General features: G+C 63.4%; 49 protein-coding genes and 1 pseudogene (2 of these 50 running past the window's edge). 30 read left to right on the top strand and 20 right to left on the bottom strand.

What is annotated here, in order from left to right; all coding sequences use genetic code 11:
• Positions 1 to 2,974: the 5' portion of a CHASE domain-containing protein gene (locus GM668_RS05705; protein WP_155437968.1), read on the bottom strand. The gene continues 1,001 nt to the left of window position 1, outside the view; only the first 2,974 of its 3,975 coding nucleotides appear in the window; the start codon lies at positions 2,972 to 2,974; its stop codon lies off the left edge, out of view.
• A 149-nt stretch (positions 2,975 to 3,123) separates the two neighbouring features.
• Positions 3,124 to 3,909: an AraC family transcriptional regulator gene (locus tag GM668_RS05700; RefSeq protein WP_155437967.1), complete on the bottom strand. Its 786-nt coding sequence runs from the start codon at positions 3,907 to 3,909 to the stop codon at positions 3,124 to 3,126.
• A 100-nt stretch (positions 3,910 to 4,009) separates the two neighbouring features.
• Here GM668_RS05700 and GM668_RS05695 point away from each other — a divergent pair, with 100 nt between their 5' ends.
• Positions 4,010 to 5,230, top strand: coding sequence for an MFS transporter (locus GM668_RS05695; RefSeq protein ID WP_155437966.1), 1,221 nt, complete (start codon positions 4,010 to 4,012; stop codon positions 5,228 to 5,230).
• Positions 5,231 to 5,497: 267 nt separating this feature from the next.
• Entirely contained in the window at positions 5,498 to 7,204 is a 1,707-nt protein-coding gene (locus GM668_RS05690) for a methyl-accepting chemotaxis protein (protein ID WP_155437965.1), read from the top strand.
• A 112-nt stretch (positions 7,205 to 7,316) separates the two neighbouring features.
• Here GM668_RS05690 and GM668_RS05685 read toward each other — a convergent pair whose 3' ends face one another.
• The 5 genes and pseudogenes from GM668_RS05685 to GM668_RS31065 all read right to left on the bottom strand — a co-directional run.
• The gene (locus GM668_RS05685) at positions 7,317 to 7,835 is read right to left on the bottom strand and encodes an Lrp/AsnC family transcriptional regulator (RefSeq protein WP_155437964.1); all 519 of its coding nucleotides are present in this window, start codon (positions 7,833 to 7,835) and stop codon (positions 7,317 to 7,319) included.
• Positions 7,836 to 7,916: 81 nt separating this feature from the next.
• On the bottom strand, positions 7,917 to 8,087 hold the full coding sequence (locus tag GM668_RS30515) for a hypothetical protein (RefSeq protein WP_170305502.1): 171 nt from the start codon (positions 8,085 to 8,087) through the stop codon (positions 7,917 to 7,919).
• Positions 8,088 to 8,156: 69 nt separating this feature from the next.
• Complete coding sequence (locus GM668_RS05680) at positions 8,157 to 8,621, bottom strand: DUF2269 family protein (RefSeq protein ID WP_155437963.1); 465 nt, start codon at positions 8,619 to 8,621, stop codon at positions 8,157 to 8,159.
• The gene (locus GM668_RS31720) at positions 8,609 to 9,400 is read right to left on the bottom strand and encodes an SDR family oxidoreductase (RefSeq protein WP_371868646.1); all 792 of its coding nucleotides are present in this window, start codon (positions 9,398 to 9,400) and stop codon (positions 8,609 to 8,611) included. Before GM668_RS31720 ends, GM668_RS05680 begins: the two co-directional genes overlap by 13 nt.
• A pseudogene (locus tag GM668_RS31065) lies at positions 9,398 to 9,921 on the bottom strand (NAD-dependent epimerase/dehydratase family protein); the annotation flags it as partial. The gene GM668_RS31720 and the pseudogene GM668_RS31065, both read right to left, overlap by 3 nt.
• A 55-nt stretch (positions 9,922 to 9,976) precedes the next feature.
• On the opposite strand from GM668_RS31065, the gene GM668_RS05670 reads away from it, so the two are divergent.
• The 6 genes from GM668_RS05670 to GM668_RS05645 all read left to right on the top strand — a co-directional run bounded on the left by GM668_RS05670 (position 9,977) and on the right by GM668_RS05645 (position 18,733).
• A complete protein-coding gene (locus GM668_RS05670; RefSeq protein ID WP_155437962.1) occupies positions 9,977 to 10,147 on the top strand; it encodes a hypothetical protein in 171 nt (56 codons plus the stop codon).
• 145 nt (positions 10,148 to 10,292) lie between these two features.
• Positions 10,293 to 12,056: a glycoside hydrolase family 2 protein gene (locus tag GM668_RS05665; protein WP_308506812.1), complete on the top strand. Its 1,764-nt coding sequence runs from the start codon at positions 10,293 to 10,295 to the stop codon at positions 12,054 to 12,056.
• Positions 12,057 to 12,066: 10 nt separating this feature from the next.
• Positions 12,067 to 16,008 carry an FAD-dependent oxidoreductase gene (locus GM668_RS05660; RefSeq protein WP_155437961.1) on the top strand — a complete coding sequence of 1,314 codons (3,942 nt, stop codon included), beginning with the start codon at positions 12,067 to 12,069 and terminating at the stop codon, positions 16,006 to 16,008.
• A gap of 12 nt (positions 16,009 to 16,020) precedes the next feature.
• Positions 16,021 to 17,169: a galactonate dehydratase gene (gene dgoD / locus GM668_RS05655; RefSeq protein ID WP_155437960.1), complete on the top strand. Its 1,149-nt coding sequence runs from the start codon at positions 16,021 to 16,023 to the stop codon at positions 17,167 to 17,169.
• An 11-nt stretch (positions 17,170 to 17,180) separates the two neighbouring features.
• Entirely contained in the window at positions 17,181 to 18,116 is a 936-nt protein-coding gene (locus tag GM668_RS05650) for a 2-dehydro-3-deoxygalactonokinase (RefSeq protein ID WP_155437959.1), read from the top strand.
• Positions 18,113 to 18,733 (top strand): 2-dehydro-3-deoxy-6-phosphogalactonate aldolase, encoded by a 621-nt coding sequence (locus GM668_RS05645; protein WP_155437958.1) that lies wholly within the window; start codon positions 18,113 to 18,115, stop codon positions 18,731 to 18,733. The genes GM668_RS05650 and GM668_RS05645 overlap by 4 nt, the downstream gene beginning before the upstream one ends.
• Positions 18,734 to 18,743: 10 nt before the next feature.
• On the opposite strand, the gene GM668_RS05640 is transcribed toward GM668_RS05645, so the two are convergent.
• A complete protein-coding gene (locus GM668_RS05640) occupies positions 18,744 to 19,088 on the bottom strand; it encodes a hypothetical protein (RefSeq protein ID WP_155437957.1) in 345 nt (114 codons plus the stop codon).
• A gap of 187 nt (positions 19,089 to 19,275) precedes the next feature.
• Here GM668_RS05640 and GM668_RS05635 point away from each other — a divergent pair, with 187 nt between their 5' ends.
• From GM668_RS05635 to eno, 7 genes are all read left to right on the top strand, one after another.
• Complete coding sequence (locus tag GM668_RS05635) at positions 19,276 to 20,412, top strand: mechanosensitive ion channel family protein (protein ID WP_229498965.1); 1,137 nt, start codon at positions 19,276 to 19,278, stop codon at positions 20,410 to 20,412.
• 178 nt (positions 20,413 to 20,590) lie between these two features.
• On the top strand, positions 20,591 to 21,613 hold the full coding sequence (locus GM668_RS05630) for a phospholipase C/P1 nuclease family protein (protein ID WP_211923347.1): 1,023 nt from the start codon (positions 20,591 to 20,593) through the stop codon (positions 21,611 to 21,613).
• A gap of 128 nt (positions 21,614 to 21,741) precedes the next feature.
• Positions 21,742 to 23,100: a peptidylprolyl isomerase gene (locus tag GM668_RS05625; RefSeq protein ID WP_371868639.1), complete on the top strand. Its 1,359-nt coding sequence runs from the start codon at positions 21,742 to 21,744 to the stop codon at positions 23,098 to 23,100.
• Complete coding sequence (locus tag GM668_RS05620) at positions 23,097 to 23,651, top strand: flagellar biosynthesis protein FlhF (RefSeq protein ID WP_155437955.1); 555 nt, start codon at positions 23,097 to 23,099, stop codon at positions 23,649 to 23,651. The genes GM668_RS05625 and GM668_RS05620 overlap by 4 nt, the downstream gene beginning before the upstream one ends.
• Before the next feature lie 437 nt (positions 23,652 to 24,088).
• Complete coding sequence (gene ppc / locus GM668_RS05615; protein ID WP_155437954.1) at positions 24,089 to 26,851, top strand: phosphoenolpyruvate carboxylase; 2,763 nt, start codon at positions 24,089 to 24,091, stop codon at positions 26,849 to 26,851.
• Between the two features lie 77 nt (positions 26,852 to 26,928).
• Complete coding sequence (gene pyk / locus GM668_RS05610) at positions 26,929 to 28,428, top strand: pyruvate kinase (RefSeq protein WP_371868638.1); 1,500 nt, start codon at positions 26,929 to 26,931, stop codon at positions 28,426 to 28,428.
• Between the two features lie 71 nt (positions 28,429 to 28,499).
• On the top strand, positions 28,500 to 29,783 hold the full coding sequence (eno, locus tag GM668_RS05605) for a phosphopyruvate hydratase (protein WP_155437953.1): 1,284 nt from the start codon (positions 28,500 to 28,502) through the stop codon (positions 29,781 to 29,783).
• Between the two features lie 24 nt (positions 29,784 to 29,807).
• Here eno and GM668_RS05600 read toward each other — a convergent pair whose 3' ends face one another.
• The gene (locus tag GM668_RS05600; protein WP_170305501.1) at positions 29,808 to 31,598 is read right to left on the bottom strand and encodes a sensor histidine kinase; all 1,791 of its coding nucleotides are present in this window, start codon (positions 31,596 to 31,598) and stop codon (positions 29,808 to 29,810) included.
• Positions 31,599 to 31,837: 239 nt separating this feature from the next.
• Between GM668_RS05600 and GM668_RS05595 the strand changes: the two genes are divergently transcribed.
• From GM668_RS05595 to GM668_RS05550, 10 genes are read left to right on the top strand one after another with little or no spacing between them, the layout of a single operon-like run.
• Complete coding sequence (locus tag GM668_RS05595) at positions 31,838 to 33,025, top strand: sigma-54 interaction domain-containing protein (RefSeq protein ID WP_371868637.1); 1,188 nt, start codon at positions 31,838 to 31,840, stop codon at positions 33,023 to 33,025.
• On the top strand, positions 33,022 to 33,780 hold the full coding sequence (gene ccmA / locus GM668_RS05590; RefSeq protein WP_155437951.1) for a cytochrome c biogenesis heme-transporting ATPase CcmA: 759 nt from the start codon (positions 33,022 to 33,024) through the stop codon (positions 33,778 to 33,780). The genes GM668_RS05595 and ccmA overlap by 4 nt, the downstream gene beginning before the upstream one ends.
• Positions 33,777 to 34,445: a heme exporter protein CcmB gene (gene ccmB / locus GM668_RS05585; RefSeq protein ID WP_155437950.1), complete on the top strand. Its 669-nt coding sequence runs from the start codon at positions 33,777 to 33,779 to the stop codon at positions 34,443 to 34,445. Before ccmA ends, ccmB begins: the two co-directional genes overlap by 4 nt.
• 16 nt (positions 34,446 to 34,461) lie before the next feature.
• Positions 34,462 to 35,241 carry a heme ABC transporter permease CcmC gene (gene ccmC / locus GM668_RS05580; protein WP_155437949.1) on the top strand — a complete coding sequence of 260 codons (780 nt, stop codon included), beginning with the start codon at positions 34,462 to 34,464 and terminating at the stop codon, positions 35,239 to 35,241.
• Positions 35,238 to 35,423 (top strand): heme exporter protein CcmD, encoded by a 186-nt coding sequence (gene ccmD / locus GM668_RS05575; protein WP_155437948.1) that lies wholly within the window; start codon positions 35,238 to 35,240, stop codon positions 35,421 to 35,423. Before ccmC ends, ccmD begins: the two co-directional genes overlap by 4 nt.
• Complete coding sequence (gene ccmE / locus GM668_RS05570; protein ID WP_155437947.1) at positions 35,420 to 35,917, top strand: cytochrome c maturation protein CcmE; 498 nt, start codon at positions 35,420 to 35,422, stop codon at positions 35,915 to 35,917. The genes ccmD and ccmE overlap by 4 nt, the downstream gene beginning before the upstream one ends.
• Positions 35,914 to 37,908: a heme lyase CcmF/NrfE family subunit gene (locus GM668_RS05565; RefSeq protein WP_155437946.1), complete on the top strand. Its 1,995-nt coding sequence runs from the start codon at positions 35,914 to 35,916 to the stop codon at positions 37,906 to 37,908. The genes ccmE and GM668_RS05565 overlap by 4 nt, the downstream gene beginning before the upstream one ends.
• Entirely contained in the window at positions 37,905 to 38,429 is a 525-nt protein-coding gene (locus GM668_RS05560) for a DsbE family thiol:disulfide interchange protein (RefSeq protein ID WP_155437945.1), read from the top strand. The genes GM668_RS05565 and GM668_RS05560 overlap by 4 nt, the downstream gene beginning before the upstream one ends.
• Complete coding sequence (locus GM668_RS05555) at positions 38,422 to 38,874, top strand: cytochrome c-type biogenesis protein (RefSeq protein ID WP_371868636.1); 453 nt, start codon at positions 38,422 to 38,424, stop codon at positions 38,872 to 38,874. The genes GM668_RS05560 and GM668_RS05555 overlap by 8 nt, the downstream gene beginning before the upstream one ends.
• Positions 38,871 to 39,551: a tetratricopeptide repeat protein gene (locus tag GM668_RS05550; RefSeq protein WP_155437944.1), complete on the top strand. Its 681-nt coding sequence runs from the start codon at positions 38,871 to 38,873 to the stop codon at positions 39,549 to 39,551. Before GM668_RS05555 ends, GM668_RS05550 begins: the two co-directional genes overlap by 4 nt.
• 363 nt (positions 39,552 to 39,914) lie before the next feature.
• Here GM668_RS05550 and GM668_RS05545 read toward each other — a convergent pair whose 3' ends face one another.
• The 11 genes from GM668_RS05545 to GM668_RS31060 form a co-directional block, all read right to left on the bottom strand.
• A complete protein-coding gene (locus tag GM668_RS05545; RefSeq protein ID WP_155438138.1) occupies positions 39,915 to 40,574 on the bottom strand; it encodes a lectin in 660 nt (219 codons plus the stop codon).
• Positions 40,575 to 40,649: 75 nt separating this feature from the next.
• On the bottom strand, positions 40,650 to 41,129 hold the full coding sequence (locus tag GM668_RS05540; protein WP_155437943.1) for a c-type cytochrome: 480 nt from the start codon (positions 41,127 to 41,129) through the stop codon (positions 40,650 to 40,652).
• 66 nt (positions 41,130 to 41,195) lie between these two features.
• Positions 41,196 to 42,173, bottom strand: a complete 978-nt coding sequence (locus tag GM668_RS05535) for an SMP-30/gluconolactonase/LRE family protein (protein WP_155437942.1) — start codon at positions 42,171 to 42,173, stop codon at positions 41,196 to 41,198.
• A gap of 10 nt (positions 42,174 to 42,183) precedes the next feature.
• A complete protein-coding gene (locus tag GM668_RS05530) occupies positions 42,184 to 42,768 on the bottom strand; it encodes a peroxiredoxin (RefSeq protein ID WP_155437941.1) in 585 nt (194 codons plus the stop codon).
• A gap of 21 nt (positions 42,769 to 42,789) precedes the next feature.
• On the bottom strand, positions 42,790 to 43,473 hold the full coding sequence (locus tag GM668_RS05525; protein WP_371868635.1) for a c-type cytochrome: 684 nt from the start codon (positions 43,471 to 43,473) through the stop codon (positions 42,790 to 42,792).
• 30 nt (positions 43,474 to 43,503) lie between these two features.
• Positions 43,504 to 43,887, bottom strand: coding sequence for a hypothetical protein (locus tag GM668_RS05520; protein WP_155437940.1), 384 nt, complete (start codon positions 43,885 to 43,887; stop codon positions 43,504 to 43,506).
• Positions 43,888 to 43,948: 61 nt separating this feature from the next.
• On the bottom strand, positions 43,949 to 45,397 hold the full coding sequence (locus tag GM668_RS05515; protein ID WP_155437939.1) for a DUF1501 domain-containing protein: 1,449 nt from the start codon (positions 45,395 to 45,397) through the stop codon (positions 43,949 to 43,951).
• A gap of 40 nt (positions 45,398 to 45,437) precedes the next feature.
• The gene (locus GM668_RS05510) at positions 45,438 to 47,783 is read right to left on the bottom strand and encodes a DUF1549 and DUF1553 domain-containing protein (RefSeq protein WP_155437938.1); all 2,346 of its coding nucleotides are present in this window, start codon (positions 47,781 to 47,783) and stop codon (positions 45,438 to 45,440) included.
• A 244-nt stretch (positions 47,784 to 48,027) separates the two neighbouring features.
• Positions 48,028 to 50,823 (bottom strand): TonB-dependent receptor, encoded by a 2,796-nt coding sequence (locus GM668_RS05505; protein WP_155437937.1) that lies wholly within the window; start codon positions 50,821 to 50,823, stop codon positions 48,028 to 48,030.
• Between the two features lie 221 nt (positions 50,824 to 51,044).
• Positions 51,045 to 53,405: a TonB-dependent receptor gene (locus GM668_RS05500; RefSeq protein ID WP_229498981.1), complete on the bottom strand. Its 2,361-nt coding sequence runs from the start codon at positions 53,403 to 53,405 to the stop codon at positions 51,045 to 51,047.
• Complete coding sequence (locus tag GM668_RS31060; protein ID WP_229498963.1) at positions 53,311 to 53,874, bottom strand: DUF1192 domain-containing protein; 564 nt, start codon at positions 53,872 to 53,874, stop codon at positions 53,311 to 53,313. Before GM668_RS31060 ends, GM668_RS05500 begins: the two co-directional genes overlap by 95 nt.
• Positions 53,875 to 54,301: 427 nt before the next feature.
• Here GM668_RS31060 and GM668_RS05495 point away from each other — a divergent pair, with 427 nt between their 5' ends.
• The 5 genes in view from GM668_RS05495 to GM668_RS05475 are tightly spaced (at most 32 nt apart) and all read left to right on the top strand, a layout consistent with a single transcriptional unit that may run on beyond the window.
• A complete protein-coding gene (locus GM668_RS05495) occupies positions 54,302 to 54,781 on the top strand; it encodes a rhodanese-like domain-containing protein (protein WP_229498961.1) in 480 nt (159 codons plus the stop codon).
• Positions 54,782 to 54,794: 13 nt separating this feature from the next.
• Entirely contained in the window at positions 54,795 to 55,814 is a 1,020-nt protein-coding gene (locus GM668_RS05490; RefSeq protein WP_155437936.1) for a cytochrome b/b6 domain-containing protein, read from the top strand.
• Between the two features lie 27 nt (positions 55,815 to 55,841).
• Positions 55,842 to 56,636 carry an energy transducer TonB gene (locus GM668_RS05485; RefSeq protein WP_155437935.1) on the top strand — a complete coding sequence of 265 codons (795 nt, stop codon included), beginning with the start codon at positions 55,842 to 55,844 and terminating at the stop codon, positions 56,634 to 56,636.
• A 32-nt stretch (positions 56,637 to 56,668) separates the two neighbouring features.
• The gene (locus tag GM668_RS05480; protein WP_155437934.1) at positions 56,669 to 57,406 is read left to right on the top strand and encodes a MotA/TolQ/ExbB proton channel family protein; all 738 of its coding nucleotides are present in this window, start codon (positions 56,669 to 56,671) and stop codon (positions 57,404 to 57,406) included.
• Positions 57,406 to 57,671: the 5' portion of an ExbD/TolR family protein gene (locus GM668_RS05475; protein WP_155437933.1), read on the top strand. 145 nt of this gene lie beyond the right edge of the window; only the first 266 of its 411 coding nucleotides appear in the window; the start codon lies at positions 57,406 to 57,408; its stop codon lies beyond the right edge, outside the window. Before GM668_RS05480 ends, GM668_RS05475 begins: the two co-directional genes overlap by 1 nt.

Raw genomic sequence — 57,671 nt, 5'->3', positions numbered from 1 at the left:
GGCGCGCCATTGAACTGTCGGCCTGGTTGAATGGAATGAACAGCCGTTCCACCTGTTCCGGTGCGATGCCAATGCCGGTATCGGCCACTTCGCAGCGCAGCCACGGCGCGCCTGCGTGGTCCGTCACCAGGAACACCGATACGGTGACGTGGCCCCGTTCAGAAAACTTGATGGCGTTGCCGACAAGGTTTAACAGTACTTGCTGCAGGCGCAGTGCATCGCCCGTCAGGCTGGCCGGGACGTCCGGCGCCACGATGACCGCCACGGCCAGCCCCTTTTCGCCCGCATGGATCGCCATCACGGACGCCAGTGCATCGATGACGTCATCAATATAAAACGCTTCGTGCGCGACATCGAGCTTGCCGGCTTCGATCTTGGAAAAATCCAGCACGTCGTTCAGCACGGCCAGCAATGACTTGCCCGCCACGGAAATCATTTGCACGAAGCCCGCCTGCTCGGCGCTGAGCTGCGTGCGGTCCAGCAATTGCACGGCGCCCAGCACGGCGTTCATCGGCGTGCGCAATTCGTGGCTCATGTTGGCGACAAACAGGCTTTTTGCCGCGCTGGCCGCTTCCGCCTGGGTCTTCGCTTCATTCAATTCCCGCTCGGCGGCTTTTTCCCGCGTCACGTCGCGCAATATCATGGCATAGCCGATGCACGCGCCATTTTTTTCCAGCACGGGAAACAGCTGCATCAGCGCCAGGAAAGTGCTGCCATCGCGCCGTGCGCGTTCCCCCAGGTCTTCGAACTGGCCCGCTTGCAGCGCGGCTTCCAGGGCTGTACGGGACACGTGCACGGAACCCGGTTCGGGGCCGATCAGGCTGGACATGGGGCGCCCAATGATTTCCACGTCGCGGTAGCCGAACAGGCGCGCCGCGCCGGCATTCCACGTGGCGATCAAGCCGGCGGGATCGAGCAGCACGATGGCGTGGTTGGCAATATTTTCCGTCAACAGCCGGAAACGGGCTTCCGACTGTTCCAGGCTGGCGGCGGAGCGCACCACGTCCACTTGCGCCAGTTGGCGCGCTTTGACGAGGTTGAAGCTGACGCCGTAAAACATCAGGCTGACCAGCGTGCCCAGGGTCAGCACCAGGTGCGATTTGCCCCGGTCGACGGTGGCGTCAAATGCGGCGGTGGGCCGCACGCGCAAAATCCACTGGTGGCCGTTATCGCCGACCGCCACCGCCTGCAGGCTGGTCAGCGACAGGTAGCTGGGCGCCTGGCCAGTTTCTGCCGCACTTTCATAGATCAATTTGCCGTTGGGCGTACTGTCGAGGATATCGAGCCGCACTTGCTGCAAGCTGTCGCCAAACACGCCGGCAATCAAATCGCGCATGCGGAACGGGCTGTAGACAAAGCCTGTCGGCGGCCCGATTTCCTGCGTGCTGCGCGCGGCGCCCGTGTACACGGGGTTATACATCAGGAAGCCCACTTGCTTTTCTTGCGTGATTTCCTGCACCAGCGTGACGGCGCCGGTGGCGCTGAGGCGGCCATTTTGCATGGCGTCCTGCAAAGCGCGCCGGCGCACCGGTTCATTCAGCATGTCGTAGCCGATCGCAGCGCGGTTGCGGTCATTCTGTGGTTCCAGGTACGTGACGGGCACATAGGCTGCGCGTTCGCCTTCCGGCCACACGTGGAACGAGGGCAGGTCGCGCTGCAGCGCAGCCTGTTCCGCCGCCAGTGACGGCCCCGGGATATAGCGCGCATAGCCCAGCCCCAGCAAGCCCGGATAGTGGTGCGGCAGGTCGATGGCCGCGACAAACGCCTGCCACTCCGAGCGCTCGACTTCCGCCGACGCGTCAAACACGGCGGCGCCGGAGCGCAGCAGGGATTCGTATGCCGCCAGCCGCTCAACCAGTTTGTCCCGCACCGTCTCGGCGGCATCGGCAAAGCGTTCCTGCGTGCGCCGCTCGGTGTCCGCTTCGACCAGCGCCCATGCGCTGACCGTGACAGCGATACCCAGGCCCAGCGTCAGCGCCGGCGTCCATGACAGTGGCGGATGCGCGCCGTCCTGTTGCTCCGCAGCTTGCTGGCGCATGTGCCGCTCGCCCGCATAGCCGGCCGTGAGCACCCACGCCACGATGGTGAGAATGGCGAGGAAGGCGCACAGCGACAGCAGCGAGTGCTGCAGCACACCGGACACGAATGCGCCTCGCTGCATGGCGGTCGCGGGGACGGCGATGATGCAGATGATCGCCAGCACCAGGCACACTGCCGCGCGTCCGTGCCGCACGGCGGCCCAGCCAACCGGCACCAACAGCAGGTAGGGCAGTGCGCGCGGCACGGCCCACTCGCCGGGCGGCGCGGCGAAAATCAGGATGGCCGCGCAAGCGGTGGCGGCAAGCAGCGGCGCCTTGCGGGGCAAGCTGGCCAACGCTGCGCGCACGCCGCCTGGTGCGCGGATGGGGCGCAACAGCACCAGCAGCAGCGGTGAAATAATGAGGATGCCGAGGAAGTCGCCGAGCCACCACGTGCCCGCCACGGCGGGCAGCGCCGCAGCAGGGACGATGCCGGATACGCCCAGGATCAGCACCCCGGCGGCGGCGGCCACGATGGCGGCGCAGGCTGCAACCGCGGTGTACAGGTACACCTCCAGCTGCGATTGCATGCGGTGCGGCCGTATCCGCAGGCGCTCCACCAGCCACGCGGCCGACGCGGCTTCCAGCGTATTGCCGATGGCGATAACGGCGGACGACGCGAAGATCACGGTATCGGATGCGACGCCGTTGGATTTGAATACCGCGACATTGGCGCAAAACGCGCCAGCCAGGATCGCTGGCCACAGCGGCATCCCAAACCGCAGCAACAGCGCCAGCGCGAAGCCCGATGGCGGCCATACCGGACTGGCATTGCTTTGTTCCAGCGCCATCAGCAAGCCCAGGCGGGCCAGCGCGTAATACACGGCAGCCGCCAGTGCCAGGCGTAGCGCGAGTGCAGGCTTGCGGTTGACCAGTAACTGTGAACTCACATTCATGCGGATCACCTGGTGGACGAGGTGACGTCAGGATACCTGAAACCTGTAAGAGGGGGGTGACGCTAAACCCACAGCACCGGTGGCCATGGCGGCATGTGACGGGAATGGAAATACCGCAATGCAGCAGCTGGGCAAGTCATTTGCCGCGCTTACGCGAAAAAGCGGCTGGGCGTTTGTCCGAACTGCCGTTTGAACATGGTGGCGAACGCGCTGGGGCTATCGTAGCCGAGGTCCAGTGCGACATCGACGACTTTATGGCCCTGCGCCAGCCGCTCCAGCGCGCCAAGCAAGCGTGTCTGCTGGCGCCACTGGCCGAATGTCATGCCGGTTTCCCTGGCGAACAGGCGCTGGATGGTTTTCACGTCAATGCCGATCCGGCCGGCCCAGTCGGCCAGCGTATCCGGGCTGGCCGGCTGGTCCCGCAACGCATTGCAAATGGCGCGCAGCCGTGCATCGCGCGGCTGTGGCAAGTGCAGCGGCAAGGTGGGCAGTGCTTGCAGCTCATCCACCAGCAGCGCCATCAGGCGGCCATCGCGCGAATCGCGCACATAGGGTTGCGGCACCGCCATCGCCGCCACGATCAATTCCCGCAAGAGAGGTGTCACGGCGACGGCGCGCGGCCGGTCGTCTGCCTGTATCGGCAGCGATGCGGCGGCGCGCGGGTGCACATACACGCTGCGCATCAGCGTGATGCCGATGCAGCGTATCCAGTGGTCAACACCGGCCGGCATCCAGATGGCGCGGTTGGGCGGCACGATCCACTGGCCGTGATCCGAATGCACGCACAGCACGCCTTGCACCGCATACACCAGCTGGTGCTTGTTGTGGCGGTGGCGCTCAATGAAGACGCCGGCCGCATAGTCATTGGGTTTGCAGCTGACATCCGACGTGGCGCGGTCAATGGATTCCAGGTATTGCCAGGCCGGCGTGTGCATGAATGTCCTTTTTGCGAGGTATTGCGCCATTTTTGCGCGAGAAAGACTGGTCCATTATGCCTAAGATGGCGGCAGATTCAAGTCAACCGTCAGGATTTTTATGCCCGCCACTGCCCAAACCTCGCCGGCGCCAGCCGCGCCCCGCGCCGCAAACGGCGTCCTCGCCGCCGTCAGTGCATCGCACTGCATCAACGACATGATGCAGTCGCTGATCCTTGCCCTGTATCCGCTGCTCAAGGGCGAATTCGCTCTCAGTTTCATCCAGGTCGGCATGATCACGCTGACGTACCAGTTGACGGCGTCGCTGTTCCAGCCGCTGATCGGTGTGTATACGGACCGCCGCCCGCAGCCTTATTCGCTGCCGTTCGGCATGCTGGCCACGTTTTGCGGCCTGCTGTTGCTGGCCTGGTCGCCCGCGTACGCGGCGGTGCTGGCGGCTGCTGCGCTGATCGGGCTGGGTTCCGCCATCTTCCACCCGGAATCGTCGCGTATTGCGCGGCGGGCGTCCGGCGGGCGCCATGGGCTGGCGCAATCGCTGTTCCAGGTGGGCGGCAATGCCGGCAGCGCGCTGGGACCGCTGCTGGCGGCTGCCGTGATCGTCCCGTATGGCAAAGGCAGCGTGGCGTGGTTTTCGCTGGCGGCATTGATCGGCATGGTGTTGCTGACGCAGGTGGGGCACTGGTATGCGCAGCGCGGCGTGCTTCCGGCCGTGCGCGGCAAGGCCGGCCATCCTTCGGAGCCTGCCGGGCTGTATCCGCGTCCCGTCGTGAAGCGCGCACTGGCCGTCTTGCTGGTCCTGGTGTTTTCCAAATATTTTTACATTGCCGGCATCAGCAGCTTTTATACGTTTTACCTGATGCACAAGTTCGGCCTCGGCGTGCAAGACGCGCAAATGCAGCTGTTTTACTTCCTGGCCGCATCCGCCGTGGGGACGATCATTGGCGGCCCGGTGGGCGACCGCATCGGGCGCAAGCCTGTGATCTGGATTTCCGTGCTGGGCGTCGCGCCGTTTGCGCTGGCCTTGCCGCATGCCGGCTTGTTCTGGACCACGGTGCTGGCCGTGATCATTGGATTGGTGCTGTCGTCCGCGTTTTCCGCCATCCTGGTGTATGCGCAGGAATTGGTGCCGCACCGGATCGGGACGATTTCCGGCTTGTTCTTTGGCTTTGCATTTGGCATGGGCGGGCTGGGGGCGGCGGTATTGGGTTTGCTGGCGGACCGTGCCGGGATCGATGCCGTGTATCGCGGCATTGCCTTTCTGCCGTTGCTCGGTGTCGTGGCTGCGCTGCTGCCATCGCGTGCACAGCGTTCGGGAACGTGACGCATGCACGGCTGCCGAAGGTATTCAGCGCGTGTTCGGCGCTGGCGAAAAGTACGAACCACTGAAGCCTGCCGCTGTCTGAATAAAGCGATCTTTGTGAATGATGCTGATGCGCCACGGAACTTTGCTTAAAGATCCATACATATTGATAATTTCAATATAAAAGTAACTGTAAATGCTTGCCGCAGGCGGGGCATTCCGGGATACTTGCCGGTGGACAAAACCGGTATCCCGGTTGATATAGATCAATTTCTAATCAAAGACCCCATGACTATTACCAAGCGCTTGATTACGACCCTGTCAGTCGCGTTATTGGCCCTGATTTTTGTCGGCGCCAATGGACTGATCCAACTGAAGCGCTCGCAGCAGCGTTTTGAAACCGTGCAATCGCGCCTGTTGCCCAGCATTGCCGGCCTGAACGCGGCCAAGCACGCGCTGGCCGCCAGCCGCCTGGCCGGCTACCGCCTGTCGGTGTTCTCGAACCTGCCGGACAAGACTGCGCTGGACAAGGCGTATAACGATGCGCACGCGAAGTTCGACACGGTGATTGGCGAATATGAAAAAGAGCGTATTTATGACGACACCGACCGCAAGATGGTGGAATCGGACAAGTCGACCATGGCGGCTTACCGCCAGGCGCTGATTCCGTTCCTGGCCGCGTCGCATGCGGGCGACATGGACGCCATCCGCGAAACGCTGCAGCCTGGCACGCCGCTGGCGGTCAGCGCGGCTGCGCTGCAGAAATCGCTGGATGACCACATTGCTTACAACAATAAACTGATTGACCAGGTGCGGGAAGAAGCGGATGCCGCTTACAACAGTGCGCTGAGCTTGCTGGTGGGTGTGATCGTTGTGGCGCTGATCGTGACGGCTGTATTGGGCTTCCATCTGTTCAACATCATCCGCAACAGCCTGGCTGCCATCAAAGGCACGATTGAAGAAGTCAGCCAGTCGCTGGACTTGACGCGCCAGGTGCAAGTGGAACGCATGGATGAAATCGGCCACACGGCGGTGGCGTTCAACAAGCTGTTGACGGATATCGGCGGCGCGATCGGCGCGGCCCGTGCGTCGGCCGATGCCGTCAGCTCGGCGTCGCAGCAAATCGCTGCGGGTACCGGTGATTTGTCGCAGCGTACTTCCGCGCAGGCGGCGGCGCTGGAACAGACGGCTTCGTCGATGGAAGAGTTGACGTCGACCGTCAGCCAGAATTCGGACAATGCCCGCCAGGCCAACCAGCTGGCCCGTTCCGCATCGGAAGTGGCAGTGCAGGGCGGCAGCGTGGTGGAGCAAGTGATCTTCACGATGGGCTCGATCAACGATTCATCGCGCAAGATTGTCGACATCATTTCCGTGATTGACGGTATCGCGTTCCAGACCAACATCCTGGCGCTGAACGCGGCGGTGGAAGCTGCCCGCGCCGGTGAACAGGGCCGTGGCTTTGCCGTGGTGGCGACGGAAGTGCGTAACCTGGCGCAGCGTTCGGCAGCGGCGGCCAAGGAAATCAAGGTATTGATTAACGATTCCGTGGAAAAAGTCGGCTCGGGCACGAAGCTGGTGGAGCAGGCTGGCATGACCATGGAACAGGTGGTGAACAGCATCCGCCAGGTGACGGACATCGTGGGCGAAATCAGTTCCGCGACGGAAGAGCAGAATGCGGGCATCGCGCAAGTGCACCAGGCGATTGCGCAAATGGACCAGACCACGCAGCAAAATGCCACGCTGGTGGAAGAGACGGCGGCGGCGTCGCAAGCCATGCAAGACCAGGCGGCCAGCTTGGCGGGCGTGGTGAGCGCGTTCCGCATTGACAATGCACACTATGCTGCCAAGCCGGCCGCGGCCCGCCCGGCAGCCAGGGCCCCGGTGACGGCGCTGGCAGTGGCCCGTCCGGCAGCCAAGCAGAAATCTGCAGCGGCAGCTTCCAAGGCGTCGAAAAAAGCTGTGAATTCGCCGGACGGCGAGTGGGAAGAGTTCTGACCCTGCTCAATGCCTAACGCAAAACAGCCCGCCAAGTGCGGGCTGTTTATATTTGGGCCGGTATTGACCGGAGGCATCTTAAGTTTCAAAAACGCCTGGTGCCAGGCACCGTTTACTGCGCGAAGTGCACGCGCATCTTCGGCTGCTTGGGCTGGGCAATGTGGTCCAGCGGCAGTTCCGTCACTTGCTTGACCTTTTTCAGCGATATATTCGTCTTCACATTCGTCACGCCCGGTATGCGCAGCAAGCTGTGCATCATGAATTCTGAAAACGATGCGAGGTCGTGCGACACGGCCCGCAGCACATAATCCGCTTCCCCCGTCACGGAAAAGCATTCCAGCACTTCCGGCAAATCACTGACCGCCTGCTCGAAACTCGCCCCCGACGACGTCCCATGCCGGTCCAAGGTCACATGGATAAACGCCAGCACACCGAGCCCCACCACGGCCGGATCCAGCATGGCCGCATAATGGTCGATCACGTGCGCTTCTTCCAGCCGCTGGATGCGGCGGCTCACCTGCGACGTGGACAAGTGGATGCGCTCGCCCAGCGAACTGTTGGTGGCGCGCCCGTCGCGCTGCAGTTCAGCCAGCAAAGCCAGGTCGTGACGGTCGACGCTGATGGTGGACATGAAAGACTCCTTCGTTCAGTGTGCACAAAATGTGCGGATTTTTTAAACAATCTGCACATTATGAACGAAGGGCGCCACCCATCAAACTTCTTTCATCACGTTGAAAGGCTGTCCCTTTTGCATGTTGCGGTATTTTTCGCGCGCAGCCGCCTGCTTTTGCGCTTCCATTGCCACGTTCGACGCATGGATGCGTTTCTTTTCTTCCTTGCTGCGGTGCTGCGCGATGTCTTTGTTGCCGATACGCTTGGTCATGATGGCCTCCTTGTGGAAAGCCCTTATGTTGCCGCGCGCACCGTTCCCGTACCGTACGTTTGCGCACATTCACATGGGCTTGGCCACCATCAGGTAAAACACGGCGACGAAGGCAAAGCATGCCGGGATGCCCAGCACCACCCACCAGCGGAACCAGCGCCAATATTCCGGCGGCAAATCCGTGCCGCGCTGCGCCGCCAACGCAGCGGCGTCGCGCAGTTTCATTTGCAGCCACACGACCGGCAGCCAGCACAGCCCCGCCACCCCATACAGCCCGATCGACCACGTCAGCCACTTGCTGTGCAGCGGAAAGCCTGCCAGGTGTGCCATCCACCAGCCCGTCAACGGCTGCAGCACCATGGTGGTGGCCGAGAACAGCCAGTCCGCCCGCACCACGTTGCGCGCTACGACGGCAATGGCGCGCACGTCGCGCGACAGCGTGGCAAACAGCAAATACCACGCGGAACCAATGCCGGTGCCGAACAACAAGGCCGACGACACGATGTGCAGCCATTTGACGGTCACGTAGTCCATGGCTTTTCCAGTTCGTACAGCAGCCACAGCGCCGCCAGCATCGGCAAGTTCTTCGTCAACGGCCCGTATGGATGCCAGACAAATTCCGGCAGGCGCCACGCAATGATGAGCGAGTACAGCATGATCAGCGCCATCTGCGCCAGCCATAGCTTGCTGCGCCACCGGCAGGGCAGCGCCAATGTGGCCAGGCCGAACAGTGCATCCATGGCGCTGGCGCTGTACAGCATGAACGGGCCCAGTTGCGCCGGCACGCCGCTGCGGGCCAGCAATGCCAGGCTGTCCGCCACAGGCCATGCAAACGCCGAGACATACGCAGTAAACAGCCACACCAAGGCAATGCTGAAGCGCAGCACCGGCAGCAGCCACGCCAGCAACGCCTGCATCCTTTCCATCCGTGCGCTGCCCGCAGGAATAAAGCGCCCGACAGGACGGGGCGAACGTCCCAGCAAGGCGCGCGTTGCGGCCGGATCATCCGTGTTGCCCCTTTCCAGCATGGCCAGTGCGGCGCGGTCGAACGGAACGCCTGGCAACACGGAACCGGCCCAGGCCAGCAAGACCACCAGTGGCCGCGGCAGCGCCACACGCCATTGCCGGCCCAGCCCGAGCGCATGGCGCAACTGGGCCATATAGGCCGCCAGCGGCAGCGCTTCCGCGCCCACCAGCGGCACCCGCCGCGCCCAGGCGGACAGCGGATACGGCTCGCCGGCCAGCGGCGCGCTGCGCACCAGTTTCACCAGCGCGTCCACCACGTCGTCGACATGCACCGGCTGCACCAGCATCGCCGACGGTCCCAGTTGCACGCCTACCGGCAGCGCGGCCAGCACCTTGAACAGTTCCGCGCTGCCGCCGCCCGCGCCAAATACCAGCGACGGCTGCACGATGTAGGCGCGCAGCGGCTGGGCCGCCAGCAGCTCATCCGCCGTGCGCTTGCTGACGTGATAGGCCGTCTGCGCACCATCATCGGCGCCCAGCGCAGACAATTGCACGACCCGTTTGACGCCGCTGGCGGCGCACGCGTCGAACAGTGCGCGCGGCGCCGCCACATGCAGCGCGGCAAACCGCTGTTGTCCCGTTTCACGGATGATGCCGACGGTATTGACCACCACATCCACATCGGTCAGGCGCGCCATCCATGTCCCGGCTTCGGTATCGTGCGCAAAATCGGCGGCAATGTGGTGGATGCGCGCATCGCGCGGCGCCCGGCGCGACACACCCGGCAGCCTTGCGCCAGCAGGGCGCCCGCCAGCCTGCTGCCGATAAAGCCGGTCACGCCCGTGACCAGAACATGCAGATCGCGCATGGATTCTCCCTGAGCCAGCTATTTACGCGATTGTAGCCATACGGAGGAAAACAGCATGAACATTACCACGCAGACATTACCCGCCGCGCCAGCCCATCTGTGGCGCAATGCCCTGGTCAGCGGTCCGGCGGCCAGCGCCGCGTCGCTGCTGGCGCTGGCCGCTGCGTACGCAGCCTTCGCGCAGGGATTGGCCGCCGGGGCGCTGGCGGTGCACCGGCGCGGCTGATGCGCGGGCGCTGCCACCGCACCCTGCAGCGCAATCCATACCATGCGGCGAACTTCCCGCTGCTTGCCGATACGTATCGTGCCGTCCTTGCCGTACGAACGGGACTACGATGTGCCGCCACAGCAGCCTTTTACGAAAGCGAGTAATGATGAGCCAGTTCGAATATCCCCGGCCCCAGCTGGTACGCAGCCAATGGCAATCGCTGAACGGCAGTTGGGACTTCGCGTTTGACGATGAACGCCGCTACCGCCTTCCCACTGATCCCATCGCATGGACTCACCGCATCACGGTGCCATTCGCGCCGGAATCGCAGGCCAGCGGCATTGGCGACCAGGGCTTCCACACCGTGTGCTGGTACCGCCGGCAGTTCGCCATGCAGGGGCGGGGCGCGCGCACCATGCTGCACTTTGGCGCCATCGATTACCGCGCCAAGGTCTGGGTCAACAACGTGCTGGTAGGCGAACATGAAGGCGGCCATACGCCGATCGCGCTCGACGTCACGAATGCGCTGGCGCCCGGCGACACGCAAGTGATTACCGTACAGGTGGAAGACGAACCGGGCGATCTGGCCAAGCCGCGCGGCAAGCAAGACTGGCTGCTGCATCCGCACTCGATCTGGTATCCCCGCACTACCGGCATCTGGCAAACCGTATGGGTCGAACAGTTGCCGGCCACGTACATCAAAACACTGCGCTGGACCCCGATCTTCGACGGTTTTGAAATCGGCTGCGAAGTGCTGGCGGGCGGCGACGTGCACAGCAACCTCGCCGTCGAAGTCAAATTGTGGCATGGCGAACGGTTGCTGGCGGACGATGAATACCTGCTGGTCGGCATGGAGGCCAACCGCAAGATCGCGCTGTCCGACCCCGGCATCGATGATTCGCGCAATGAACTGCTGTGGAGCCCCGAGCGGCCCACGCTGCTGGCCGCGGAAGTGATCTTGCGCGCGGGCGGCCAGGTGGTCGATACCGTGCGCTCGTACACAGCCATGCGCCAGGTTGCCATCAGCCGTGACCGCTTCATGCTGAATGGCCGTCCCTATCATTTGCGGCTGGTGCTGGACCAGGGCTACTGGCTGGAGTCGCATTTGACGCCGCCATCGGACGAGGCGCTGCGCAAGGATGTGGAGCTGGCCAAGGCCATGGGCTTCAACGGCGTGCGCAAGCACCAGAAAATCGAAGATCCCCGCTACCTGTACTGGGCCGACCGCCTGGGCCTGCTGGTGTGGGAAGAAATGCCGTCCGCGTATGCGTTCAGCCCCCGCTCGATGACGCGGCTGCTGAAGGAGTGGACGGAAGCCATCGAACGCGATTACAGCCACCCATGCCTGATCGTGTGGGTGCCGTTCAATGAATCGTGGGGCGTGCCGAACCTGACGTCGATGCAGGCGCACCGCAATGCCGTGGAAGCGCTGTACCACACGACGCGCATGCTCGATGCGACGCGGCCTGTGATTGGAAACGATGGCTGGGAGGCGTCGGCCACCGACATCCTCGGCATCCATGATTACGACGCCGACCCGGAAAAAATCCGCGTCCGCTATGAAGTCAGCGATCCGGTACGCACGCTGTTCGACCAGCGCCGCCCCGGCGGCCGCATCCTGACCCTCGATGGATTCCCGCACCGTGGCCAGCCCATCGTGCTGACGGAATTCGGCGGCATTGCGTACGACCCGCGCCAGCCGGAACACCACACGTGGGGCTATTCGCGCGCCAATACGGCTGCCGCGTTCCACGACCATTACCGGGCGCTGCTGAAAGTCGTCAATGAAGCGCAAATGTTTTCCGGCTTTTGCTATACGCAGTTTGCCGACACGTTCCAGGAAACCAATGGCCTGCTGAACGCGGACCGCACGCCGAAGATCCCGCTTGAGCAAATCAGCGCGGCGACCCGCAACGTGCCGCTGTAAGGGGAGCCAGATGCAATCGCCATCACCATCGCCATTCGCCAGCTTTTGGCAGGCCGGATATGAAGGGGCCGACCATATCAACCACGCGGGGCACGCGCAAGACATGAACGCTGTCACGGGCCACCTGGACCGGGCCCGTGAAGATTACGAAAAGCTGGCCGAATTCGGCATCCGCACCGTGCGGGAATCGATCGGCTGGCGGCTGGTGGAAAAAGACGGCGTGTTCGACTTTTCCATCATTGAAGGCCGGGCCAAAGCCGCGCAGGAACTGGGCTTGCAGTCATGCTGGACTTTTTTCCATTACGGCATGCCCGCCGATATCGACTTGTACGCGCCGGAATTCATTGAACGCTTTGCCCGCTATTGCAAGGCCGCGGCGGAATTCCTCGCGCCGTACGTGGGCGAGGCGCCCGTGTATTCCCCCATCAATGAAATTTCCTTCATGTGCTGGGGCTTGTCCGTGCATATGTTCCGGCACAAGAACATGCACCACCCGGATGCGGGCGGCGAAGGCAAGCGCCAGCTGGTGCGGGCCGCCATTGCCGGCTGCGACGCCATCCGCGCAGTGGCGCCCGGCGCGCGCTTCCTGCAGTGCGATCCCATCATCCACGTGGTGGCGCCGGAAGGCCACCCGGAATGGGCCGAACAGGCGCGCAACTGGCGCGCATCGCAATTCGAAGCGTGGGACATGCTGTGCGGACGGCGCGATCCGGAACTGGGCGGCGCGGACCGCTACCTCGACATCATCGGCTGTAACTATTACCACAGCAACCAGTGGGAAAGCGGCACCAACGAACGCCTGTGGTGGCACCTGGATCACCCGCGCCGCGAACCTCTCCATGAAATTTTGCACGAATTGCAGCAGCGGTATGGGCGGCCGCTGATGCTGGCTGAAACCAGCCATGTCGGCAGCGGCCGCGGCGACTGGATCCGCGAGACAGCGGAACAGGCTGCAATGGCGATCGAGCGTGGCGTGGATTTCCACGGCATTTGCCTGTACCCAGCCATCGACCGGCCCGACTGGGAGAACGCGGCGCACTGGCACCGCAGCGGCTTATGGGATGTCGAATGCGGCATCCAGGGACCGCCTTCCACGTCGCTCGACAGGGTGCTGGTGGCGCCGTACGCCACCGCCCTCAAACAGGCGCAGCGCCTGACCAGTGCGCTGTGCGAATATCACGCCCCAAGCGGGCTACAACGGGAGAGAGCCATGCAAACCATGATCGTATTCAGTCACTTGCGCTGGGATTTCGTCTGGCAGCGTCCACAGCACCTGCTCAGCCATCTGGCCAAGTATTACCGGATACTGTTCGTCGAAGAACCGGTGCACGAAGACGGCCCGCCGGAATTGAAGACCCGGCAGCCGGCGCCGAATATCACCGTGTGCCAGCCGCATACGCCGCTGCACGTGACGGGATTCCACGACGACCAGATTCCACTGCTGCTGCCGATGATGGATGACCTGGCGCCCGACGGCGAAGAGGTCATCGCCTGGTTTTACACGCCGATGGCCTTGCCGCTGCTGCAGCCTTTGCGTGCGGGCCTGGTCGTGTATGACTGCATGGATGAATTGTCCGCGTTCCGCAACCCGCCCAAACAATTGCTGCAGCGGGAAACTGCGCTGCTCAATATTGCCGACATCGTCTTTACCGGCGGCCCCAGCCTGTATGAAGCGAAGCGCCAGCGCCACACGAACGTGCACTGCTTCCCCAGCAGCGTCGATGCCGTGCATTTCGAGCAGGCGCTGGACCGCAGCAACGGCCATCCGCTGCACGAGCATATCGGCCGTCCGCGCTTAGGCTATTACGGCGTGATTGACGAACGGCTTGATGCGGACTTGCTGGCCGCGCTGGCCGATGCGCATTCGGACTGGGAAATCGTCATGGTGGGGCCGGTGGTGAAAATCGATCCCGCGTCGCTGCCGCAGCGCCGCAACATCCATTACCTGGGCCAGCAGTCGTATAAAGCGCTGCCGCAATTCTTGGCCGGGTGGGACGTGTGCCTGATGCCGTTTGCACTGAATGAGGCAACGCGCTTCATCAGCCCGACCAAGGTGCTGGAATACATGGCGGCGCGGCTGCCGATCGTCAGCACGGCAATCCGCGACGTCGAGCAGCCATACGGGGATATTGTCGCCATAGGCCATACCCATGAAGAATTCGTGGCCCATTGCGAGGCGGCGCTGGCGCAAAGTCCGGAGCAGACGCAGGCCATGGCGGCGCGCATGCAGGAAATCGTGGCCCGCACGTCATGGGATGCGACGGCGGAACACATGCATCAGCTGATCGATACGACGCCGCCGGGACGGCGCGCCACTTTGCCAGGCGCGATGCCGCAGGAAAGCGGGCCGGCTGCGGAGCAGGGTGCGCACGCTGCGCTGGATGCGGCGCGCACCGGCCAGGCCCGCGCGCAGCAGGCCAGCACGCATCAAGCCAGCATTAATCCGCTGCCTGTGCAGGCCGCCACGCAGCGCTTTGGCTGCGTGATTGCCGGGGCCGGGCCGACCGGCCTGTCCGCCGCCTACCACCTCGGTCCCGACACGGTGCTACTGGAGCGCAACAGCACGGTGGGCGGCTGGTGCCGCTCCGTGCAAGACCAGGGCTTTACGTTCGACCATGCGGGCCACATCATGTTTTCCAACGACCCGTACGTGCTGAAACTGTACGACGTGCTGCTGGGCGATAACCAGCACTGGCAAATGCGCGAAGCGTGGGTCTACAGCAAGCAAGTGTTTACCCGCTATCCATTCCAGGGCGCGCTGTACGGCTTGCCGCCGGACGTGATCCGCGAATGCATCATGGGCGCCATCGATGCGCGCTATGGCAAAGCGGAGCAGGCGCCACCGCCGGGCAAGGATTGTGCATTGCCCGGCATCGAAGACTGCTGTGCCGACGGGACGGACATCCCTGCCGCGAAGGCAGCCAATGAAGACGGCGCACCCCGCAATTTCGAGGAATTCATCTACAAAGTGTGGGGCGCCGGCATCGGCAAGCACTTTGCGATTCCCTACAACCGCAAGCTGTGGACCGTGCCGCTGTCTGAAATGGAAACGTCGTGGCTGGGCGGCCGGGTGCCGCTGCCGGATCTCGGTGAAATCATCGATGGCGCGCTGCAGCCCGTGCCGAAACCCATGGGGCCCAATGCCCGCTTTGGCTATCCGAAGCGGGGCGGCTTCCAGGCGCTGATGAACGGCTTCCTGCCGCACTTGAAAGGGCAGCTGGAACTCAATGCCGATATCGCGCAAGTGCTGCCGGACGAACATGTGGTGGCGCTGACCGATGGCCGCCGCTACCAGTATGACCAGTTGATCAGCACGATGCCGCTGCCGGAACTGGTGCGGCTGATCGGGGCGCAGGCGCCGGCGCACGTGCAGGAAGCGGCGCACGGCCTCAAACATGTGTCGATCCGCTGCGTGAACATCGGCATCGGCCGTGAACACGTGACGGACAAGCACTGGATTTACTATCCCGAAGATTCGATTTTCCACCGCATCTTCGTGCAGGGCAACGCTAGCCCGGAATGCAATGCGCCGGGCGGCTTTGGCATCACGTGTGAAATCTCGTACTCGCCCTGGAAACCGCTGCCGCTGACAGGTGAAGCGCTGATCCAGCGCTGTATCGACGATTGCATCAAGGTCGGCATGATGCAGCCGGACGACAAGGTCATCACCGCCAATGAAGTCGATATGCCGTACGCCTACGTCGTATATGACCATGCGCGGGCCCGCAACGTGGAAACCGTGCGCACGTGGCTGGCGCAGCACGACATCATCCTGGCGGGCCGCTACAGCGAGTGGGAATACTACAACTCGGACCATGCGTTCCTGGCGGGCCGCAAGGCTGCCGAACGGGTACTGGAAAAGCAGGCCCAGAGCCGTCCGCGCAGCGGCCGCGATGCGGCGGCAGGCGCCGCCAGCGCAGCCGGGGTACGGGCGCCCAGGGCGGAACCGTAACCGGGGAATACCATGAAAATCACTGAAATCAGCACGTACCGGGTGCCGCCGCGCTGGATGTTTTTGCGCATGGAAACCGACGAGGGCATCGTCGGCTGGGGCGAGCCGGTCATTGAAGGCAAGGCGCGCACGGTGGAAACTGCCGTGCATGAACTGGCGCCGTACGTGATGGGCAAGGATCCGCTGCGCATCAACGATTTGTGGCAAGCCATGTACCGCGGCGGCTTTTACCGTGGCGGCGCCATCCTGATGAGCGCCATTGCCGGCATCGACCAGGCGCTGTGGGATATCAAGGGCAAGGTGCTGGGTGTGCCTGTGTATGAATTGCTGGGCGGGCTGGTGCGTGACCGCATGAAGACCTACAGCTGGGTGGGCGGCGACCGCCCGGCCGACATCATGGCGGCCATGCGCACGTTGATGGAGGGCGGCATCAGCACGTTCAAGATGAATGGCACGGAAGAACTGGCAATCATCGACAGTTCCGCGCGCATCGATGCCGCCGTGGCCCGCATCGCGCAAATCCGCGAGGAATTTGGCAGCACGGTGGAATTCGGCATTGATTTCCACGGCCGCGTGGCGGCGCCGATGGCGCGCGTGCTGCTGCGCGAACTGGAGCCGTTCCGGCCTCTGTTTGTCGAAGAACCCGTGCTGGCGGAACAGGCCGAGTATTATCCGCGCCTGGCCGAATCCACGTCGATTCCGCTGGCGGCGGGGGAGCGCATGTTTTCCCGCTTCGAGTTCAAGCACGTGTTCGAGCGCGGCGGCATTTCAATCCTGCAGCCCGACTTGTCGCATGCAGGCGGCATCACGGAATGCGTGAAGATCGCCGCCATGGCGGAAGCGTATGACGTGGCGCTGGCGCCCCATTGTCCACTGGGGCCGGTGGCGCTGGCCGCGTGCCTGCAAGTGGACTTCGTGTCGCACAACGCCGTACTGCAAGAGCAAAGCATGGGCATCCACTACAACAAGGGTGCGGAATTGCTGGATTACGTGCGCAATCCGGAAGACTTCCAGCTGCGCGACGGCTATATCGCGCCGCTGCCGAAACCGGGCTTGGGAGTCATCGTGGATGAAGACAAGGTCATGGCGGCCAGCCGCAATGCGCCGGACTGGCGCAACCCGCTGTGGCGGTATGCGGATGGCTCCGTCGCGGAATGGTAGCGGGGGACGCCATGCGGGGTGACAGCGTTCAGGCGCAACTGGTCGGCATCGACTGGGGCACCACCAACCGGCGCGCCTACGTGATGGACAGCGCGGGCGGCTGCGTGCTGCAGCATGAAGATGGCAACGGCGTCCTGGCCACCGGCGGGCAGTTCTTGCCGTCGCTGCAGGCGTTGCTCGAACAGTTAAAAGTGCCTGCGTCGACGCCGGTGCTGATGTCCGGCATGGTCGGCAGCGCGCAGGGGTGGCAGCAGGTGCCTTACCTGGATTGCGCCACGCCGCTGGAAAAATTGCCGCAATCAGCTGTGCCGGTGCGCGATGCGCCGCCCGGCTGCCAGTGGAAGATCTTGCCGGGCTATTGCTGCAAGGAGGGCCATGGCGGAAGTATCGATGTCATGCGCGGCGAGGAAACCCAGCTGCTGGGCGCCATGGCGCTGGGCCATGCGGATGGCTGGATCGTGCTGCCCGGCACGCACTGCAAATGGGTGCAGCTGCGCCGTGGCCGTATTGTCCGGCTGGCCACGTACATGACGGGCGAACTGTTTGCCATGCTGGCTGCGTCAGGCACGCTGGCGCCGTTGATGGCGGCCGGACCGGATGGCGACCCGGTGTCGCTGGCGCGTGGCGTGGCCATGGCGCGCAATATGGCGCCGCTGTCGAATGCGCTGTTTGGCATCCGCGCCGCTGTCGTGGCGGGCGCGATGCCCGCCACGCAAGCCCGCTCGTGCGTCAGCGGCCTGTTGATCGGCACGGAGTTTGCCAGTGCGCTGCGGCATGCGGGCAACGATGTGGAAGCGGGCGCCGGCGCGGTCCGGCTGGTCGCATCCAGCGCCTTGAGTGGCGTGTATGCGGCCGTGGCGGACTTGTTCAATGTGCGCGCCACCTTGCTGGACCCGGATATGGTGTATTGCGCCGCGCTGGCCCAATTTATGAGGACGCCAACATGAATCCTGTTTTATTTGATCCACCGATGGCCGCCATTTTGCGCGGACTGACGCCGGCGGAAGCGCCGGTTGTCGGTGAAGTATTGTTTGGCGCGGGCTTCCGTCTGCTGGAAGTGCCGCTGAACCGGCCGCTGGCGCTGGAATGCATCGCCATCCTGGCCGAACTCAAGCCTGCCGATGCGCTGGTGGGCGGCGGCACCATGCTGACCAAGGCCGATGTCGATGGCGTCTATGCGGCGGGCGGCCGCTTGATGGTGGCGCCCAACTGCGACCCGGGTGTGATAGCCCATGCGGCCAGCCTGAACATGCTGACGGCGCCGGGTGTGGCCACGCCCACGGAAGCGCTGGCCGCGCTGGCGGCGGGGGCGAAAGTGCTGAAAATCTTTCCGGCCGAAATGGTCGGGTATGGCGGCCTGAAAGCCATGAAAGCCGTCCTGCCGCCCGATACGCCGCTGTGGCCCGTCGGCGGCGTGACGCCGGCCAATATGGCCCAGTGGCTGCAAGCCGGGGCCACGGGATTCGGGATAGGCAGCCAGCTGTACAAACCGGGGCAGGGCAGGGAATCGCTGGAGCTGGGCGCGGCGGAATTTATCGCCGCATGGCAGGAGCGGCCCAGGTAAGCCGGCGAATTCAGTACTGCTGCCCTTTGGGCGCATCGCGGCCCGGCCGGTCATCCGCCAGCTGGCCCGCGCCGCTGGTCACCGGCATGCCTGAACCACGTGTGCCTGCCTCGTGCCCACGCTTTGATGCAGAGGCATCGCCGGGCACGCCGTTGCGGTGCACGGTATTCGTGCCGCGCAATAGGCCGCCAGGCGCTTGCCCGGCATCCGCACCGGCGCCATGTTCGCCCCCATCGGTTGCTGGATCGGCGCTGTGCGGCGTCATGACATTGTTGGCCGGATCGCCGGTGGCGACGGTGCCGCTTTCGCGCACGGCGGGCTGCCGGCCCAGGCTGTGTTCTTTACCTGTCTTCATGGTCTGGCTCTCCTTAAATGGCTGCAGTATGGCGGCCAGGCAGCGGTCTCCATAGCGGCGCACGCGCCGCAGCGCTGTCGGAGAATGTCCCGCGCCGCCGCCGATGCCATCCATATGTGCGCGTCCGCACAGCAATTTCTTGTCGAGACAGCTACATTGAAGAAAAGCTGCTTGAAAGGAACACATTTTGGATTACCACAAATTCATCAGATCGTTTGAAGGCATATTTGACGGCGCCGACTGGCAAAACTGGCTGCTCAGTATCACGGTGGCCCTGGCCAGCTACGCGGTCATTCATGGCCTGGTGGCGCTGTGCCGCCAGCGCCTGGAGCGCATGCAGGCCGACCGCCGCGCCGCCCGGCCGATGGCGGAAATGCTGTGCGCCATGCTGAAGAAGACCAGCAATACCGTGGTAGTCATGGCGTCGCTGCTCATCGGGCTGACTGTGCTGGACTTGGCGCAGCCATGGGCGGACCGCGTCACACACCTGTGGTTCATTACCCTTGGCGTGCAAATCGGGCTGTACGCCAATCAGCTGGTGGACGTCAGCGCGCGCCGCTATTTCGGCGCGCGCACGTCGTCCCGCATGCGTGACACAGGGGCCGCCAACCCCACTGTGGCCCGCACCCTGATGGTGTGGGCGTTGAAGACCGCGCTGTGGGTGGTGCTGTTGCTGGCCGTGCTGTCCAACTTGGGCATCAATATTTCCGCCTTTGTCGCCAGCCTGGGGATCGGCGGTATCGCCGTGGCGCTGGCCGTACAAAACATCCTGGGCGACTTGTTTGCCTCGCTGTCGATTGCCGTCGACAAGCCCTTTGAAGTGGGCGACGCCATCAGCGTCAACGGCTTTTCCGGCACGGTGGAGCAGGTGGGCTTGAAAACCACCCGCATCCGCGCCGACAGCGGTGAACAGATCGTCATAGCCAATGCGGACTTATTGAAAAACACGGTGCGCAATTTCAAGCGCATGTCGAACCGGCGCGTGCAATTTTCGCTGAACCTGTCGCCATCGACGGCGGTGGATGTGGCGGAGCGGGTGCCGGAGGCGCTGCAGCACGTGGTGGAAGCGCAGCGCCAAGTGCGTTTCGACCGCGCGCATTTGAAATCGGTCACGCAGGATGCGCTGGAATTTGAAGTCGTGTATTACGTGCTGGACCCATCGTACGGCACGTACATGGACGTGCAACAACAAGTGTTGCTGGGCGCCATGCGCGTGCTGGCCGGCATCGGCGCATCGACGGCCAAGGCCAGCCAGCGGGTCGTCGTCGATGGCCAGGGTCCGTTGCGCCCCGCCACACCGCTGCGGTCCATGCCGAAACCTTGAACGCTGTCATTCCGCTGTCACCGTTTCGTCATGAAAATGTCATGAATCACATATAAGGTGTGGCTTTTTAGCAAACCTAATGTGACAAATTTGCCAAATAGTTAAATTTGCCGATTTGTTATGTTACGCTCCTGCCCTCGTTCGAACACGACCGTTCGTACTTTTCTATAGGAGCTCTATGAAACTCGGAATGACTGCCTTGGCGCTGGCCATGGCGGCGTGCACCGTCGCGCCTGCTCACGCCTGGCAACAGGAAACCCACCGCCGTATCGTGCTGGACGCGGTGGCGTTTATGAAAAACAACCCAACCATCACCAACTACAACAAGCTGGCGGCGGGCGTTGCACGGGCCGGCTATACGGTTGACCAGTTCGCACAGGCGCTGGGCCAGGGCGCGTATGACGTCGATGACTTCGCCGATACGTACCTGTGCGGCGCATCGACGGGCAGCTGCGTGCTGGCGCCGGTGTGGGGCGCGGGGGCATCGATCGTCAAATACACGTCGTACTGGCACTTCCAGAACCACACGTCCGGTCCCGACGTGCATGGCAACCCGTTCGGCGGCTATAACTATGCCAAGCTGACGGTCAACGGCGACGTCGACAACCTGGCGGCAGGCTGGCTGTATGGCGATTACCTCGATGATGGTCCCGGCGGTTTGAAAGGCTGGTTTGGCGACAGCAGCAAATACAACAGCTATGGCATCACGGAAGCGCACTACCGCCTGGGCGGCAGCTCGAATGTGAACCAGTACGCCGACTTCGAAACCATGCCGTTCCAGCCGATCGACAATCTGGGTCAATACTGGTTCCAGCAATTCCTCGCGCAGCCGACTGCGCAAACGCTGGGCTTCGTGCTGCACACGACGGACTTGCTGCAGCCGCACCACACGTGGACCACATCCGCGCACGACCATGGCGGCTGGGAACAGTGGGTACAGGATTACTATGACTCGGCCAAGCTGAATGACCCGGCACTGGTAAAAGCTGCGCTGGCTGACTTCACGCCGGTGGCGCCCACGGCAGTCGATATCCGTCCGCTGCTGACGCAGGGCGGCACGTATTCGTATGCGAACGGTGGCATCGTGCTGTCGTCCAGCGACCAGGGCGACCGCACCCGCGTGGCAAAGCAAATGATTCCCCATTCGATCGCGATGGTGGTGCATGTGCTGAACCGCGCTGCTGAACGGCTGGGTAACTGATGGCGCAGCGGGCAGTTTTTGTGAGGCCGGCGCTGCCGGGGACCGCTGCGCATGGGGGTTCGCGCGGTGTCCTGGCAGGCGTGTGTGGCGCTGCGATACACAGGGCCGTGCGCGCGGCGGCGCTAACCGTGTCCGTCAGCGCGGCGGCGGCCGTGCTGGCGGCAGCGGTATCAGCGCCGGCATCGGCGGCCGTCCGGTACGGCGTCGAGGATCCCGCGCTGGCAGCCCGCATTGATGCGGCGCCACTGCATGCGTTCACCGTGGACGTGCTGTGGCGCCAGGCGCGTTTGGCCGATACCAAGGCTGCCCGCAGTTCCACGCTGGAAGTCCTGGTGGCCGAGCGCCTGCTGGCCGCCAGCGCCCGCAGGCAATGGGGCGAAGCGGTTTTATTGACGGGGCAGGGTGTCGGCTATGCGCACGACGTGGCGCTGGATGACCAGATCGCCGCACTGTTGCGCAACCTGTACAGGGATCAACTGGAACAGACGCTGGCGCAGCTGCCGGGCGGTACGCTCGATGGCTTGATCGTGGGCGAGCCGGTGATCAGCGCCGCAACACTGGATGCCGTGTTCGGCAAACCAGGCGCGCTGCGGCTCGATTATTCGCTGTCGCCCGCGCAAGTGGAGCAGGCGAAAGCCGTGACAGTGCTGTCCTACCGCCTGCCCGGTGGCGGCAAGGCGGCGCTGTCGCTGTATGACGTGTACCGGCGCCAGAACGTGCAGGGGCGCATTGCGCTGCACACGCGGCAAAGCGGCGCGTTGAAGCAGCAGGCACGCCAGGCGCTGGGCGTCGCGGCCGTGCTGGACTGGGCGCAGGCGCGCTTCGGCGCGGCGGCGCTGGCGGATTTGCGGCAGGCTTTATCGGATCAGGCCATCACGCTGGCGGTACAGCGCCTGCACGGCATCGGCACGGATACGGACAGCGGCAGCGCGCTGCTGGACCGGCTGGCCGCACAAGCGGATATGCAGGCGGTCCGCGCATATTACGACCAGCACCGCGATGAATTCCGCCGCATTGAAAAAGTCAAAGCGCGCCACGTGCGTACGGACGACGAAGGTGCCGCGCAAGCGGCGTATGCGGCCCTGAAAGGCGGCATGGACTTTGCCGCCGTGGCGCGCCAATATTCGGCAGCGGACGATGCTGCGCACGGTGGTGACCTGGGCTGGATCGGCGCGTCCGGCAAGACGGGCTGGCTGCAGCAACTGGCGTTTGCACAGCCGCCGGGCACGCCATCGCGTCCCGTGCGCGCGCCCGTCGGCCCGCATGACAAGGCGTATTGGGAAATCGTCCTGGTGGAGCAGCGGATCGACGGCTACCAGCCGCCTGAAGCAGAGAGCGTGCGCTATGTGGCCAGCCGCGCCATTGCGCGCAGTACGGCCATTGCGCAACTGGCCGCGTTGCGCGCCCGCGCCGTACGCGAGGCGGATATTGAATTGAACCGCAGCCTGCTCGATGCACCGCTGCGGGTGCTGGAGGTGGCGCCATGAAGCGTATTACAGTGATTGCCGCGGCAGTGGGCGCGGCGGCCCTGGCCTGGTATATGTGGCCGGTGCGTGGCGAAGCGGTCCCGCAGCCAGTCGGCAGAACTGCGGCGCCGCCATCCGCGCCAGTGGCGCGCGGCGACGATGGTCCCCAATGGATGCAAGCGATGGCGGACCAGCCGCCGCAAGAACCGGAACGCGTGCCGCTGGAGCCGGTCGACAGCAGCACGCCCGCGTGGCTGTCGCTGGCCGAAGCGCGTGAAAACGGCGACCCGCGCACGCCGCCCGTGGTGCACGACGATCCGGCCACGCAAGCGCAGCCAACTGCCGCACAATTGGCTGACCCGCAGGCGTACCGCCAGTTCGAGCAGGGCCAGCACGCCCGGCTGCTGGCATCCTTTGCCGAAGCGGCGAAAGACGAAGTGCCGCGCCTGCGCTCGGACCTGGAACGGGGCAGGGCGGCCGGGGTGCCGGAAGCGGAGCTGGCGAAGATGCAGGAAAAGATCAGGCGGATCGAGGCGCTGCGGGATGAGGTGGCGGGGGGCGCGATACGCTGACCGGCGGCGGCCAGCCGGCTTGGCCGCTGACCGCTTCCGATACGCCGTTTTTTTGCAGTAAGATTTGTTCTGCCGATGCAGGTAAAGCGCTTGCTTGAAACAACAACGCCGCGCAAGCGGCAGGCACAGAGCGGGAAAGTTCTTTCATAGCAACTCCTTGATGGAAGGAAATGCCATGCTAGAAGGGCGCGCCGCCTGTTATTTTGTCTTAGCGCAACGATTGGTCTACACAACTATCAATGGCACGACCGTGCCTTTATGCCCCCCATGCTGCGTCGCAAAACATTCTAGTTGCCTGCTTTAGCGATTTTGCACATAATGTAGTAAATTTACCTTATACCAGATGTATGCGCGGGCTTATAGTTAGCCTATGTCGTATTTGGTGTAATTCTTATTCTAATCTGTAAAATTACTACATATCGGTGAAGGACGGCAACATGGATGGGTCGAAGGCGGTTGAGTTCAAGGATGAGTTGCTGGGACGGGATATCCGGCAACTGGGACGCATGCTGGGCGATACGATACGCACACAGCACGGTGAAGAAGCGTTCAACCGCATTGAAAACATTCGCCAGCTGGCGATCCGTTTCCGCCGCGACCAGTGCGAGCAGGCCAAGGCTGAACTGGACCAGGCGCTGCACGCGCTGGGCCAGGAAGAAACCAGCCAGCTGATCCGCGCCTTCACGTATTTCTCGCTGCTGGCCAATATCGCGGAAGACCAGCACCACACGCGCCGCAGCCGCGCCCACCTGATCGCCGGTTCCGCGCCGCGCGTGGGCAGCATGGCCAAGGCCGTGCAAAACGTCGTCCATGCCGGCCGCCTCGACGCGCTGCCTGACTTCTTTGCCGATGCCCACATCAGCCCCGTCTTCACCGCGCACCCGACCGAAGTGCAGCGTAAATCCACGCTGAACTGCCAGATGGCGATTGCCCGCGTGCTCGATGAGCGCGACCGTGTGCAAATGACGCCGGACGAACAGGAAAGCAATGACAACGCACTGGCGCGCGGTATCCACACGCTGTGGAATACCCGCTTGCTGCGCACGGCGAAACTGTCGGTGCTTGATGAAGTGGAAAACGGCTTGTCGTTCTTTGACCGCACCATCCTGTCCGGATTGCCGCAACTGTATTGCTCGCTGCAAGATACGCTGGCCAAGCTGGACCCGCACTGGGCCCAGGAAGAATTGCCAACCTTTATGAAAGTGGGCAGCTGGATCGGCGGCGACCGTGACGGCAACCCGTTCGTCACCGCAACCATCCTGAAGGCGACGTTGCAGCGCCAGGCTGACGTGGCGCTGGAACACTACCTGACCGAATTGCACAAGCTGGCGTCGCAACTGTCGCTGGCGCAAAGCATGACGGGTTCGTCGGATGAATTGCGCGCGCTGGCCGATGCGTCGACCGACCTGTCGCCGCACCGCATCGATGAGCCATACCGCCGCGCCATCTATGGCATCCACGCGCGCCTGTCCGCCAACCGCCTGCGCTTTGCCACCGGCGCGCAAGCCGACGCCAAGGTTCAGCCGTACGCCAACGCGCAAGCCTTGCTGGCCGACCTGGAAATCGTCCACCGCTCGCTGGTGGCCAACGGTTCCGCAGTGCTGGCACGGGGCCGCCTGCGCCACTTGCGCCGCGCCGTCAAAGTGTTCGGCTTCTCGCTGGCGCCGATCGACTTGCGCCAGAACTCCGACGTACACGAGCGCGTCGTGGCGGAACTGTTGTCGGCAGCCCGTCCAGGCGTCGACTACAAATCGCTGGATGAAGATTCCCGCTGCAAGCTGCTGCTGGAAGAACTGCATACGCCGCGCCTGCTGATTTCCCCTTACCTGGAATACAGCGAAGACACGGCCGGCGAACTGGCGATCTTCCGCGCGTTGAAAGAAGCGCACGCCGCCTACGGTCCGGAATGCGTGACCAACTACATTATTTCGAAAGCCGCCAGCGTGTCCGACTTGCTGGAAGTGGCGCTGCTGCTGAAAGAACACGGCTTGCTGCGCGCCGGCCGCGTGGATGCGGAATCGGCAATGGCGGTCAACATCATCCCGCTGTTTGAAACCATCGACGACTTGCGCGCCGGTCCCGCCATCATGGCCAAGGCGTTCGCCATTCCGTTGTACATGGACTTGCTGCGTTCGCGCGGCAGCATGCATGAAGTCATGCTGGGCTATTCGGATTCCAACAAGGATGGCGGCTACTTCACGTCGGGCTGGGAACTGTACAAGGCCGAGATCGAGCTGGTGCAAGTGTTTGAAAAATACGGCATCAAGATGCGCCTGTTCCACGGCCGTGGCGGTTCCGTCGGCCGCGGCGGCGGCCCGTCGTATGACGCGATCCTGGCGCAGCCGCCTGGCGCCGTGCAGGGCCGCATCCGCTTGACGGAACAGGGCGAAGTCATCACCGCCAAGTATGCGAACCCGGAAGTGGGCCGCCGCAACCTGGAAGTCATGGTGGCCGCGACCATGGAAGCGACCTTGCTGGGCGACAGCGCGGCAGGCCGCGCCGAGCCGGCGCAATTGTCTGCGATGCAGGCGCTGTCGGATGAAGCGCTGCGCACCTACCGTTCGCTGGTCTATGAAACCGAAGGCTTTGAACAGTACTTCTGGGAGTCGACCGTGATTTCCGAGATTGCCGCGCTCAATATCGGCAGCCGTCCGGCATCGCGTAAAAAGACCACGTCGATTGAAGACTTGCGCGCGATTCCATGGGTACTGAGCTGGGCGCAGTGCCGCGTAATGCTGCCGGGCTGGTACGGCTTCGGCTCCGCCGTGCAAGCGTTCCTGGCCAATAACCCGGACGGCCTGGCGCAACTGCAGCGGATGTACAAAGAATGGCCATTCTTCACCACGCTGCTGTCGAACATGGACATGGTGCTGGCCAAGAGCGATATCGCCATTGCCAGCCGCTATGCAACCCTGGTGCGCGATGAAGCGCTGCGTGTATCGATCTTTGGCCGCATTAAAGCGGAGCATGAGCGCACCGTGGAAGCCGTCAAGCAAATCACCGGCCAGCAGGAATTGCAGGACGCGAACCCGCTGCTGCAGCGCTCCATCCGCAACCGCTTCCCGTACATCGACCCGCTGAACCACGTGCAGGTGGAACTGCTGCGCCGCTTCCGCGATGGCGATACCGACGCCGCGACCCGTGAAGGTATTCACTTGTCCATTAACGGCGTGGCGGCAGGACTGCGCAACAGCGGCTGATCAAGAACAAGTATTGGGACCGGCGCAGGCGCCGGTCTTTTTTTGTAGTGCTGACTAATACATCCAAGAGGAATACCGTGAGAGACACAGCGAAAGACAGTGTGAATGTACATGCGCAGGTGGCCAACAAGCAGCGCGCGACCAAAATCGTATCCACCATCGGCCCGGCCTCGAATGACATCGAGACGCTGGTCCGCATGTTCCGCGCCGGCACCAACGTCGTGCGCCTGAACTTCTCGCACGGTAAAGCACAGGATCACGTTGATCGCGCCCGCATGGTGCGCGAAGCGGCCGCCATCGTCGGCCGCGAAGTGGCCATCATGGCCGACTTGCAGGGCCCGAAAATCCGCATCGGCAAATTCGAAAACAGCAAGATCCAGCTGGAAAACGGCGACAAGTTCATCCTCGACGCCAAGTGGGGTGAAAACGGCGAACTGGGCAACCAGGAACGCGTGGGCCTGGATTACAAGGATCTGCCGCGCGACCTGAAAGCGGGCGACGTACTGTTGCTGAACGATGGCTTGATCGTGCTGACGGTGGACCGCATTATCGGCAGTGAAATCCACACCACGACGAAAATCGGCGGTGAACTGTCGAACAACAAGGGCATCAACCGCCAGGGCGGCGGACTGTCCGCGCCGGCGCTGACGGCGAAAGACATGGAAGACATCAAGACTGCGATGAGCTTCCAGGCTGACTATATCGCCGTGTCGTTCCCGAAAAACGCGACCGACATGGAAATGGCGCGCCAGCTGGCCAACATCGCCGGCGAGCCGTATGGCCACAAGCCGTTCATGATCGCGAAAGTCGAGCGCGCCGAAGCGATTCCGGCGCTGCAGGAAATCCTCGACGCGTCCGACGGCATCATGGTGGCGCGCGGCGACCTGGCGGTGGAAGTGGGCAATGCCGCCGTGCCGGCGCTGCAAAAGCGCATGATCAAGATGGCGCGCGCATCGAACAAGCTGGCCATTACCGCCACGCAGATGATGGAATCGATGATCGTCAACGCCGTGCCGACCCGTGCCGAAGTATCGGACGTGGCCAATGCTGTGCTGGACGGCACCGACGCGGTGATGACGTCAGCGGAAACCGCGTCCGGCAAATACCCGGTTGAAACCGTGGAAGCCATGGCCGCCATCTGCCTGGATGCGGAAAAGTGGAACCCGTCGAACCCGGACGTGGAATTGATCAACACCACCTTCAGCCGCATCGACCAGTCGATCGCGTACGGCGCGCTGTTTACCGCGCACCACCTGCGCGTGAAAGCCATTGCCGCGCTGACGGAATCCGGTTCCACCTGCCTGTGGATGAGCCGCAACAGCATCGACGTGCCGATCATTGCGCTGACCCCAAGCGTGGCCACGCAGCGCAAGCTGGCGCTGTTCCGCAACGTGACGGCGCTGGAATTGAAACAGACGCGCGACCGCGAAGTGGTGCTGCGTTCCGTGGAAGACTTGCTGATCGCGCGCGGCATCGTGCAGCGCGGTGACAACGTCGTGCTGACGTGGGGCGAGCCTATGGGCCTGGTAGGCGGCACCAACGCGCTGAAGATCATGAAGATCGGCGCGCAAGTTTAATCATTGAATTGACATTGCCCCCATGGCGGGGGCCACGGGGCAGCGGCCCCATATTTAACGGAGATGAGGAAATGACTGCAATTGTCGACGTCATTGCACGCGAAATTATCGATTCGCGCGGCAATCCGACTGTGGAATGCGATGTGCTGCTGGAATCCGGCGTAACGGGCCGCGCTGCCGTACCTTCGGGCGCTTCGACCGGTTCGCGCGAAGCCATCGAACTGCGCGACGGCGACGCCAAGCGCTACTTCGGCAAGGGCGTACTGAAAGCCGTTGAAAACATCAACACGGAAATCGCGGAAGCCATCATTGGCCTGGACGCTTCCGAACAGGCGCTGATCGACCGCACCCTGATCGAGCTGGATGGCACGGAAAACAAATCGCGCCTGGGCGCCAACGCGACCCTGGCGGTATCGATGGCCGTGGCCAAAGCCGCGGCCGACGACGCCAAGCTGCCACTGTACCGCTACTTCGGCGGCTCGGGCGGCATGGACTTGCCAGTGCCGATGATGAACGTGATCAATGGCGGTGCGCACGCCGACAACAACCTGGATATCCAGGAATTCATGATCATCCCCGTTGGCGCCCCGACTTTCAAGGAAGCGCTGCGCTACGGCGCGGAAGTGTTCCACACGCTGAAGAAAATCCTGCACAAGAAGGGTTTGACGACGGCCGTGGGCGACGAAGGCGGCTTCGCGCCGTCGGTGGAATCGCATGAAGATGCGATCAAGCTGATTATCCAGGCCATCGAACAGGCAGGCTACGCGCCAGGCAAAGACATCGCGCTGGGCCTGGACTGCGCCGCGTCCGAGTTCTACAAGGACGGCAAGTACCACCTGGAAGGCGAAGGCAAAGTGCTGACGGCTGAAGAATTCACGGCGCTGCTGGCGTCCTGGTGCGACAAGTACCCGATCGTGTCGATCGAAGACGCGATGCACGAAGGCGACTGGGCAGGCTGGGCGCACCTGACGTCCGTACTGGGCAAGAAAGTGCAGCTGGTGGGCGACGACCTGTTCGTCACCAACACCAAGATCTTGAAAGAAGGTATCTCGAAAGGCATCGCCAACTCGATCCTGATCAAGATCAACCAGATCGGCACGCTGACGGAAACCTTCGCCGCCATTGAAATGGCCAAGCGCGCGGGCTACACGGCAGTGATCTCGCACCGTTCGGGCGAAACGGAAGATTCGACCATTGCCGATATCGCCGTGGGCACCAATGCACTGCAAATCAAGACTGGCTCGATGTCGCGTTCGGACCGTATGGCCAAGTACAACCAGCTGCTGCGCATCGAAGAAGACCTGGGCGCAACGGCTTCGTACCCTGGCCGTGACGCGTTCTACAACCTGAAGTAAGTCGCCTTCATCACGGAAACCGCGTCACGCGGTTTCCGTCTCCACTGGCGCCTCGCACATCGGCAGCCGTATCGTAAAGCAGCTGCCTTTGCCCACACCTTCACTGTAAGCGGTCACCGTGCCGCCATGCAGTTCCACGATTTTCCGCACCAAAGCCAACCCCAGTCCCAGACCGCCGGCCGCACGGTCAGGACGGCGCGCGCCTTGTGAAAACAAGTCGAAGATACGGGGCAGCAGGTCGGGTTCGATGCCACTGCCGTTGTCGATCACGGACAGCACCAGCGTCGATCCTTCCTCTGCTGCACGCACCACGATGCGGGTATTGGGCGGCGAATATTTGACGGCATTGACGAGCAAATTCGTCAGCACCTGCACCAGCCGGATCGCATCGCCGCTGAGCCACAGTGGCGCGTTACCTGTCTCCACCACCAGCTCATGCTTGCCCGCCTCGACGATGGACGATGCCTGTTCCAGGGCGCTGGCAATGATGGACTGGATTTGCAGCGGCTTGCGTTCCAGGGAAATCAAGCCCCGCGTCACGCGCGACACATCGAGCAAATCATTGACGAGGCGGTTCATGTGCTCGACCTGGCGGCCGATGACCTGGCTCGCATGGCGCAATTTGGCCTGGTCCAGGCCAGGCATCGACAGCATGTGCGCGGCCATGCTGATGGGCGCCATCGGATTGCGCAATTCGTGGCCCAGCATGGCGAGGAATTCATCTTTCGCGCGGTTTTGCGCATCGGCCACTTCACGCGCCTGCTGCGCCTGCACCAGCAAGCGTTCCCGTTCGATCGCCGCTTCCGTCAGCAGGCGGTTGGCCTGGTAAACGCTTTCCGCCAGGTGGTCCAGTTCGTCGATACCGCTGGGGGCGCGGGGATCGTCGCCGCCGGCGCCCATGGCCCGCGCAGCGGCGCTGGTTTGTGCAATGGCTTTGGCGACGCGGTCGGACAGCGCCCAGGCGGTGGCAACGGCCAGCGCCAATGCCAGCGCCAGGCCCAGGCTGGACAACAGCACCGTGCGCTCCGTCGTGCCATCGACTTTTTCCGTGGTTTCTGACATCGCAATCCACCACCCCGTCAGTGGGGAACGGGCCAGCACCGTGTACGTGCCGTCGCCCGTGTGGATCAAGCCGGATTCCAGCGACTTGATGGCGGCAGCAATCGGGGCCGGGGCGATAGAGCCCGCCCCGGTCGGTAAGCGGTTGCTCTGGATCAGGCGCCCATCGCGGTCATAGATGCGGAACACGCCCCGGCCCTCGGCGGGCGGCGGCAGCGCTTGCGCCAGCAGCGCCGCATCGAAGCCATAGCTCATTACGTAATTGCGGTTTTCCGGCAAGTGCACAGGGAATTCCATGGCGACCACATGCCGTCCGCTGCCGGGAGCACGCAGCAAATTGGAAATCACCGGCTTGTCCCCGGCCAGCACAGCGGCAATGCGCTCGCCGGATGCAATGCGCGTGTCCGGCAGCGCCGCATCGGTGGACACAGACGTGTTGATCAGTTGCTGGCCGTCCTCGTTATACAGGATCAGGTAGGCAGAGCGGCCCTGCACCAGCGAACGGGCCTTGTTGCCAAATGCCACCATCTGGTTGCCTTCCAGCTTGCTGGAATTACTGGTGGCGCGGACCAGGCCAATGATTTCGTACCACTGGGCATCGACCGCGAGCGACGTGGCGCGCGCTGCTTCCTGCATGGTGCGCACGCCCGCATCGCGCTCCGCCTCGACCAAGCGGCTCAGCGGCGCAGCGAAAAACACCACGACCGGCACCAAGGTTACGGTGATGGTCAGGGCAAGTAGCGAACGGACTTTCATAACAGGTATTGATTTGAGACATAACATTGTTGCATAGTTTGCATTTATTTGCACCCCGCGCCATGTACAACGGTCCCGTTGCAGTGCGTCAAACTGGACCATTTCCAGCCTCATATCCAATTTGCGAATTTGTTACGTTGGAATGATTCGTGTGCGAATTCCCCGCCAGCCGGTAGTCTGACGCTACCAACATAACAACGGCGCCGCCATCGTTGCTGCGCCGCACAAGGGGAACTCGCGTGGATAAATTACTGACTTTCCCGGATACGTCCGGCATGGCGCTGTCGATACGCGCCAAGGCCCTGATGTTCCACGATCCGCGTTCGGCGGAATTGCTGGAACAGGTCGAGCGCATCGCCCCGACCGAGGCCACCACCCTGATCATCGGCGAAACCGGTACCGGCAAGGAGCTGATTGCGCGCCACATCCATAACGTCAGCGGACGCCGCGGGCCATTCGTGGCAGTCAATTGCGGCGCCTTCAGTGAAACGCTGATCGATGCAGAATTGTTTGGCCACGAGGCCGGCGCCTTCACCGGGGCCACGCAGGCGCGTTCCGGCTGGTTCGAGGCGGCCAACGGCGGTACGCTGTTCCTCGATGAGATCGGCGATTTGTCGATGGCGCTGCAAGTCAAGCTGCTGCGCGTGCTGCAAGAGCGCCAAGTGGTGCGGCTGGGCGCCCGCACGCCGGTGCCGCTCAACGTGCGGCTGGTGGCGGCCACCAACGTGGATTTGCACAAGGCAGTGGCGGCGGACCGCTTCCGTTCCGACCTGTATTACCGCCTCAGCGTGGCCACCGTGCACCTGGACCCGCTGCACCAGCGCCCCGGCGACATCATCCCGCTGGCGCGCCATTTCATCGGCGTCTACAGTGAAAAAATCAAGGCGCCGGAAGCCACGCTGTCGCCGGCGGCGCGCCTGGCGCTGCTGGAATACGATTGGCCGGGCAATATCCGAGAACTGGAAAACGTCATTCACTTTGCCCTGATCGTGTGCCGCGATGGCGTGATCCAGCCCGACGATTTGAAACTGTCGGGCATTTCACGGCGCCGGCCCAGGGATGAAGCGGCCGTTCCGCTGCATGTGCCGGTCCACACGCCGCTACCGGGCAGTGCGTCGTCCGCCGGCTTCCGCCAGCGCCTGTCGGCGCTGATTAACGGCATGATCGAAGCAGACCAGCCAGAATTATTCGACTCCGTGGAAGAAATCGTCGTGCGCACGGCCTTCGATGCGTGCCACCGCAACCAGGTGCAGACAGCGCGGGTGCTGGGCATCAGCCGCAATATCCTGCGCACGCACTTGAAGCGTTTTGGGCTCCTCAGCCATTCCGGCAGAAGTGACGATGCTTACCCTGATAACGAGCCGGCGGGCCAGCCGCTGCCTGTCGATGCGCAGCCGGGCGGGCGGGGCGCCGAGCTGCTGCAATGAAGCGCGCCCCGTTTCAGGCTTGCGCGCTGGCGTGCGAGCGGGGAGGGCGGCGGCTGTTCGAGGGGGTGGACTTCGCGCTGTCTGAAGGCGAGGCGCTGTGGCTGTCGGGCGCCAACGGCAGCGGCAAAACCAGCTTATTGCGGCTGCTGGCGGGGCTTGGGCTGCCGGCGGAGGGGGAGGTGTGCTGGCGCGGCAAGCCGGTGCGCGAACTGCGCGAAGACTATCACCGGCACGTGCTGTACTGCGGCCATGCGGCGGGCGTGAAGGACGACTTGTCTGCATGGGAAAACGTCGTGTACGGCGCGGCGCTGTCGGGGCGCCGCGTCAGCCGCGGCCAGGCTGAAGCCGCGCTGGCGCGGGCCGGGCTGGACCATGTGGCCATGCTGCCGGCGCATGCGCTGTCGCAGGGGCAGCGGCGGCGCGTGGCGCTGGCACGGCTCTATCTGGATCCGCTGCCGCCATTGCTGCTGCTGGACGAACCTTTTACTGCGCTCGATGCGCAAGCGGTGCAGGCGCTGTGCGAACGCCTTGCCGCGCACCTCGATGGCGGCGGCATGGCTGTGTATACGACGCACCAGGCGCACAGCCTGCGGCCGCAGCGCTTGCAGCGGCTGGATCTCGACCAGCTGGCGGCGGGGCATGGCGATCAGCAGGCGTGGCGTACGGATCAGCTGTCCGCGCCATCGCGGGCCGCAGGCGTATCGGCACAGGCCAGGGCCCGGCCGGCGGCGCATGTGCAAGGAGCCCGGCCATGATGACGGCGCTGCGCAGTACCGTACAGCGCGACGTGCTGCTGGCCTGCCGCCGCCGCGCCGATGCACTGGGTTCACTGGGCTTTTTTGTCATCGCCTGCTCACTGTTCCCGCTGGGCGTGGGGCCTGAGCCGGCGGCCTTGCGGTCGATGGCGCCCGGCGTGCTGTGGGTGGCGGCATTGCTGGCGGCAACCTTGTCGCTGCCGCGCCTGTTCAGCACCGACCACGCCGATGGCGCGCTGGAACACATGCTGCTGTCGCCGGAGCCGCTGGCCGTGATCGTGACGGGCAAGGTCCTGGCGCACTGGCTGGTATCCGGGTTGCCGCTGGTGCTGCTGTCGCCGCTGCTGGCGCTGCAATTCGGGCTCGATCCGTCATCGCTTGGTGTGCTGGTGGCCAGCCTGCTGCTGGGTACCCCGATCCTCAGCCTGGTGGGCGCGGTGGCGGCGGCGCTGTCGCTGGGCGCCAGGGGCGGCGGCGTGCTGGTGGCGCTGCTGGCGCTGCCGCTGTACACGCCCGTGCTGGTCTTTGGCGCCGGCGCGGTGGACGCGCTGTCGACCGGCGCCGGGCCGCAAGCGCATTTGCTGCTGCTGGGCGCGGGACTGGCGTTTGCCCTGGGGCTGGCGCCGTGGGCGGCGGCGGCGGCTTTGCGCATTTCACTGGAATAATTCGAAAGGAGTCACCATGTCCGTGCACTTTACCGGCGCCATTCCCGCAGGGCGGGGCAGGCGCTGGCTGCAATTTGCGTCACCCCAGGCGTTTTACGGCCCGGCCGGCGCACTGGCGTCGCTGTGCCTGTCCGTGTCGCTGCTGCTGGCAGCGGCAGGCTTGTACATTGGTTTTTTCATTGCCCCCACCGATGCCCAGCAGGGCGACGCGTACCGCATCATTTTCGTCCACGTGCCAGCCGCTTGGCTGTCGATGGTGATTTACGTGGCAATGGCGTTCTGGTCGGCAGTCGGGCTGGTGGTGAATACGCGCCTGTCAGCCATGATGGCCAGCGCGCTGGCGCCGACCGGCGCCTTGTTTACGTTGCTCGCATTGTGGACCGGCGCGTTGTGGGGCAAGCCCACGTGGGGCGCGTGGTGGGTATGGGATGCGCGGCTGACGTCGGAATTGCTGCTGCTGTTCCTGTATCTGGGCTTCATTGCGCTGCAGGCGGCCATTGACGACAAGCGCCGTGCGGACCGTGCGGGCGCGTTGCTGGCGCTGGTGGGCGTCGTGAATATTCCCGTCATTTATTTTTCCGTGAAATGGTGGAATACCCTGCACCAGGGCGCCTCCGTGTCCGTTGCCAGCGCGCCCACGATAGCCACGCCGATGCTGCTGGGGATGCTGGTCATGGCGCTGGCCATGTGGGCGTATGCGGCAGGTGCGGCGCTGGTCAGGCTGCGCTGCATCATTCTGGAGCGCGAAGGGAACAGTGCGTGGGTGGCGCGGCTGGCGGCGGGAGGTGCGCGATGAACTGGCACAGCCTGGAAGAATTTGCCGCCATGGGCGGCTATGGCGTCTACGTGTGGGGATCCGTGCTGGCGACCGGCGCTGCGCTGGCGCTGGAACTGGTGCTGCTGTCGCGCCGCAAACGCGCGGCGCTGGGTGCGGCCGCACTGTCGGCGCGGCTGGGATCGCGCGGGAGGACGTCATGACGGGGCGGCACAAACGATTGGCGCTGTTGGCGGCGGCGCTGGTGGCGCTGGGCGGCGCTGCGGCGCTGGTGCTGTCGGCGTTCCAGAAAAACCTGGTGTTCTTTTATTCGCCGGCCCAGGTGGCGTCCGGCGAAGCGCCGCAGCACCGCAGTTTCCGCCTTGGCGGCATGGTGCAGCCGGGCAGCGTGCAGCGCGATCCCGATGGCTTGTCGGTGCGCTTTGCCGTCACGGATTACGCGAACACGGTACAGGTGCGCTACAAGGGTATCGTGCCGGACTTGTTCCGCGAGGGGAAAGGCGTGGTGGCGCAGGGGCGGCTCGATGGCAATGCACAGTTTGTCGCCGATGAAGTGCTGGCCAAGCATGATGAAAACTATATGCCGCCGGAAGCGGCGCAAGCGGTTGCGGCCGGGCGCGCGGCCACCGGCAACACGCGGGAAAAGTGGAGCGAGAGGGGGGCGGGCGCGGCGTCCTATGCAGGGGGAACGCAATGACGGGCGAACTGGGTAATTTTGCACTGATGCTGGCGCTGGGACTGGCTCTGGTGCTGGGCGTGCTGCCGCTGGCGGGCGCATGGCGCGGCAACCTGCGCTGGATCGCGCTGGCGCGGCCCAATGCGTACGGGCTGGCGCTGCTGGTCACGGTGTCATTCGCCTTGCTGCTGGCCGCGTTTGCGCACAACGATTTTTCCATCCGCTATGTCGCGGCCCATTCGAATTCCATGCTGCCGTGGTATTACCGGCTGGCGGGGGCGTGGGGCGGGCATGAAGGTTCGCTGCTGTTGTGGATACAGGTGCTGGCGCTGTGGCTGGCCGCCGTGGCGCGCGGCAGCCGGCGTTTGCCGGACGATGTGGCGGCGCGCGTGCTGGCCGTCATGGGGCTGGTTGCCGCCGGATTTTTGGCGTTCATCCTGTTCACGTCGAATCCCTTTGAGCGGCTGCTTCCCGCGGCACGCGATGGCAGCGACTTGAACCCGCTGCTGCAAGACATCGGCATGATCATCCATCCGCCGCTGCTGTACATGGGTTATGTGGGCTTTTCCGTGGCGTTTGCATTTGCCGTGGCGGCACTGCTGGGCGGGCGGCTCGATGCCGCGTGGGCGCGCTGGTCGCGGCCGTGGACGCTGGCGGCATGGGCTTTCCTCACGCTGGGTATTTTCATGGGCAGTTTCTGGGCGTATTACGAGCTGGGCTGGGGCGGCTGGTGGTTTTGGGATGCGGTGGAAAACGCGTCATTCATGCCCTGGCTGGTGGGCACGGCGCTGCTGCACTCGCTGGCGGTGACGGAAAAGCGGGGCGCGTTCCGGGGCTGGACGGTCTTGCTGGCGATCCTGGCGTTTTCGCTGTCGCTGCTGGGCACCTTCCTCGTGCGCTCGGGCGTGCTGTCGTCCGTGCACGCGTTTGCCAGCGATCCGCGGCGGGGTTTGTTCATCCTCGGTTTCCTCACCGTGGTGATTGGCGGGGCATTAGGCTTGTACACATGGCGTGCACCGTCGCTGGCGCAAGTGGTCAAGGGCGGGACGTTTGCCGTGTGGTCGCGGGAGTCGCTGCTGCTGCTCAATAACGTGCTGCTGCTGTCTGCCACGGCTGCCGTGCTGCTGGGGACACTGTACCCATTGGCGCTCGATGCACTGGGCCTGGGCAAGATCTCTGTCGGGCCGCCGTACTTCGACGCGGTTTTTGCGCCGCTGATGCTGCCTGTGCTGGCGTTGCTGGCCTTGGGCCCTTTCGTGGCGTGGAAGCGTGATACGTGGCAGGCGCTACCAGTGTCGCTGCGCTATGCGGCGCAAGCTGCCGCACTGGCGGGGCTGGCGGCGGGATTTGGCGCCGGGTATGGCGTTCTGGGCGCGCTGGGCGTGGCGCTCGCCGCGTGGATCGCACTGGCCACGGCGCTGCACCTGTGGCGGCGCTTGCTGGATGGCGGCCAGTGGCGCTTGCGCTTGCTGCGCCAGCCTGCGAGTTACTGGGGCATGCTGGCCGCGCATGGCGGACTGGCCGTATTCGTAGCCGGCGTGACGCTGGTGAAGTCGGGGGAAAGCCATGCCGATGCCAGTTTGCGGGTGGGATCGGCCGTGCAGGCTGGCGGGCTGGAATACCGGTTCACCGCGATGGAGCGCCACGATGGCCCCAATTACGTGGCGGCGCAGGGCACTTTTGAAGTGTGGGAAGGAGGCCGGCGCATCGCCGTGCTGCAGCCGGAAAAGCGCTATTACCCGGTGCAGCAGGCGCCCATGACGGAGGCGGCGATCGACCGGGGCTGGACGCGCGACTTGTATGTCTCGCTGGGCGAGCCTGCCGCCGACGGCGGCTGGCAGGTGCGTATCCAGCATAAGCCTTTTGTCGGCTGGATCTGGGGCGGTGCGCTGGCAATTGCGCTGGGGGGCTTCCTCTCGGCTTTTGACCGCCGCTACCGTGCGCGCCGTGCCGGCGCCGCAGCTGTTCATCAAACAACGGCCGGGAAACTGGCAGAAGGAGCAATGGCATGAAGCGTTATTTTCCTGCGGCGGTCTTCGCCGCGTTGCTGGTCTTGCTGGGCGCTGGGCTGCGCCTGAAGCCGGACGACAAACCTTCGGCGCTGGCGGGCAAGGCCGCGCCGGCCTTTACACTGCAGCGCATCGGCGCGCCGGGTCCTGCTTTCCAGTCGCAGCAAATGGCGGGCAAGGTATGGCTGCTCAATGTATGGGCGTCGTGGTGCGGACCTTGCCGCGCCGAACACCCGGTGCTGGTGGATTTGGCGAAGCAGGGCGTGGCGCCGATCGTGGGGTTGAATTACACGGATAAGCTGGACGAAAGCGGACGCTGGCTGGCCGAACATGGCAACCCTTATACGGCGGCCGTTTTCGACGGCGATGGGCGTGTGGGCATGGATTGGGGCGTGGTCGGCGTGCCGGAAACGTTTGTCATTGATAAGCAGGGGCACATCCGCATGCGCCACGTGGGGCCCGTGACGCAAGAAGTGGTGCGGGACAAGTTGCTGCCGCTGGTGAAGGAGCTGGAACGTGCATGAATTTTCTCAACGGGGTGCGATGCAGCGGCGCTATTTGCGGGCGTCGCGCACGCGCAAGGGTCTGGCGTTGCTGGGATTGACGGCCTTGCTGGCACTGGCTTGCGCGGCGGTTTCCGCTGCGCCGTCGGGGGGCGCGCTGGAATCGCGGGTGGAGCGGTTGTCGTCCGAATTGCGCTGCCTGGTGTGTGACAACCAGACCATCGCGGATTCGAATGCGCAACTGGCGCGCGATTTGAAGGGCGTAGTGCGCGAACAGTTGGCGGCGGGGCGCAGTGAAGATGACGTGGTGGCGTTCCTCACGCAGCGTTATGGCGACTTCGTGCTGTACAAGCCGCCCGTGCGGGCCAGTACATGGCCGCTGTGGTTTGGACCGTTTGTTTTGCTGGGTGGTGGTTTGTGGTGGCTGTGGCGCACGCTGCAGCGGCAGCAGGGAGGATCGGCATGAATGGATTTTTGATTGGGGCTGTAGCGATGGGGGGATTGGCGTTTGCCGCCGTGGCCGTGCCGCTGGTGCGCGCCGGTGACTGGGCTGCGGCATCGCGGTGGGGCCGGTGGCGTTCGGCCCTGCCTATTGCCGTGGCGCCGCTGCTGTTGGCGGCCGGGCTATATGCTGCGCTGGGCAATCCTGCCGCGCTACTGCCTGAACAGCAACTGGTGGAAGAAGCGGCGCCGCCGCAAGTGGAAGCCATGGTGGCCCGGCTGGCAGCCAGGCTGCAGGCGCGGCCCGGCGATGCAGAAGGCTGGCGCATGCTGGCGCGCTCATATGAAACGCTGCGCCGCTTTGACCAGGCCGCCGGAGCGTACAAGCAATTGCTGGCGCTGGAAGGGGAGAGTGCGGATTTGCTGGCCGATTATGCGGTGGTACTAGGAATGGCGCAGGGACAGCATTTATCAGGAGCGCCAGAGCAATTGCTGAACAAGGCATTGGCCTTGAATCCGCAACATACGCAAGTGCTGGCGCTATTGGGCAGCGCTGCATTGGAACGCAACGATTATGACAGCGCCTTGCGCGCCTGGAAGAAAATCCTGTCGCTGGCGCCCGCCGGCAGCCCAATGGCCCGCACCATCGAAGACAGCATTAAAAGAGTCGAAGCCCAATCCATGGGGTCAGACGTGCATTGATGCATTTCCCCGGTGGGGTCAGACGTGCATTCGTGCACCTAGTCCTGGGATTTCATGCCGGGCTACGTGCACAAAATTCGGGAGCTATTTAAAACGCCAGGCACTGCCTGGCGTTCTTCATTGCGCGCAAGGACAGATAGGGTTCAGCGCGGCGCCAGGAAAAGCGCCCGATCCGGCGCCGAAGCACTGCATCGACGCCGTTAATCTTGGCTCGAAATTTACACAGCTTGTAGCTAAAGGCGAAACGCCGGCTTCGGAACGCACGAATGCACGTCTGACCCCACGGGAAGTTTGCATGAACGCACGTCTGACCCAATAAAAAAAGCACGCGGGGTGCGCGTGCTTTGGGTGGAGCATGCCAGGTCAGTTCGCTGCGAAGCAGTACAGCAAGCCCGCACCGCCTGTCGAGACCAGGTTTTGCTGGCCGCAGCCGCGGCTTGGGTGGGCGGAGTTCCACGACGTGTTGCCGCCGCCAGTGCGGTCGAAGTGGCCCAGCTGGGCGGAACCCTCTGCTGCGCTGGTCGTGTAATTCTTGCAGGTACGGTCGGCCGCATCGGCAAAGGCCCGTCCATCCGGCGTGGAACCCGTCAGGATGTCATGCTCATTCGGCTTGTCGCCCGCGCCCTTGACTGGCTCGTTCTTTTCCGTCAGCGCGGTCGTCCTGCTCAGGTTATTGCCCAACTGCGCGGCCTCCACCGTGTCGCCGTGCAAATGGGCGACGTCGCGGGCGATTTGCACGCCGCGCGTGTTGAACCATGGGCCCTTGCCAATCCGGTCACGCGCGTTGACAGCCGGTTGGCCATCGGCTGCCTGGGCGCTCAGATACGCGCGCCACGTCTTGCCGCCCGCGCCCACTGCCGCCGCCAGCTTTTGACAGTGCGCATCCGCACCCGCCAGTCCGCCCAGGTCCGCGCCCTTGCCGGGGCCCTCGCTGGTGACGAAAAAGCTCAGCGGCTTGGAAGGATCGGTGGAGCGCGCCGTCGAAGGCGCTCCCGCCGCGCCCTGGCCCGCAGCTTGCGCCAGCACGTGGCCGCCCCACGCGGAAGCGGCCACGGTGGCGCAAACCAGCAACGAAGTATGAAGTGTGATTTTCACGGATTAATCCTTCGCTTTGAAGTCGTCATGGCAGCTCTTGCAAGTGCGCTGCAGCTTGCCGAATTGCGCCTTGATGGCATTGACGTCGCCGCCAGCGGACACGGAAGCCAGTTCATTGGCTTCCTTGCCGAAGCCTGCGCCGAATTCAGAAAACTTTTTCGTATCCTTGAACAGTTCCGGCTTGGCGCTCGTGTCGTGCCAGCCCTTGCCCTGTTCCGTGCCCGGCGCGAACAGGGCGCCCAGGCCACCGTTGGCGATGGCGGCGATGCTGTTGGCGGCGCGCTGCACTTCATCCTTGTTGTACGTGCCGTCCAGCGACGCCTTGATGCGTCCCGTGTTCCAGGCGACCAGCTGGAATGCGGACTGGCGCCACTTGATCAGGTTTTCCGGCTTCGGGCCCTGCTGGGCAATGGCCGGCGCCGTGGCGGCAAACGTGGCTGCTGCAACGGCAGCGGCGGCGATGATGGATACTGCTTTTTTCATATGCTTCCTTAAGGGTTGGCTGAAATGGGTGACGGGCCGCCCGCAGGCAGCCCGGTGGTACGGTTGTTATTTCGCGCGGCCAGTGAAGCCCTGCGTCAGCGTGGCGATCTTGTAGGCGGCGCCGCGGCCGACCACGTACAGTGTTTTCTTGCCCGGACCCGCAAACGCAATGTTTTGCGGCTGCTTCGGCAATGCAATTACGCCCAGCGCTTCGCCCTTGCTGCTGAATACCTGGATCCCCACCGAGGTGGCGACATACACGCGGCCATCAGCGTCGACCGCCAGTCCGTCCGCGCCGCTGGTGCCGCCCGTCTCGGTTTTCTTGAAGCCTTCCAGCTTGGCGAAATTGCGGCGCGGGCCGACTTTGCCTTCGCCGAGGATGTCGTACGCCAGCACGTATTCGCCAAAGGTATTGGCCACGTACAGGGTTTTTTCATCAGGGCTCAGCTGGATGCCGTTCGGGCGTTCAATGTCAGCGGCCAGCCGGGTCAGCGCCCCTTCATTGGAAATATGATAGACGGCCGGCTTGGCTGGCTTTTCAGCAGGCTGCGGCGCAGGGGCCGCGCCCGGCGCAGGCGGATTCACGCCGGAATCCGTGAAGTACACGCCGCCTTTGCGGTCCAGCACAATGTCGTTCGGGCGGCCAAACGGCGCCCCTTCGTAGCGGGCCGCCAGCGTGCGCGCCCGCTGCGGCGGGTAAACAATGCCGACCTTGGGATCCGCGACCTGCACCGCGTAAATGTCGCCGTCCGCATTGATGGCCAAGCCATTGGAACCGTTGGAATTTTCCAGCAGCGTGGACACCGCGCCTTCCGGCGTAATGCGGGTGATGCGGTTGGCTGGCGTTTCCGTGAATGCGAAATTCCCGTCCGGCAGGGCGACCGGGCCTTCCGTGCCGTTAAATCCCTCCTTGATCAATTCAATCGGCGTACCGGCAGCGACAACGCCGGCAATGGCGGCGGTGGCCAGCTGCGCTTGCGCGCTGGTGGCAAAAGCCCCCAGCAGCAGCGCGACGATGGGCGCAATGGTTAATGTCTTTTTCATCGATTCTCCTTTAAGTGCGCTTGCGCGACAGTTGCTGTACGGTTTCCAGCGCCTTTTCCACGTTGGCGGCCGGCGTCAGTCCGCCCACGGCGGCCGCAATGCGGCCGTCCGGCGTGACGATGAAGGTGGTGCGCTCGGTGGTGGCATGGTCGATGTCGATGCCGCGCGTGTCTTTCTTGCCCGGCGCCGCTTCGCGGATCGCCAGGTCATACGAACGGGCGATGCGGCCGTCGGCATCGGCCGCGACCGGGAATTTGCCCGCGCAATAATTCGGGTCGGCGGAAAAGTCATTCAGCCGCGCGATGCTGTCCAGCGACACGCCTACCACGGTGGCGCCTGCCGCCGTGAATTTGTCATGGTTGACGGCAAACGTATGCGCCTGCACATTGCAGCCACCCGTATAGGCGGACGGGTAAAAGTACACGACCACCGGCCCTTTCTTCAGTGCGTCCTTCAGTGAAAATTCAAACGCCTTGCCTGCCTTCGACGCTTGCGCCGTAAAGGAAGGCGCCGCATCGCCTTCCTTTAAAGCCGCATAGGCGGGCAGGGAAGCGATGGCAGCGGCGATTGCCGCCAGCGTCAGTTTTTTTATCATGTTGTTTCTCCTATAGTGGTTTTACATTTCCGATACGTACAGCGCGAGCGCATCGATTTCCGCGTCCGTCAGGCTGGCGGCTGCTTCCCGCATACCAGCTCCATTGCTGCGTTCACCGCTGCGCCAGTTGTGCAACTGCTGCGACAGGTAGCGCCGTCCCTGGCCGCCAATCACGGGCGCCATACCGGCGATGCCTTCACCGGCTGCCCCATGGCAGGTGGCGCAGGCCGCAACCTTGCGCGCCGCGTCGCCTTGCCGGAACAGTGCTGCCGCGGGGCCATGCTGGCCGGCGCTCCTGCTTTCTCCCCTCGTCTCTGCCCTGATTGCGGCAGGCATGGCCGGCTGCGCGGCAAAATAAGCTGCAATGTCCGCCACGTCGTCGTCGCTGACACTGGCGGCCATCATCACCATGAAGTCGTTCTTGCGCCGCCCTGCGCGGAAATCCTGCACTTGCTTGACAATGTAGGCATGCTGCTGGCCGCCGAGGCGGGCGAATTTGCCATCTTCGCCCGCGCTGTGGCCTTGTTCGACACCAGGCTGGCCGTGGCATTCCAGGCAACGTTCGGATTCAGCCTTGATACGCCCGGCTTCCGCATTGCCCTTCACGCCGCCATCCGTCTTCGCGGGCGCCGTGGATGCCGGCGCGGCCGGGATGGCGTCCGCCTGCCCGCAGCACACGGCCGCCAGCACACATGCCCTCAGCACGCTGCCGATGTTTCGATGCGCAGCGATGGTTCACTCCTTCTTGTAGAACGTGTGGCACGTGCGGCACGTGCGCGACAAGGTTGTGGCCTTGTCCGTGGCCGCATCGAACTTGCCGGTGGCGACCAACTGCACGATGTCGGCCGACAGTTCGCGGCTTTGCCTGGCCAGGTCGACCGCGTTTTTTGCATCGCCCTTGTGTTCAAAGAAGGTTTCCACTTCCTGGAACATGCGCTCCAGGTCTTTGGCATCGCTGCCGGCCGCCTGCTTGTTGGCCAGCGCGATATTGGATGACAGGCTTTTGTTCGCGTCTTCGATGTTTTGCATCAAGTCCATGCCCATTTCCGGCTCGGCGGAACCGGCGTTGAAGGCCATGGCGGCGGTGATCAAGGTCAGGAATATCGGTACTTTTCGCATACTGTTTCTATTCAAGTCCGTTGCGGCCAGCCTGCGCCGCAACGGTGGTACGGTGCGACGGTCAGGCGATCAATTCCTTGATCACTTTGCCGTACACCACGGTCGGACGCTCGGAGCGGCCGTTGTTCAGGAACGTCGTCTTCAAGTGGTCGAGGCCCATCAGCTGCAGCACGGTGGCGTGCAAGTCGTAGGTGTCGACCGCCTGGTCCTTGTTCGCCACTTGCAGGCCGATTTCATCGGTCGCGCCGTGCGTGTAGCCGGCCTTGACGCCGCCGCCCGCCATCCACTGCGTGTAGCCCCATGGATTGTGGTCGCGGCCATTGCCGCTCTGGCCATACGACGTACGGCCGAATTCCGACGTCCATACCACCAGCGTGGTATCGAGCAGGCCGCGCGACTGCAAGTCCGCCAGCAGACCGGCAATCGGCTTGTCGATCATGCGGGCATTGACGCTGTGGTTCTTTTCCAGGTCGCTGTGCGCGTCCCAGCTGGTGATGTCGGTCTGGCCGTCCGGTGCGCCGGACACCACCTGGATGAAACGCACGCCGCGTTCCACCAGGCGGCGCGCACGCAGCAGCGTGGTGCCATAGCTGGCCGACGTTTCATCGTTCAAGCCATACAGTTCCTTGGTGGCGTCGGTTTCTTTGCTCAAGTCGACAGCTTCCGGTGCGGATACCTGCATGCGGTCGGCCAGGTCGTATGAACGCAGGCGGGCTTTCAGTTCCGTGTCCGAAGGGTAGCGGGCCGCGTTTTGCTGGTTCAGGCGGCGCAACAAGTCCAGCGATGCGTGCTGCTGGCCATCGGTGCGCAGTTCCGGGCGCTCCAGGTAGAAGATCGGCGACGGACCGGGACGGAACGCCGTACCCTGGTACACGGCCGGCAGGAAACCCGAGTTCCAGTTGACGGAACCGGCGCTTGGTTCGTTCTTGCCGTTGTACAGCACGACGTAAGGCGGCAAGTCAGGATTGGCGGAACCCAGCGCATAGCTGATCCACGCGCCCAGCGATGGGCGGCCCGGGCTCAAGTCGCCCGTGTTCAGCTTCAGGATGGAAATGTCGTGGGTGGCGCCCACCGTGACGCTGGACTTGATGAAGGCGATCTTGTCGGCCTGGGTACCGATATTCGGTACCAGGTCGGAGAAATAGTGGCCGCTTTCACCATACTGTTTCCACTCGCGCTTGGACGCGAACAGTTTGCCGACACCGCCTTGGGTACTGGTCTTGATCCCTTTCAGGAACGAGGCCGGCACTTCCTTGCCCGCCAGCTTGATCAAGTCAGGCTTGTAGTCGAACAAGTCCAACGTCGATGGCGCGCCGTTCATGTGCAGCCAGATCACGGATTTGACTTTGGCTGGGAAGTGCGGCGCTTTGGGCGCCAGCGGGTCGATCAAGTCAGCCGCCATGGCGCCAGCAAGCAGGCCGCCGCCAGGCAGGAAGCCGGTGACGGCTGCAGCGCCCAGCCCTAGTCCGGATTTCAACAGGAAGTCGCGACGGGAGTGATGTTGGCACATATTGTTGTTTCCTTATAGTTGGTTAGAAGTCAGGGCTGGATCAGAAGCGGTAAGCGAAATCGTTCGAATTGGCCACCGTGTGCACCAAATCCACCAGCGCCGCGGCGCGCACGGGATTGATCGCCTGGTTGGTTTTCAGGCCGGTCGGAATCGCCACTTCGAATTTGCCGTCGTTCTTGCTGTCGGCTTTTTCGGAGCCATTGCGCGCCAGGATGATTTTTTCCTGCTTGTCCAGGAACTCTTTCAAGGTCGCGCGTTCCGCTTTGCTCGGCGTACGGGCAAACAGGATTTCGTACAGGCGGTTCAACTGCGCGGTTTCATCGTTGCCTGCTTCGCGGATCACGCGGCCAGCCAGCGCCTGCGACCAGTTCAGCACGACATCGCTGTTGAACAGGGCCAGTGCCTGCAGCGGCGTGGTGGTGACGCTGCGCTTGTGGTGTGCCTGCGATGGATCGGCCGGGTCAAAGTTTTGCGTCAGCGGGTACGGTACGCTGCGGCGCACGAACGTGTAAATACTGCGGCGGTTCTGGTCATGCGGGTCGTTCGAGGCCGTCCACAGGTTGCCGGCGCTGAAGTTGGACGGCACTTTCGGGAACACGGCCGGGCCACCGAGCTTGTCTTCCAGCCGGCCGGACGCCGCCAGCAATGAATCGCGGATTTGTTCCGCCTCCAGGCGTTTGCGCGGATACACGCCCAGCAGCTTGTTGTCCGGATCGGCGGCGGCAATGTCGGCGCGCTCGGCGGACGACTGGCGGTACACGGACGACAGCAGGATCTGGCGGTGCAGCTGCTTGATGCTCCAGCCGTTCTTCACGAAATCAGACGACAGGTAATCCAGTAATTCCGGGTGGGTCGGCTTCTGGCCGGCGCGGCCAAAGTCCGCCACGGTGGACACGATACCGTTGGCGAAGTACTGGCTCCACACGCGGTTGACGAACACGCGGGCCGTCAGCGGATTTTCCGGGCTGGCGAGCCAGTTCGCCAGCGCCGTGCGGCGGCCGGACGACGTGGCGGTCGGCTTGATCTCGACCTTGGCGCCGTTGGCCCACAGCGCGGGGATGCCTGGCTCCACCGGATCCAGCGGCGCCTCATGCACGCCGCCGAAGCGCACGTGGGTTGGGGGCGCATCCGGACGGCCCAGTTCCGTGGCTGCCGTATAGAACAGCGAACCCCGTTCTGGGCGCAGCTTGTCGAACTTGCGCAGCTCCGCCGTCAGCTTTTGGTACTGCTTCCACTTTTCCACGTTTTCCGGGTTGTAGTCGGCGCTATCCTTGTCTTCGGCCGTCAGGCGCAGGTATTGCACGATATCCTGTTCGGTCGACACGGATTTCAGGCGGAAGTTGACCCAGCGGTCCAGCGGCGTCCATTGCGACTCCGGCTTGAAGATGGCTTCGCGGCTGTCCGTCAGGTAGCGCTCCTTGTGGTACTTGACGCCCGCTTCACGCACCGTGTCGAGGATGGCTTTTTGCTTGTCGCGGATATCCTTGGTGGCGGCACGGTAGGCTGCCTGCTGTTTTTCATACGCCAGTTCCGCTTCGCCTTTTTCCGCCGGCACCTTTTCATCAAAGCTGGTGTTGGCGAAGAACGCCTGCAGCTGGAAGTATTCCTTCTGGCTGACGCGGTCCGCCTTGTGGTTGTGGCAGCGCGCGCAGCCGATGGTGGACGCGAGGAAGGTTTCGCCGACAGTGTCCGTCATGTCGGTGGCGATCTGGTATTTGCGCTGTATCAGGTCGCGCGAGTTGGAATTGTCCGGGTAGCCGGCCAGGAAGCCGGTGGCGATTTTCGCTTCCTGGCTGTCCGGATACAGTTCATCGCCTGCGATCTGTTCCTTGATGAAGCGGTTGAACGGCTTGTCGCTGTTGAACGCGTTGATGACGTAATCGCGGTAGCGGTAATTGTTCGGGCGGGTGTTATCGTTCTGGAAGCCCGCGCTGTCCGCATAGCGGGCCAGGTCCAGCCAGCGGCGCGCCTGGCGCTCGCCAAAGCGTGGCGACGACAGCAGGCGGTCGGCCAGCTTTTCATACGCGTCGGGCGATTTGTCGTTGACGAAAGCGTGTACTTCTTCCGGCGTCGGGATCACGCCCCACGTGTCCAGCGTGGCACGGCGGATGTACGTTGCACGGTCCGCATCGGGCGACGGCTTCAGGTTTTTTTGCTCAAGCTTGGCCAGCACGAATGCATCGATCGGCGAGCGCACCCACGCTTTCTGTTTGACTGCCGGAACGTCGGGCCGCTGGACCGCGGTGTACTGCCAGGCTTTGTTGGCCGTGGCGGCAGTATTTTGCGGGGTAACCTTGGCGTCTGCTGCGGCTTTGTCATCCGCCGCAATGGTGACGGCGGTGGAGGTGGCTAACAGTATGGCTATGGTGATGGCTTTCAGTTTCATCGGCAGAAGCTCCTGTGGAATGGATTCGTAACTGAACCATTAAAAGCAACTGCCGTGCCAGCTGCGTGAAATTGCTTAACTAATTGATTTGAAATGAATTTATTGCTGACGCGTGGGAAGGGGCTGATGCGCTGTATGCAGTGCAGCAGCAGGGCTGTTGAAAGCGCATCAGCGCGCGGCGCGGTAAACGACAAAAACGGACCGCACCGGATTAGCCGGCGGGTCCGTCTTTTAAACGCAGCGTTTACAGCTTGCCGCTCACCACCAGTCCGATCCAGCGCGGCACGGCAGGCGTGTACGTATTCCACGTCTTCGTCAGCGGCGCATCGTTCTGGAACGCGTTCTTCACGATGACGCTGACGTCAAACGAGCCGCTGCGCGTGCCCAGGCCCACGGCCAAATCCGTGATGGCCGAGCCGCCCACCCAGCCATAACTGGACAGCGTATTGTCCGCGTTATAGCGCGAGTTGTACGCGGTGTTGAAACTGGCGTGGAATGCCTTGTCCGTCAAGACAGGTTTTTGGTAGTCGGCGCCCACGTTGAACGTGAACTTCGAGGCGCCCGGCAACGCCTGGCCGGTCACGTCGCGGTAAGGCGCGGCGCCCGGATAGCCGTTTTCCACCGGCTGTGCGGACAGCTTGAAGTCTTTGTAGCGCGCGTCCGTGTAGGCGCCCGAGAAGCGCAGCGTGGTGTTGGTAATGCCGGAATACGCGCCATCGAATTCCAGGCCCCGGGCTTGCACTTTCGGCGCATTGCCCGTCGCCGTCGTGTAATACAGCTGAGGATCGTTATTCTGCTTCGCCAGATTGGTGGTGTAGACATCCAGCACCCGCACGGCTTGCTGGTAATCCTTGATATTCATAAGGAACAGGTTGGCGTTGATCAGCAGCTTCCGGTCCAGCAGCGCGGACTTGATGCCCGTTTCCAGCGCATTGGTTTTTTCCTTGCGCACCAGGTTCGAGACGCCATTGGTCAGCTGGGAAATGCCCGCCTTCTCGCCATATTGCCACGATGCGTAGGCCGTCAAGTCTTTATTGAATTTATACGAAGGGCTCAATACAAAGGCGGGCAGCGTATCTTTGAATGGTTCCGCTTCCGTCGGCGCGAAGACCACGCCGATTTGCGAGACGCGGATGGCCTTGGCGTCGGCCACCTGCTGGCGCTGCGCCGCCGTCAGCGCGGCGTAGGAGGCGGCGCCGAAGTATTTCGCGGCCAGCGTATTGGCAAGCGCAATTTGCGCGGCGCTGTTGTTCGCGGTGAGTGTGCCATTGGCGCTGCTGTCAAAGCCGCCGAATGCCACGCCATTGACGGCGACGGGGTTCAGTTCCGGCGCGTTGCCATAGTTGTTGACCAGGGTGCTGCCTTTGTTGCGGCGGTCTTCGCGGGTGAAGCGCAGGCCGGTCGTCAGGGTCAGCGGGTCGGACAGGTGCCAGTTGGCCTGTGCAAAGACGGCGGCGCTCTTGTTGCGGATATCCTGTGTGCCGGCCGGCGAATTGAACGACATCTGCAGGCGGTCCAGCGAATTTTGCAGCAGGTAGCGGCCGGCGGCATCCGCATCCAGGCGGCCGTACTGCGGCGCGGTGGCGTACCACGCGCCGGCGTCATTACCCCACTCGCGGCGGTAATCGGCCTGGTTATCCACCTTCATCAGGAAGATGCCGGCCTGGTAGTCAACGAAGCCGCCCGGCTGGGATGACAGCCGCAATTCTTGGGTGGCCTGGCGGTAGTCATTCCAGAAGCCTCCGGAGTTGCGGTGCACGTCGAACGGCGTGCCTTCATCATTGGTCGCGTTGAAGTGGTAATCCTTGTAGGCCGTGATGGACGTGATGTTGAATTTATCGAGGTACCAGTTCAGCTCTGCCGCCGCGCCATTGCTGCCGGTGACCAGCGGCCGCTGGTTATCGTTGTTGACGACGAAGGTTTTCTCGTTGAGGAAGTTGTCCTGGTACGTATAGCCGGTTTGCTGCGTGAACCAGCGGCGGGCCAGGCGCACAGCAGGATCAGTCGCCAATGTATTTTTGTCGCCGTTTGAATAGATGTTTGGCGTCGGCGTATTGATGGTACGGCCGTTGTAGGTTTCGCCGGCGCGCGGCTGCGCATCGAGCGCGACGCGGGCGCTGAACGATGAGTCCGGCGTCAGCAGGAATTGCAAACGGCCCGACACGCGGTCCTTGTTGGTGTACGTAATATCCTTGTTGTACGCATTCTTGATGTCGCCTTCGCCTTTGCTGACGGACAGGTTGGCGCGGTAGGCCAGCAAGCCGTCAACGATCGGACCGCCCGCCGCGAAGCGGCCTTGCACCGTGTCTTGCTGGCCGATGGTCAGCGACCACGACGCATCCGGCGTGAACGACGGACGGCGCGTGGTGACGTTGACGACGCCCACGCTGGTGTTTTTTCCCAGCAGCGTGCCTTGCGGGCCGCGCGTGACTTCCACCGCATCGACGTCGGTGAAGTCAAAGCTGGACGACAACGCGTTATAGGCGTAATTGACACCATCGACAATCAGGCCGACGCTGGGATCTTGCGCTTCCGTCTGGCCTTGCTTGCCGACGCCACGGATGGCCAGGCTGGCCGTACGCTGGTTACCCTGGTTCCACGACACATTGGCGGCGCGCTGCGTCAGCGATTTGATGTCGGTTGCCTGCAGGCGGTCCAATTCCTTGCCCGTCACGACGGACACGGACAGCGGCACGTCCTGCAAACGTTCGAGGCGGTTACGGCTGCGCACCGTGACTTCGCCCAGCGTTTGCGATTCGTCTGCGGCGGGCGCCGGCTCAGCGGCAGCAACTGGCGTGGTCGCAGCGGCGGCCGCCGGCGCACCCTGTGCGGCCGAAGGATTTTGCGTTGCGATGATTTGCTTGAGCCGCGCGATTTCCGCCTGCAGTTCGGCCACGGACGGTTGCGTCACGGTGGGTTCCGCCGCATGCAGCGGCGCCGATGCCAGCAGGGCGGCGCCGGCCACGATGGCGGCCAATGATGCGGCAATCGGGGACAGGCGGAACGGCAGGGCGGTTCGGTATGGGTTTTGATTCGTCATTGCGAGGCTTTCATTGAACAAGAGAACAGCCTTACCTCAGCAAATGGCGTGCCATAGTGGAAAACCCGCGGAAACCACGCCAATCCGTGGATTTCCACCGGCGCGCTGTTGATTGCGCAACAGCGTGCCGCTAACTTGCGGTAATGCTTGCTACGTTAGTGGTGGATTCTGTTCATGGCTAAAGCGATATATGCATATGGCGCCGCTTTACGGCCAATGGTTCACAGCTTGCCGCTGAACGTGATGCCATACCACCGTGGATACGGGTTGGGCGAATAGCTGACCCAGGCCGGTTCATGGTTGCGGTTATCGAATGCATTTTTCACGGTCAGGCTGACGTCAAAGCCGCCCTTGAACGCCACGCCCAGCGAAAAGTCCGTGATGGCGCCGCCGCTGACCCAGCCATACGACGACATCGTGTCCGTATTGTTATAGCGGCTGGTGAACGCGGTATTGAAGCTGGCGTGGTATTCACGGCCGTTGTAAGGCTTGCGGTATTCCGCGCCGATATTGCCGGTCCACTTGGCGGCGCCCGGCAGTGGCAGTCCGCTCTGGTCGACATACGCGCCCGGCAGGTACGCCAGTTCGTCCGGCTTGGCGGCCAGGGGGAAGCTGACGTAGCGGGCATCATTCCATGCGCCGGAGAAGCGCACCGACAGGTTCGGGATGCCGCTGTACACGCCATCGAACTCCAGCCCTTTGGCGCGGGCTTTCGGCACGTTGCCCTGTGCCGTCACATAGGCAATCGGGTTGGCCTGGTTATTGGCGATATTGGTGGCCGTCGTGAATTCATCGACGACACGCACGGCGGACTGGTAATCCTTGATGTTCATCAGGAACAAGTCCGTATTCAATACGAGGCTGTACTGCGGCAGCGAAGTCTTCAAGCCCACCTCAAAGGCATGGGTTTTCTCCGGCCGCACGTTGGCATTGACGCCGTTGACGTTCAGCGCGGAACCCGATTTCTCGCCATATTGCCATGACGTGTAGGCTGTGAACTGGTCATTGAAACGGTACGACGGCGCCAGCGTGGCCGTGTACAGCGTATCGCCATATTTGGCCTGCACGCCGGACAGCAGCTGGCCGATCTGGCCCGCGCGCAGCGCCTTGGCCGCAGCTACCTGCGCCTGCTGGGCGGCAGTCAGGCCGGCATAGGCGCCGCCCGGTATGGACGTGATGGCGGCGCCATAGTATTTATTGGCGATGGCGTCGGCCTGCGCCAGCTGATCGACGCTGTTGCCTGCACCCAGCGCGCCGGTGGCCGCACTGTTAAATCCGCCCAGCGCCACGCCCCGCACGGCGACTGGGTTCAGCGCCGCGCCGGTGCCGTTCGCGGTCAGTATGCGGGTATCGGTCGTGGTACGGTCTTCGCGCGTGACGCGCAAGCCGCCCGTGACATTAACCTTGTCCGTGGTGTGCCACGTCGCATTGCCATACAGCGCATTGCTCTTCGTGTGCACGACGGTATCGCCTTTGACGATCAAGTCATCGAGCGCATCTTTCAACAGGGCCAGCCCCGCACCCCGGTTGACGCCGGCGTTGCGCTCCAGCGTATTGTATTGGGCCGTGGTGGCAAACCACGCGCCCGCATCGGAGCCCCAGCCGGACTTCGAAGCAATGTCATCATCGGTGCGGATGTGGAACAAGCCTGCCACATAGTCGAGCGGCCCGCCCGGTTTGGATTTCAGCTTGAATTCCTGCGTGAACTGGCGGTAGGCCACACCGCCGCCGCCATTGCGGCTGATGTCGAACGGCGTGCCTTCATCGTTGTGGGCGTCGAATGAGTAAATGCGCACTGCCGATTGCGACGTGAAGACATGGCCCGGCAAGTCCCACGTCAATTCAGCGGAGCCGCCCTTGTTATGCACGGTCTGGCCCTGGTTTTCATTGAAGTTGATGTTGTCGTCGCCAATATAGTTGGCGTCATACGTGTAAGGGGCGCCGTTGAACGAACGGTTGCTGAACCATGCGCGCGGGCCCGTGAACACGCCGCCGGCATTGGTGAACCCCGTCAGCTTGGCGCGCGTCGTGGTGCCGCTCGGGTCGGTCAGGCTGCCATCGGCAAAGCGGTCCGGCTGGTTCTTGTAAAACGTCAGGCCATTCTGCACTTGCGGCGCATGCGGTTCCACATCGAGGCTGATGCGGGCATTGAAGGTGCTGGTCGGCGTGAACAGGAATTGCGTGCGGGCGCTGACGCGGTTCTTGTTATACAGGCTGTAATTGTGGTCGAAGTTGTTGTCATAAAAGCCGCGCGCCCGGTGCACGATGAACGAGCCGCGCCACGCCAGCAAATCATCGATGACCGGCCCGCCCAGGTTGGCCTTGCCGATCACGGTTTCATTCTGGCCATACGTGATGGAATAATCCGCGGTCGGATAAAACGACGGCTTGCGGGTATTGATGGTGACGACGCCGGAACTGGCGCCTTTTCCGCCCAGTGTACCCTGCGGTCCGCGCACCACGTCGACGGATTCCACGTCGTAAAAATCAAAGTTGGCCAGCTGAGACAGGCCGTAGCTGACGCCATCGACGACCACGCCGACACTGGGGTCTTGCGTTTCCGTGAACGAGCGCTTGCCCAGGCCCCGTACCGACAGTGATGCGCCCCGCGTATTGTTCTGGTTGAACTGGACATTGGCGCCCCGTTTTGGTGATGGCGGACAAATCCTGCGCCAGTTCCCGGTCCAGTTCCTGGCCACTGACGACAGAAATCGACAGCGGCACTTCCTTCAAGGTTTCAATCTTTTTGCGGCCACGGACAGTGACGGCGCCCAGCGCCTGCGCTTCTTCTTCCTGCGCTGCCGGGGCAGGGGCGGGCGCCACTGCCGTAGGGGAGGCGGCTGTGGGAGCGGCGGCGCTGCCGGTTTGCGCGGCCAGCGCTTCTTTCAGGCGCGCATTCTCGGCCTGGATGCGGGCGATTTCCGCGCGCAGTTCGGCAATGCCCGCATCGGCAGACTGGCCGGCGGCATGGGCGTTGAAGCCTGCGCCGGCCAGCAGGGCAACGATAGGCAGCAAACGGATGGTATGACGGAATTGATTTTGCTTATGCATGTAAAGCGCTTTCGTAGTGGGTCATGCGCAATACGTCGCAAAGACCGTGCCACGGCAAGAAAGCCCGCCGTTACAGGCGCCATGCAAAATGAACGGTGGTTGGGCTGATGGCAGGGCAGCAGTCCGCCAACCGCGTTGATGGAAATGCAACAAGCTGATATGTCAGCTGGACTTTGCAGCCTGTGCTGTTGCGATCTGTTGAATTCTCAACAGGGCTGCAAGGCGTGGTGGTGGGCAGGCACCAGTGCCGGGTGGCGGTGGCGGAATGGCCGCAAGTCCCCGTGAAACCACGCAAACCCAGTAACGGCGCGGCTCTCAGCCCGGTTCGGTGGCCTGGTCAAGGCATGTCACGGCAACTGGCATGGTAGTTGCAATCCCTCCCTGCGACAGCGGTGCGAATCCCGCATTGCGCATTGAAAGGACTGCCATGAAAGCTTTGAAATCCACGATTGCCTCGACCCTGACTTTGACCCTGGCGCTGGCCGCCGCCTCGTCGTTCGCCCAGCAAGCCCCGCAGCCCTGGAAATATAAAACCAGGCAATTGGAGCGCGCCGAAGTCGACAAGCTGCTGGCGCAGCCGGACAAGCTGCTGGTGATCGACGTGCGCCGCCCGGATGAATTGACTGCCAAGGGCAGCTTCCCTGTTTACCTGAACGTGCAGGCCAATGAAGTGGAGCGCAACCTGTCGTATATCCCGAAAGACCGCGTGATCCTCACCGTGTCGAACCATGCGCACCGTGCGGGCGCCGTGGGCGACCTGTTGACCAGCAAGGGCTACAAGGTGGCCGGCGCCACCGGATCAGAGGATTATGAAGCGCAGGGCGGCAAGATTACCCGCATTGCGCCGCCGCCACCGCGCCAGACTGCCCAGGCAGGCCAACCTCAACCTGTCACTGCGCAGCAGTAAGGCGGTTAGCGGCATGAGCAGCAAGTTCTTCGCCAGGGTATATGCCGGCACGCCTGACGTGCAGCCGGTACGCCGCAGTTTGCGCAGCGTGGCCAAAGCCAAGCTGCGTGCCAGCAAGGCAGCATCGGTAGCCCATCTGGCCGCGTCGGCGGCGGTGGTGGCCCGTACCAGCGGCAATACAGCAAGGGCCGCGCTGCCACCGGGCCAGGCCGGCGCCATCGCGCGTTCCGTCACGGATGGCGCATGCGGCTGCGATGAGGCAGTGGCGGCGCCTGCCGTGCATCGCATCCACGTGTGGGACTTGCCGACCCGCCTGTTTCACTGGTCGCTGGTTGTTGCGGTGACGGTGGCGCTGACGACGGGACTGGTGGGCGGGGACTGGATGCCCGTGCACGGCTATGCCGGCATTGCTATCGTGGGACTGGTGGCGTTCCGGCTGGTGTGGGGCATCGCCGGCGCCGCTCATGCCCGTTTCGTGAATTTCGCCCCGACACCTAGCCGCCTGCGCGCTTACCTGAATGGCCGCTGGCAAGGCCATGGCCACAACCCTCTGGGCGCGTTATCCGTCTTTGCGCTGCTGGCGCTGCTGGTGGTACAGGCGGGAACGGGGCTGGTCGGCAATGATGAAATTGCATTCCAGGGGCCGCTGGCCACGCTGGTTGATGAAGCGCGTTCGATTCAGCTGACGGGATTGCACCAGCAACTGGCTTATGTGCTACTGGGATTGATTGCGCTGCACGTGCTGGCCATTGCCGCATACCGCGTGCTGCATAAGACCAACCTGGTGAAGCCGATGGTGACCGGCTGGAAAGATGTGCAGGCTGCCGACCATCATGCGGATGGCGCCAGCCATGGCGCCAGCGCGTGGCGCTGGACTGCGCTGCTGTCGGCGGTGGGCGTGGCGCTGCTTGCCATGACTTTTGCCAGCGGCGCCGGACTGGCGCAGGACGCGCCGGAGGCCGCCGCGTCGCCCGTCCTGCAGCAGCCGGTTGCGCAGCAAGCCGCCGCGCCTGCCGTCGCCCCTGCGTGGTAGCACCGCCCATTTCGAGAAAGGTATCCCATGACGACACTGACATTCGACAGTTTTAATTCCGGGTCCCATGCGCCGCACCGTGCCAAGGCCCGCCGCGCCGCGCGCCCCGCTGCGCAACCGGTACAGGCAGCACAGGCCGTATCCAACGCGGCTGCCGTCCGTCCGGACTTGCTGAAGCAGGGTTTACACAACAAGACCGGATTGACGCTGCTGGCAGGCGCCGCGGTGCTGGTGCATGCCGCCATCATCGTTGGCGTACACAATTTACCGGCCGATGCGAAATTGCCGCCGCCTAAAGCGGAACCGCTGGCAATTGAATTTGCGCCGCCGCCCCCTCCGCCGCCACCGCCGGAGCCGCCGAAGCCGCAACCGCAAGTGGTGAAACAGGCCCCGGCGCCGCAGCCGTTGCCGGTGGTGCGCAATGTGGTGGATTCCGGCCCGCCGACGGCAGATACCGTGGCTGTGGCCACAACGCCGCAGCCGCCTGCACCGCCGGCCCCGGTGGCCGCGCCGCCTGCGCCGCCGCCACCACCGGAACCGGTGACGGAACCGCGTGGTTTCGCCGGCTACAAGAACAATCCCGCGCCTGAATACCCGGCGCTGGCGCAAGACCGCGGCCTGCAGGGCCAGGTCATTCTCAAGGTGCAGGTGCTTGCCAGCGGCAAGCCCGCCGCCATCAACATCGACAAATCCAGCGGCCACAAGATCCTGGACGATGCGGCAGTCAAGGCGGTGCAAGGCTGGGCGTTCGAGCCCGCGCGCCGCGGCCAGACGCCGATCGATGGCTGGGTCAAAGTCCCGCTGAATTTCAAACTCTCCTGAACCCGATTCGAACCATCTGAAAGGAATCATCCATGCAATCCCATTACCTCGAACTGATTGTGCAAGGCTCCCTGTACGCGCTGGTCGCATTTTCCGTCGTGACCTGGGTGCTGATCGCCGCCAAAGGCATCCAGCACTACCGCCTGGGCAAGCGCGACAAAGCGTTTGGCAAAGCCTTCTGGAGCGCCAGTTCGCTCGATGCTGCGGCAGCACTGCCGAGCGGCGCGAGTCCCAAGGCACGTTTGGCGGAAGTCGGCTTTGAAGCGCTGTACGTCAGCGATGCTGACGCCAGCGCCGACCTGGAACACAGCTGGGACCGCCGCGAACTGCTGGAGCGCTATTTGCGCCAGCAAATCCAGAAAGAGTACCAGTCGCTGGAAAGCGGGCTGGCCGTGCTGGCGTCGATCGGCTCGACCGCACCATTCGTCGGCCTGTTCGGCACCGTGTTCGGCATCATCCATGCGCTGGGGGCGATTGGCGCCAGCGGTTCGGCCAGCATCGACGTGGTGGCGGGCCCGATCGGTGAAGCGCTGATCGCCACCGGCGTGGGTATTGCCGTGGCGGTGCCTGCCGTGCTGGCGTTTAACTTCTACGTGCGCCGCCTGAAAGTCACGGCCGCGGAACTGGACAACTATGCGACAGACTTCGTCAACCTGGCGCAAAAGAACAACTTCCGCGTGTCGGCCGCACCGGCCGGCAAAACGCCGGTGCGTGACGCGGGCGCACAGGGTTCCCTGGCAGCCGGCTTGCCGGCAGGAGTGTATGCATAATGGCTTTCACGACAGGCAAGGATAGCAGCGACGTGGTCAGTGAAATCAACATCACGCCGCTGGTCGATGTGATGCTGGTGTTAATGGTGGTGTTCATCCTGACGGCGCCGCTGTTGAACAATGCGGTGCGGATCAACCTCCCGAAAACCGCCGCGACGACGCCGGCCACGCCGAACAAGAGCGTGACGGTCAGCGTGGATGGGGAAAACCGCATCTTTATCGACAAGCGTGAAGTCGCGCTGGAAGCGCTGGAACCGGAATTGCG

The sequence above is a fragment of the Pseudoduganella ginsengisoli genome (assembly GCF_009720865.1).
Classification (GTDB): domain Bacteria; phylum Pseudomonadota; class Gammaproteobacteria; order Burkholderiales; family Burkholderiaceae_D; genus Rugamonas; species Rugamonas ginsengisoli.
This window is presented reverse-complemented; position numbering and strand designations above follow the sequence as displayed.

Bases quoted from the DNA above. Each gene is read 5' to 3' on its own strand.
- GM668_RS05700 (WP_155437967.1), bottom strand. From the start codon at position 3,909: ATGCACACGCCGGCCTGGCAATACCTGGAATCCATTGACCGCGCCACG.
- GM668_RS05695 (WP_155437966.1), top strand. From the start codon at position 4,010: ATGCCCGCCACTGCCCAAACCTCGCCGGCGCCAGCCGCGCCCCGCGCC.
- GM668_RS05690 (WP_155437965.1), top strand. From the start codon at position 5,498: ATGACTATTACCAAGCGCTTGATTACGACCCTGTCAGTCGCGTTATTG.
- GM668_RS05685 (WP_155437964.1), bottom strand. From the start codon at position 7,835: ATGTCCACCATCAGCGTCGACCGTCACGACCTGGCTTTGCTGGCTGAA.
- GM668_RS30515 (WP_170305502.1), bottom strand. From the start codon at position 8,087: ATGACCAAGCGTATCGGCAACAAAGACATCGCGCAGCACCGCAGCAAG.
- GM668_RS05680 (WP_155437963.1), bottom strand. From the start codon at position 8,621: ATGGACTACGTGACCGTCAAATGGCTGCACATCGTGTCGTCGGCCTTG.
- GM668_RS31720 (WP_371868646.1), bottom strand. From the start codon at position 9,400: ATGCTGGTGCAGCCGGTGCATGTCGACGACGTGGTGGACGCGCTGGTG.
- GM668_RS05670 (WP_155437962.1), top strand. From the start codon at position 9,977: ATGAACATTACCACGCAGACATTACCCGCCGCGCCAGCCCATCTGTGG.
- GM668_RS05665 (WP_308506812.1), top strand. From the start codon at position 10,293: ATGATGAGCCAGTTCGAATATCCCCGGCCCCAGCTGGTACGCAGCCAA.
- GM668_RS05660 (WP_155437961.1), top strand. From the start codon at position 12,067: ATGCAATCGCCATCACCATCGCCATTCGCCAGCTTTTGGCAGGCCGGA.
- dgoD (WP_155437960.1), top strand. From the start codon at position 16,021: ATGAAAATCACTGAAATCAGCACGTACCGGGTGCCGCCGCGCTGGATG.
- GM668_RS05650 (WP_155437959.1), top strand. From the start codon at position 17,181: ATGCGGGGTGACAGCGTTCAGGCGCAACTGGTCGGCATCGACTGGGGC.
- GM668_RS05645 (WP_155437958.1), top strand. From the start codon at position 18,113: ATGAATCCTGTTTTATTTGATCCACCGATGGCCGCCATTTTGCGCGGA.
- GM668_RS05640 (WP_155437957.1), bottom strand. From the start codon at position 19,088: ATGAAGACAGGTAAAGAACACAGCCTGGGCCGGCAGCCCGCCGTGCGC.
- GM668_RS05630 (WP_211923347.1), top strand. From the start codon at position 20,591: ATGAAACTCGGAATGACTGCCTTGGCGCTGGCCATGGCGGCGTGCACC.
- GM668_RS05620 (WP_155437955.1), top strand. From the start codon at position 23,097: ATGAAGCGTATTACAGTGATTGCCGCGGCAGTGGGCGCGGCGGCCCTG.
- ppc (WP_155437954.1), top strand. From the start codon at position 24,089: ATGGATGGGTCGAAGGCGGTTGAGTTCAAGGATGAGTTGCTGGGACGG.
- eno (WP_155437953.1), top strand. From the start codon at position 28,500: ATGACTGCAATTGTCGACGTCATTGCACGCGAAATTATCGATTCGCGC.
- GM668_RS05600 (WP_170305501.1), bottom strand. From the start codon at position 31,598: ATGAAAGTCCGTTCGCTACTTGCCCTGACCATCACCGTAACCTTGGTG.
- ccmA (WP_155437951.1), top strand. From the start codon at position 33,022: ATGAAGCGCGCCCCGTTTCAGGCTTGCGCGCTGGCGTGCGAGCGGGGA.
- ccmB (WP_155437950.1), top strand. From the start codon at position 33,777: ATGATGACGGCGCTGCGCAGTACCGTACAGCGCGACGTGCTGCTGGCC.
- ccmC (WP_155437949.1), top strand. From the start codon at position 34,462: ATGTCCGTGCACTTTACCGGCGCCATTCCCGCAGGGCGGGGCAGGCGC.
- ccmD (WP_155437948.1), top strand. From the start codon at position 35,238: ATGAACTGGCACAGCCTGGAAGAATTTGCCGCCATGGGCGGCTATGGC.
- ccmE (WP_155437947.1), top strand. From the start codon at position 35,420: ATGACGGGGCGGCACAAACGATTGGCGCTGTTGGCGGCGGCGCTGGTG.
- GM668_RS05565 (WP_155437946.1), top strand. From the start codon at position 35,914: ATGACGGGCGAACTGGGTAATTTTGCACTGATGCTGGCGCTGGGACTG.
- GM668_RS05560 (WP_155437945.1), top strand. From the start codon at position 37,905: ATGAAGCGTTATTTTCCTGCGGCGGTCTTCGCCGCGTTGCTGGTCTTG.
- GM668_RS05550 (WP_155437944.1), top strand. From the start codon at position 38,871: ATGAATGGATTTTTGATTGGGGCTGTAGCGATGGGGGGATTGGCGTTT.
- GM668_RS05540 (WP_155437943.1), bottom strand. From the start codon at position 41,129: ATGAAAAAAGCAGTATCCATCATCGCCGCCGCTGCCGTTGCAGCAGCC.
- GM668_RS05535 (WP_155437942.1), bottom strand. From the start codon at position 42,173: ATGAAAAAGACATTAACCATTGCGCCCATCGTCGCGCTGCTGCTGGGG.
- GM668_RS05530 (WP_155437941.1), bottom strand. From the start codon at position 42,768: ATGATAAAAAAACTGACGCTGGCGGCAATCGCCGCTGCCATCGCTTCC.
- GM668_RS05520 (WP_155437940.1), bottom strand. From the start codon at position 43,887: ATGCGAAAAGTACCGATATTCCTGACCTTGATCACCGCCGCCATGGCC.
- GM668_RS05515 (WP_155437939.1), bottom strand. From the start codon at position 45,397: ATGTGCCAACATCACTCCCGTCGCGACTTCCTGTTGAAATCCGGACTA.
- GM668_RS05510 (WP_155437938.1), bottom strand. From the start codon at position 47,783: ATGAAACTGAAAGCCATCACCATAGCCATACTGTTAGCCACCTCCACC.
- GM668_RS05505 (WP_155437937.1), bottom strand. From the start codon at position 50,823: ATGACGAATCAAAACCCATACCGAACCGCCCTGCCGTTCCGCCTGTCC.
- GM668_RS31060 (WP_229498963.1), bottom strand. From the start codon at position 53,874: ATGCATAAGCAAAATCAATTCCGTCATACCATCCGTTTGCTGCCTATC.
- GM668_RS05495 (WP_229498961.1), top strand. From the start codon at position 54,302: ATGAAAGCTTTGAAATCCACGATTGCCTCGACCCTGACTTTGACCCTG.
- GM668_RS05490 (WP_155437936.1), top strand. From the start codon at position 54,795: ATGAGCAGCAAGTTCTTCGCCAGGGTATATGCCGGCACGCCTGACGTG.
- GM668_RS05485 (WP_155437935.1), top strand. From the start codon at position 55,842: ATGACGACACTGACATTCGACAGTTTTAATTCCGGGTCCCATGCGCCG.
- GM668_RS05480 (WP_155437934.1), top strand. From the start codon at position 56,669: ATGCAATCCCATTACCTCGAACTGATTGTGCAAGGCTCCCTGTACGCG.